This window comes from Campylobacter concisus (assembly GCF_003048535.1).
Taxonomy (GTDB): Bacteria; Campylobacterota; Campylobacteria; order Campylobacterales; family Campylobacteraceae; genus Campylobacter_A; species Campylobacter_A concisus_S.
On record NZ_PIRQ01000008.1, the window covers coordinates 57,672 to 115,342 of the forward strand.

Consider the following 57,671-nt stretch of genomic DNA (forward strand, 5'->3'; position numbering starts at 1 on the left):
CAAAACGGCAAAAGTATCGACACTTCGATGGGACTTAGTCCACTTGAAGGGCTCATAATGGGTACAAGAAGTGGCGATATGGATCCAGCAGTAGTCATCTACCTGCTAAATATCGGTGTTTTAAAGTGGAACGAGATCGATAACTTTTTAAACAAAAAAAGCGGACTTTTTGGAATTTGTGGCTCAAGCGATATGAGAGATGTCGTAGCTAAAATGGAAAATGACGAGCGTGCAAGGCTTGCATTTGATATGTTTTGCTACCGGGTAAAAAAATATATAGGTTCGTATTATGCTGTTTTGGGACGCGTAGATGCACTTATTTTTACTGGCGGTATCGGCGAAAATGCACCAAACACAAGGCAAAAAATTTGTGATGACCTAAAGCATCTTGGCATCCACATCAACCACGATCTAAATTTCTCAAACGAGAGAGGTGAAAGGTGTATAGATGATAAAGATGCCAAAATAAAAACGCTCATCATCCCAACAAACGAAGAGCTAGAAATCGCGATAGAAACGGCTAGAGTAATAAAAGAGAGCAAAGCCAAATAAATAGATGTTTAAGCCAGACTTGATATATAAATTTTAAGCCTAATTAGTTTTAAAATAGAATTAGCATTATTTTTATACTACCAGATAAAAAGCTTTTGCGATTTTAAGCTCGCAAAAGCTTACAATCAATTTTTCTTAAAAAATCTCAAAATTTTTGCTTGGAGTTTAAACTGATCTGAAAGCTCCATTATCGGGTAAGCTCCAGCGTATTTTTTGCCACCAGGCAGGTCTTTACTAACGCCTCCACGTGCAGCGATCTGCGCGAAGTCACCCACTTTTACATGACCAGCTGAGCCGCTTTGTCCGCCCATTACGACGTTTCTGCCTAGCACTGTTGAGCCAGCAAGGCCAGTTTGTGAGACGATGAGGCAGCCATTTCCAAGTTCGCAGTTGTGACCTATTTGAACGAGATTGTCTATCTTTGTGTGGTTTGCGATCATCGTGCTTTCAAAGACGCCGCGATCTATCGTAGTGCAAGCACCGATCTCGACATAATCGCCTAAAACTACATTGCCATTGTGATAAATTTTTACATGTTCGCCAGTTTTTGTATGCGCATAGCCAAAGCCATCGCTTCCGATCACACAGTTTGCCAGCAGATGACACTCATTACCGATGACGCAGTCGTTGTAGATGACTACGTTTGGGTGGATGATGCAGTTTTTGCCAATAGTTACATTATCGCCCAAAAATGCTCCAGCCATGACTATCGTATTTTCACCAATGCTCACATTTGAGCCGATATAGACATTTGGCATTATCTTTGCACCCTTGGCAATATTTGATGGCTTTGGCTCACAAAAAAGCGGCTTAGCATAATCTTTGCTAAGCAAGGCAAATGCAAGGTGTGGGTTATCGCAGACAAGTGCGACCATGCCAGCTGGCACCAAGTCTAAAAGCGATTTTGTCACCAAGATGGCTCCAGCGTTTGACGTACTTATAAATTTTGCATTCTTCTCGCCATCACAGTATGTTAGCTCAGCTTTATTTGCATTTTTTAAAGAATTTAGAGCAAAAATTTCTATATCTTCTCCGCTAAAAGTAGCGTTAACTTTTAAAGCTATTTCACTTAGTTTCATCATATATCCATTATCACAGATCCGCCGCGTACGACGTCAACTGGGTTAAATTTCTTTATAGATTTTAAAAAGCTCTCTATCCTGCTCGCATCGTCAGCCACCATGACGACTATGTAGTTTTCATTTGTGTTTGTCACGATGCCGTTGTATGCCTTTAGTATTGCTTCAAGGCCAGCAAAATTTTCACCAAGCGGAATTTTTACGAGCGCCATCTCTTTTTCGACAAATTCGCCACTTTCTATAACTTTATATGTAGGTATGAGCTTGTGAAGCTGCTTTACGATCTGCTCCAAAACTCTCTCATCGCCACTTGTTACGATGCTTAGCCTTGAGAAGTTGCTCTCAGGTATTGGAGCAACTGTGAGCGTGTCGATGTTGTAACCCCTGCCCGCAAAAAGCCCAGAAATTCTAGCCAAAACGCCGTGTTCATTTAAAACTATAACTGATATCGTTCTTCTTATACTGCTCATTTTTCTTCCTTGCTCTTTAATATCATATTATAAATCGCAGCTCCAGCTGGAACCATAGGAAGCACATCCTCAAAGCGGTCGATCCTAACGTCGATCATCGCTGATTTTTTGCTATCGATCGCTTCTTTTAAAGCCTTTCTAAACTCATCCTTACTCTTGCAAACAAAGCCAACTCCGCCAAATCCTTCAGCGATCTTTACAAAATCAGGCTGCAAGCTAAGATCAGTCGATGAGTAGCGTTTTTCATAGAAAAATGTCTGCCACTGACGAACCATGCCTAAGAAGTTGTTGTTTAAAATGATGTTTATAACAGGCATATTTATCTCATGAGCAGTCATTAACTCTTGGATATTCATAAGTATTGAGCCATCACCTGTAAAATTTATAACAAGATTGTCTGATTTTGCACATTTTGCACCGATCGCTGCAGGGAGGCCAAATCCCATTGTGCCAAGTCCACCACTTGTGACAAGCTGTCTTGCTCGGTTAAACGGATAAAACTGCGCCACCCACATTTGGTGCTGACCGACATCTGTTGAGATTATCGCATCAGCTCCTGCTATCTTCGCGGTCTCTTCGATGACCCATTGTGGTTTAAGTACTGTGTCGCTATCTGTGTAGCTTAGAGGATTTAACTTTGAGTATCTATCTAAAATTTCTCTCCAAGGAGCATAGTTTTCAGGCTTTGCATTGACTTCATCATAAAGCTCGGTTAGCACATTTGTAAGATCTCCAACTATTGGAAAATGGGCGTTTATGATCTTTGAAATAGAGCTTGGATCAATGTCAACATGGATGATCTTTGCATGTTTGGCAAACTCATCCGTCCTACCAGTGATCCTATCACAAAACCTAGCTCCAAGTGATATAAGAAGGTCGCACTCACTAAGTGCCATATTTGAAGCGTAGCTACCATGCATGCCTGCCATGCCTAAATTTAGCTCATCTTTTGCGTCAAGCACGCCAAGAGCCATCAGCGTCTCAACCGCTGGAATGCCAGTTTTTTTCATAAATTTACGTATGATCTCGCTTGCATTTGATGCGATCGCACCACCACCTATGTATAAAAGCGGTCTTTTAGCTTCATTTATCGCAACTGCTGCTTTTTTTATCTGTTTTGAGTTGCCCTTATAGGTCGGTTTGTAACTTGGGATAGAAATTTCTTTTGGATATACAAAGTCACCAAGTCTTGATGTGATATTTTTTGGGATATCGATATGAACTGGTCCTGGGCGGCCTGATCTTGCGATATAAAACGCCTCTTTTATGATGCGAGGTAGCTCTTCAACGCTATTAACTAAAAAGTTATGCTTAACACAGGGGCGTGAAATGCCGACCGCATCGATCTCTTGAAAAGCATCTGTGCCGATCATAAATGTTGGTACTTGACCGCTTATAAGCACGATCGGTATGCTGTCGCTATAAGCTGTTGCAAGGCCTGTGACTGCATTTGTAAAGCCAGGGCCACTCGTCACAAAAGCAACGCCAACTTTACCACTAACTCTAGCGTATCCATCGGCCGCATGAACGGCCGCTTGCTCGTGGCGAACCAAAACGTGCTTAAAATAAGTTTGTTTATATGTCTCGTCGTAGATATTTAAAGCTGCACCGCCAGGATAGCCAAAAACTATCTCAACGCCCTCTTCGTGCAAGGCCTCGCTTATCATCTGTGAACCAGAAATCTGTTTTATCATCACTTTAGCCTTTTGATAAATTTATCGCAGATTATATCCCAAAGCATTTTAAATCCATTTTAACTTTCTGGCGAAATTTAGGTGTTGCTTTGATTTTCTTGAAAAATTTTTAACTAATTTAGAAGAATAATACAAAATATTTTACATAAAATTAAACATATTATTTTTAGTAAAATTGATAAATTTAAGTGAGCAAAGACTATAAAATTTTAAGAGCTAAAACTCATTTGTATAAATTTTAGGCTTAATTTTTTAATTAAAATAAGCCTAAAATTTTGCTTCATTTTTTATATTATTTAGCTTTTTAACGGCTTCGTCAAAGTTATCAGATTTTATAAAAACATTAATATTTTCATTTTTCTTATAGACTTTATCGTAGTATTTTGTGAGTAAAATTTCAGCTACTTTAGCAATATCATTTTCATTAAATTTAGTCACAGCTTCATCTCTAGCTTTTTTATCGATAAATGGTGAAATTTTCTTCATACACTCGTCAAAAAAAGCTTTATCCACACTTTTATAGTCATCCACTATACAAGAAATTCTTTTTTCTAAACTTGCGCTCACTTCGACATTTATGCCACTACGCATAGCCTCATAAAGACTTTTTGGCAAGCTTAATGAGCCTATCCTTCTGCTCTCACCCTCAATAAAGCAAATTTTATCTTTTAGCGTGATGAGCTTTTCAAACAACGCATCTTCAAAGCTTTTTTGGCTTGGCTGCGCGCCATTTATCGCTCCAAAGACAGATCCTAAATGATTTGCCATAGCTTCAAGGTCTATTGATGGGCTTAGAGCCCTTATTAGCTTACTTTTATAGCAGCCAGTATTTCCAAAAAGAGTGATAAATTTCGTGCTCAAAGGTCGATTTAGAAATTCTAAAACGTGATTTCTATAAGCTTTATAGCCACCACTAAGCCTAAAAACTCTATATCCTATCATGCTTAGCACATAGCCAATAGAATTTGATCTAAGCCCACCTTTAGCGCAGTAGATGCCAATAGCTGAACCAACTTTGGCTCTTTTATAAACCTCATCAATGATATTTTGTAAATTTTTGCAGATATATTTTGCGCCAAGGCTCTTTGCTAGGGATCTATCGCTTTTATAGAGTGTGCCTACCTCTTTATGTTCTGCATCATTTAAAGCATATAAATTTATGGCATCTTTTATGTGAGAATATAAAAATTCATGTGGCGATCTTGCGTCTATTAAAATTTCAAAAGAGCTTCTTTTCTCTAGCCACTGCTCTACATCAAGCTCAAATAACGGCACTAAACGCCTTTTTTAGTTTCTCAAAAAGTGGATGAAATGGTGTGCCATTTACTCTCACATCAGAGATAGTGGTTATAAAATTTGTATCTCCGCTCCACCTTGGCACAAGGTGATAATGCACATGCTCAGCTATCCCAGCTCCCGCTGCTTTGCCTAAATTCATACCTATATTTACGCCATTAGCATAAAGCTCTTTTTTTAAAATTTCAACTCCAAGCCTTACAAATTTACTCATCTCAAACCAAGTCTGCTCATCAAGCTCTTCGATCTTGTCGGTATGCTGATTTGGTATTATCATAAAATGCCCTGGAGAATACGGATATAAATTCATAATCCCAAAACAATGTTTAGCTCGAAAAAGTACGCCATTTTTATCATCATCATCTGAGTTTATAACATCACAAAAAACACAGCTATCTTTCTTAGCGCTAAAGTATTCGCTTCTCCAAGGGGCACAAAGGTGCTGCATTACTCGCCCTCCTTTATCTTTTTGACGGCATTTTTTATATCATCTTGTCTCATAAAATGCTCTCCTATCAAGAAAGCATCTACGCCTATTTTACTTAGCTCTCTAAGCTGTTCATGCTCGTAAAGACCGCTTTCAGCGACTATTATCTTGCCATTTGGCAAAAGTGGTATGAGCTTCTCACAAAGGCTCATATCCATCGTAAAATCATCTAAATTTCGGTGATTTATACCTATTATATTTGCTCCTGCAAAGATAGCTTTTTTCACATCACTCGCATCGTGAGTTTCAACCAAAACTTCAAGACCTAAATGATGAGCGTAGTCTAAAAACTCTTTTAGCTCGTTTTGAGTTAGTGCTTTTGCGATGAGCAAGATAAAGTCTGCCCCATAAACAAGAGCTTCAAGAATTTGATACTTATCAACGATAAAATCTTTTCTAAGGATCGGCCTTGAGGCGTAGCGGCGAACTTGCGTGATGTATTCAATATCGCCTTTAAACCAATGTGGCTCAGTCAAGATACTAAAAGCATTTGCGTATGGCTCGTATTCCTGGGCTATTTTTATCGGCTCAAAGTCTTCTCTTATCACGCCCTTACTTGGGCTTGCTTTTTTGATCTCGGCTATGATTCTTATAGGCTCATTTTGACTTGCTCTAAGTGCATTTAAAACATCTCTTGGCACGTATGGATTGTACGCTAGCGAGCGACCAAGCCACTCCTCAGGGAAGTCTATTTTTCTTTTTTCAAGATCATCTTTAGTCTTTTTTATTATCTCATCAAGTATCATTTTTTAAGCCTTTTGTTTAGATTTATTATACAGCGCTCTATTAGGTGTAAATGCTCTTTTGCCTCTTTTGAAGCTCTAAAATCAACATCTTTCATCGCATGCTGTATAATGCTTTTTGCCTTTTTGCACTCACCAAGCTTAAAATATCCCCACGCTAGCGAATCCTCGTAATAAGGCGACTCAGGCGAGATAGCAAGCGCCTTTTGCACAAGCTCTATACCCTTTCTAGGGTCAATATCATGATCTATCAGCAAGTAGCCATAATAGTTAAAAAACATATCATTTTCTAGCTTTGGCACGCTAGCTTCAAATTTATCTAAAATTTCAGACATTTTTTGTTCGTTCAAGTTATCTTTATTCATCTCGTATTCGTAAATCGCGGCTTTTGCTAAAAAATTTAAATCCCTGCTATCGTTATAAATTTTAACAGCAAGTATGTATGCATCACCAAAATTACTAGTCGCCGCATAAAGATCCATAAGCGCTATATCGTTGTAGCTATATTTTTTTAAAATTTCAATTGCTGCTTTGTAATTTTTATCATAGATAAAAAACTGCACAATCTTATCAATATACGAAGTGTCGTGATTTAGCTCATAAAGCTCTTCAAAGAGCTCAATCACTTTTGGGAAATTTCTTTGCTGGGAGTAAATTTCAGCCAAAAGCTCACAAGTTTTTAGCGTGCAACCTTGTTCATCTCTAAATTTCTCAAGATATTTTGTAGCGTCTTTTATCTTATCCATGCGATTTATCAAAATATCAACGATACGGAGCAAATTTTCTTCTTCTTGCTTTAGCGAGTATGCCTCTTCAAAGTATTTTAGTGCAGTTGTTGTTTCATTTTGCATCATACAAATAGTGCCAAGCATGAGTAAATTTTGAGCATTTGGCTCTTTTGTAGCAAGCTCTTGCATTAAACTTTTAGCCTCATTTAGCTTTGAAAGATTTACTAAATTTGCCACCTTTATACGGATAAAATCGCTATCGTCTTTTAAGCTTTTTTCGCCTTCACTTATCAAAGCATCTAAATTTTCATTTTTTGTAGCAAAGGCGAGTTTGATCGCCTCTTTTAAATAAGCTTTTTGATTTGTATCTTTAAAAATGTTTGAGTAAGCTTGAATGCTAGCATTCACATCTCCGCTATCTTGAAACAATAAAGCCTGCATTAGACGTAAATTTATACTTTTATTATCATCAGCCAAAAGTAGCTGCGAGTTAAAAAATACGCTCATAAAAAATACTAAAATTTTACGCCAATGCATTCTGCTTTTAGCTCCTTTAAATTTTTTTTAAAATAATTCCAAAATGGAAAAGTCCTGCACTGTTGTGGCCTTAGCTCATAAACCGAGCAGTTTTTATTTTTTTCATCAAAAAATACACAAGCAAAGCCATCTTCATAAGGCTTCTCTTTTATGCTACACCTTAGCCCAACTCTTATTAAAAACTGCTTTTCAAACTCATCTTTGCTCATATGAAGTGCGGTGCAAAATTTTGAAATTTCTTCTTCATTTATCCAGATGTAGCCGCTCTCTCCAGTGCAACACTTACCGCCACAGCTCTCGCAAAAGCTGGCATCAAACTCATAGCTAAAGCCTTGCACCCTCACGCTAGCTCCTGATAATCGACGCTATTTGTATCAGCTTTTTTAAAAATTTCAATCGTCTCTTTTGTATGTGAGCCATTTTCACTCATCACTAAAGGTGGCAAAATTTTTAACTTTGAGTTTGAATTATTTCTTACCTCAAATAAGGCTAAATTTGCTGGTTTATCAGCCTTTGTATGAATAAATTTTAGGCTTACTAAATTTAACTTAAACTCTTTTAGACATGCTACAATCTGACTAAGATCATCAGGTGCATAGCAAAAAAACGCCCTTTTGTGAGGCTTTAAATTTACGCTTATACCTCTTATAAAGTCTTTTAGACCCAAAGAGCTTGTGTATCTACTAGCTTTTATATGCTCATCTTCGCTCTGTTTCGTACCCTCGTGATAAAATGGCGGATTTGATACGATGAGGTCAAATTTCTCACTATCTTTAAAATCTGCAAAATCAGCATTTATGATTTCTGCCTCCAAGCCGTTCTTACTGGCATTAAATTTAGAAATTTCACCATTTATTTGTAAGATATCAAGCAAGCTTAGGCTGGAATTTTTAAAGTCGCGTTTAAGTAAAAGCCCAAGTATCCCGCACCCTGCGCCAACGTCTAAAATTCTGCCTGAAAAATTTTTCAAACTTGAGCTTATAAAATCATAAAGTACCAGCGTATCGCTGTTGTAGCGATAGCCACTTTTTAGCTGAGCCAAGATCATCTATAAACCTTGATGATAAAGCCACGCGTGACATCTTTTACGATCACTTCGGAGCTAAAGCTTATCCTTGCAAAATCGCCAAATTCCTCTTTTATAAGCTCGGCTGCTGCCTTTGCGCGCTCTTTACCAACGCCATAATTTACATAGTTGTTTAGCCTGCCAAGATCGTCTTTTTTGATGCTTTGAGCCACATTTGATGGGATGACAAAATTTTTCTTATCTACGATCGGAATTATCTCATAAAGGTAGTTTGAGTTAAATCTTTGCAAAAATTCGCTCACTCTATTCTTACACATCACGCTAATCTTATCTTTTGCATCCATGTCATCACACTCAAGGCTAGAGATCAAAACTAGCTTTGTTGGCGTCTCTGGCTTAATTGTCGCCTGCAAGATATTTTTTAAATTCACATTTTCATTTTCAAGCTCATCTTGCCTATTTAAATTTTGCTCGATATCTTTTTGAAGTTCGATGATTTTGGCATTTACTGGACTTCCTTTTACGCTAGATGAGCTAAGTTCATTTATTTTAGAATTTAACCTCTCAATCGTCTTATTGCTCTCATTTAACTTATGTTTTGCACTTTCAAGCTCATTTTGTAAGCTTAGTAAATTTTTACCACCGCTTTTATTACTATCAGCAAAAAGGGCCGACGTATCAGCTATCTTTTTTTGCAAAATATTTATTTGCTGACGCAAAATTTCATAGTTTTGCATATCGATCTTTAGCGTTCTTTTTTGAGCTTCTAGCTCACTTTGCTTTGCTGCTAGCATTTGGCTTGTTTGTGTGAGATTATTTTCCAGCTCTTTTATCTTTTCATCTTTTAAATTTATCTTTGCACTTAAATTTTTCAACTCACTGTCATTTAAACCAAGCTTTTGAGTTTGCAAAGAAATAGTTTGATTTTGCTCAAATAAAGTTTTTAAAAATTTATTTGTCTTTGTATCAAGCGTCTTTAGCTCATCTCGTGCATTTTTAAAGCTCTCTTCACTCAAATTTAGCTTTTTATTTAGCTCATTTAAACTTGTATTTGCATCTAAATTTTGCTTCTCTAGCTTTTTATTTATCAAATTTACCCGTTCAAGCTCTTTTTTAAGCGAGCTTATATTTTCATTTGCGAGTTTATTTTCCTGCTCGCTTTTAAGATTTTTTTCTTTTAAATCATTAAAACTTTTATGAAGTGCCGCAAGAGAGGCGTTTAGCTCTAAATTTTTACCATTATAGTTTTCAACTGCCAAATCTTTTGAGTTTAAATTTTTCTTTATCTCATCAAGCTCATAAATTCTATCTTTTAAGGCAGTCTTGCTTGACTCAAGAGCCTCCTCAAGATCAATTATCTTATTTGCCTTTTTTGAAAGCTCATCCTCCATAACGCTTTTTTGCGTTTCAAAGCCATCAGTTAGTGCATTTATCTCTTTTTCATAGCTAAATTTTTGTATCTTAGCGTCATTTTTTGCTCGCTCGATCTCCTCTTTTAAAAGCAAAATTTCTCTTTTTTCGTTTTTATCTTTTTCATTTTGAGTATTTTCATACTCTTTTATTAGTGCTTCTTTTTGAGCCAGTGTCGTATTTAGCTCTATATTTTGCTCTTTTAAAGCTGTGTAATTTGCCTCAGCCATCTCTTTAAATTTAGCAAAATTTGCTTCGATATCTTTTACCTTACTTTCATCACCATTTTTTGCCTCATTTATCGCATTTTCAAGGTCTATTATCTTTTTTTCATAGGCTTTTGAGCTCTCAATCATATCAGCTTGAGCTTCATTTAGCCGTTTTGTGAGAGTTTGTATATTTTCAAAGTGTTGTGCTTCAAGCTTGCCAAGCGTCTTTTGGTTTTTCTCAACTATCTCATTTTTTTCATTTTCGATATTTTTTTTCATCTCTGAAATTTTGCCTATAAAGTCTAAATTTTTCTCGCTGATATCAACATTATCAGTAGCTAAAATTTTATTTTTTTTGCTTAGCTCACGAACTTGTTCTTGAAGTTCGTTTATATCATTTGATAAATTTTGATCGTTCATTTCAGTAAAATTTTGGATATAACTTTTTGGAGTTATATATCCGCCATATTCGTAAAGATCGTCTTTACTGATGTATTTTTGTCTCTCTTCTTCTGGCAAATTATCAAAATTTATAGAATAAATCGTTTGATTAGTATCTTTTGGTGTCTCATCTTCTTTTGGAGATTTAAAAAACGATAGGCAAAAGCCAGCTATCAAACAAAAAATGGCTAGTAAAATTTTATTTATCAAGCTTATGCCTTGCCCTTTAAAATGTCTTTTATGACGTGATGAGCGTGATTTAGAGCAACGACTATTGAGCCGCCATTTTTTAGCACGATGTCACCGCCCACATAAAGTCCTGGTACGCTACTTTGGTAGTTACTATCAACTATTGGAGTGCCCTTTTCATCGATTTTTATCTGACATTTTTGTAAAAAATCAACCGGACTTGAGCCGCCTATTGCATAGACAACTCTGTCATAAACGCGGATCTTGCCATTTTCATAATGCACTCTAACTTTGCCTGATTCGTTATCTATCTCTTTTATATCGTGATTTAGCCTAACTTTTATCTTGCCGTGCTTTTCTAACTCCCAAAGTGCGCTTAAATTTGTCTCATTTACGCGGCTAAAATTATCTTTTCTATAAGCGATTGTGGTTTTATTGTATTGGCAAAGCTCGATCGCATACTCAACTGCTGAGTTTCCGCCACCTACAACAAGCACCTTTTCGCCGTTCGTACAGCTATCAAGGTTAAAATTTACAACCGAGTTTAGTGAAGGCGGGATTTTATAATCAGGCTTATTTGGTCGTCCCATTTTGCCAATTGATATCATCACATTTTTAGCTTCATATACGGCTTTTGAGGTAGTTACTTTAAAAATTTCTCCATCTTTTTTCACGCTCTCTACTTCAGAGTTAAAAAAAGCTTCAATCTTTTCAGTATCAAGCAGCTTATCAAAATAATCAAGCGTGCTCTCTTTCGTACCATCCTCAAATGAAACTACGCCATGTATCGTGCTATCTTGCCCTTTATACTCTTTATCTACGCGCTTATTATCTTTATAAAATTTTCTTATCGTTTGGCTGTGATTATCGCCTTTTTCAAGAAGCAAAACGTTGTTTAAGCCATTTCTTTTTGCCTCAACTACGCTAGCAATTCCACAGGGTCCGCCACCAACAACAATTAGATCATAAACATTTACCATCTTTTTCTCCAAATTTTATAAATTCTAAGCTTTTTTAACTAGATCAGCCATCAAAAATGCAAGCTCAAGTGCCTGATCAGCATTTAGCCTTGGGTCACATTGTGTTTCATATCTTTGCTCAAGCGAACTTTCAGTGATATTTAATGCCCCGCCCGTGCACTCAGTCACGTCTTGACCTGTCATCTCAAGATGCACGCCGCCAGCTCTTGTGCCCTCAGCTTTGTGAATTTCAAAAAAGCTTCTAACTTCGCTTATTATCTTGTCAAATTCTCTGGTTTTGTAGTTATTTGATGTTTTTACAGTGTTGCCATGCATCGGGTCGATACTATAAACGATATTTAGCCCTTCTCGCTTTAGCTCTCTTAAAATTTTTGGTAAATTTTCGCCTATCTTATCAGCACCCATTCTGATTATCACATTTAGTCTGCCAGCTTCATTTTCTGGATTTAGTTTATTTGCAAGCGCGATGACATCCTCAGCCTTTGCACTTGGTCCGATCTTTACGCCGATAGGATTTTTCACACCACTTAAAAAATGTACGTGAGCGTCGTTTATACCACGTGTTCTCTCACCTATCCAAAGCATATGAGCCGAGCAGTCGTACCACTCACCGCTAAGGCTATCAACCCTAGTTAATGCCTCTTCATAAGGTAGCAAAAGCGCCTCGTGAGATGTATAAACCGCGGTTTGATTTATGACTGGCGTATTTGCTGAAGTGATGCCACAAGCTGCCATAAATGAAAGTGTCTTTGTTAGTTCATCAGCTAGTTTTGCGTATTTCTCGCCGATCTCTGGCTTTTTAACAAAGCCTAAATTCCACTTATGCACTTGATGAAGGTCAGCCAAACCGCCTCTTGAAAAGGCTCTAAGTAAGTTCATCGTAGATGCACTTTGATAATACGCCTCGATCATGCGTTTTGGATCAGGCACTCTTGCCTTTTCGTCAAATTCAAAGCCATTTATGATGTCGCCTCTATAGCTTGGAAGCTTAATGCCATTTACCTCTTCAAAATCGCTACTTCTAGGCTTTGCAAACTGCCCTGCCACGCGGCCCACTTTTACCACTGGGTAGCCGCCAGCAAAGGTTAAAACTATCGCCATTTGAAGTAAAACCTTAAACATGTCTCTGATGTTGTTTGCATTAAAATTTGTAAAACTCTCAGCGCAGTCGCCACCTTGAAGCAAAAATGCTTCGCCATTGCAAACTTTTGCAAGTTCTTCTTTTAAACTTCTAGCCTCGCCAGCAAAGACCAAAGGAGGAAGCGATTTTAATTTTTCTTCGATCTCTTTAAGCTCTTTTAAATCTGGGTAATTTGGTTGTTGCAAGATATTAAATTCTCTCCAGCTATCGCGGTTCCAAGTCATTTATTTTCCTATCTTTTTTGCCTTAAATTAGACGCTGATTATATCACGCAAAACTTAAAAAATAAAAGCCATTAATGGGCTATTAAAGATATTTTGCATACAATCGCTACTTTAAATTTACCCAAAAAAAAGAGAAGATTTTTTTCATGATAAAAGGCATTTTTTATTCGCTTTTGGCATCAGTTTTATTTAACTGCATTTACTACATGTCAGTGCTCATGAACCCCATCAGCACACAAGCTCTTATTGGATACCGCATGATCTTTGCCATGCCTTTTGTCATCGCCGCCATTTTTTTGTTAAAACAGCAGCGAAATTTCAAATTTTTACTTCTAAAAATAAAGCTAAAACCTAAAATTTTACTAGTTTTGCTTGCTACCTCGCTCATCGTCTCATTTCAGATGTGGCTTTATCTCTGGGCGCCAAGCAATGGCTCAGCACTAAAGGTATCAATTGGCTACCTCATCATGCCAATAGTCATGGTCCTTTTTGGACGGATATTTTTTAAAGAGCACCTCTCTAAAACAAAGCTAGCCTCGATATTTTTTGCAGCCCTTGGCGTCTTTAGTACAGCTATACTAAGCGGCGGCATCTCGTGGGAGAGCGCTGTAGTTTTTTGCCTTTATCCAGTCTATTTTGCCATTAGAAAGTACTACAACCTTGCAAATTTCTCAAGCTTTGTTATAGAGATAATTTTTATGTTTTTATTCTCATTTTATTTTGCGCTCACAGCCGATATGAACTACGTGATGAGCCAAAATCCAAACATCTACTATCTGCTCATCTTGCTTGGTGCTATCAGCGGCATAGCCCTCATCGCCCAGATCCTCTCAAGCACGCTCGTGCCGATAAATGTACTAGGTTTGCTTACATATTTTGAGCCTATAATGATGCTTTTTGTCTCATTTGCTATCGGCGAGAGACTGGAGAAAAGCTCATACTTTTTAATGATCTGCCTAGCCATCTCGGTCACACTTTTGATGATAGATAGTATAAATTCTATAAAAGGCGACAAAAATACCAAGACTAAATGAGAGCCAAAAAGGCGTTATTCTCGCGCTTAGCGCCTTTTTTATGTGGGGGTTTTTGGCGATTTATTTCAACCTCTTTAGCAAAGATGTCGATGCTTATGAAATTTTAGCTCATAGGGTCATTTGGTCATTTTTCTTAATGGCTGGAGTGCTTTATTTTAGTGGCAAAATGGGCGAAATTTTTACTTTACTTAAAGATATTCGTTCGCTAAAAATCCTATTTTTGAGTGGTATATTTATCACCACAAACTGGGGCGTTTATGTATATGCTGTTAGCAATGGCAAAATTTTAGACACAAGCCTGGGCTATTTTATAAATCCCCTAATAAGCATGCTCCTTGGTGTTATCATCTTTAAAGAAAGGCTAAATAAAAGCGGAATTTTAGCCATTTGTATAGTCGTTTTAGCCATTAGCATACAAATTTATGCCCAAGGTGGATTGCCATTAGTTTCCATTATCTTGCCACTTTCATTTGGATTTTACGCAGCAGTTAGAAAGATGGCAAAGATTAGCGCATTCAACGGGCTTTTTATAGAGACATTTTTTATGTTCCCATTTGCACTTGCTTACGTCCTTTACATAGCATTTTTAGATAAAAGCCACTTTGGACTAAATGAAGACTCACTTTTAATGATTGCTTCAAGCATCGTAACCATCGTACCACTTGTCGCTTTTAACGCAGCGGCAACAAGGATAAATTTAACAACGATTGGCTATTTGCAATACATCTCGCCGACCATCGCGATCCTTTGTGCAGTCTTCATTTACGGCGAAAATTTAGACGGCTACAAGGTCATCTCGTTTTGTATGATCTGGCTGGCACTTGCGATAATTAGCATAGATAAATTTAGAAAAAGGAGTAAAAATGAATAATGTGACGATTTATTTGCTGCTTGCGTTCTTTGCGGCGCTTATTTTATATTTTCAGATACAAAAACTCACCAAAAAGCTAGATGAAGAAGGTGCTGCGCCAGCTTATCAAAAGGCTGCACAGGAGGTTTTAGAAAATTTAAGCAATGCTGAGAAATATCCAAAATTTTGCAATGTAATATTTAAAAAAATAAACGCCTTAAGGCAAGATATTTTATTTGAAGATGCGCTAAATAGTGAGTCTGAAAAAGATAAAGCATTAGATGCCTTAGAGCAAATAAGAGAAAAACTGGAAACTTTATCAAAGAAAGAAAATTTAAGCTGGGAGAGCGAACTCTTTGTGATCTTGGACGAGCTTGATGGCTTTGTAAGGGCAAATTTCAAAAACGGCGAAGATAGAGCTGAAGAGCTAAGAGAGGAGCTAAAGAGAGAATTTGATGGGTTATGATATCAACTCAAATAAATTTTAGATTTAAAGGAATAAGTATGTTTGAAGATATAGATTATGACAGTTTTAAAGATTATTGTAAAAAAACTTTAAGTAAAAATACGGTTCAACAATATCAAACCTATTTAAGAAATTTTATTAGTTTTTTAGAAGACAATAAAATTTACTCAATTTTTGATTATTATGACTTAAAAACTAAAAACCCAAAATATTTAGAAGAAGAGTTTTTAAAATCTGGAAAAACCAAAAAACCTTTTGCCAACTATAATTCAGCGGTAAAAAAGTATATAGAATTTATAAATAGCAAAGGAATAACAATGCCGATAACTGACAACGAACAAATAAAAAGCAAAACAGATCTATCACTAAATCAAATTTTATATGGTTCTCCAGGAACTGGAAAGACATACAGTACAGTGATAAAGGCCATCGAGATAATAGAAGAAAGAAAAGTTGATATAAGCGAAACCAGAAATGATCTAAAAAATAAATTTGATGAATATATACGAAGTAGACAAATAAAATTTATAACATTTCACCAAAGCTATGGATATGAGGAATTTGTAGAAGGCATAAAGCCTCTATTTGATAGCAAAAACGAAGATGGCGATATAACTTATGAGATATCAAAAGGAATTTTTTATCAGTGCTGCGAAAATGCTTTACTTCTTAGTGGATACAAAGGCAAACTTAGGGATTTTTGCGATCTGCCAAAAGATGCACGAGAAAAGTTTTTTAATAAGAACACACCAAAATATGCCATCTTTATCGACGAGATCAATCGCGGGAATATATCTAAAATTTTTGGTGAGCTCATAACTCTTATAGAGCCATCAAAAAGACTCGGAGCAGATGACGAGATAATAGTGGAGCTGCCATATTCAAAAGAGAAATTTGGAGTGCCGTCAAATTTATACATAATAGGCACGATGAATACAGCGGATCGCAGCATAGCCCTTATGGATACGGCTCTTAGAAGAAGGTTTGAATTTTTGGAGATAATGCCAGAATATGACAAACTAAACAAAATAAATATCGAAGGTATAAATATAGGCAAAATGCTAAAAATGATAAACGAGCGCATAGAGTATCTTTACGACAGAGATCACACGATAGGACATGCCTATTTTATGTCACTAAAAAGCGATACGGATATAGAAGAGTTAGCTTTGATCTTTAAAAACAAAATTTTACCGCTACTACAAGAGTATTTTTATGACGATTGGGAAAAGATAAGGCTAGTACTAGGAGATAATCAAAAAAACGAAGACCTTCAGTTTGTTAAAATCAAGAAAAATATGGCTACAAAAGAATTATTTGGATCAAAGATCGACGATATAGACGATAAAGTCCTATATGAGATAAGCGACCAAGAAACTTTCAAAAACCCTCAAAGCTATATAAAAATTTACGAATGAAATAAAACGCAAAGCAATGACCAAATACTTAATAGAGTTTGAAAAATTTCGCCCGGAAGATAACCAAGACTTATTTAACGCCGTAGATGCCTTTACTAGAGAAAATTTTGCCGCAGTAGAGTTTTTAAAGCTCGGCAGAGATAAAAAGGGCGATTTTTTACAAGCTCAAAACTACGTCGGTATCATCCAGACAAAAAGTGGCGATAGCCTTGAGATACTTCCAAAAATCCATGATAATGACAATGGCGGCAATAAAGAAGCGGTAGAAAATTCTAAAAGAATTTTACTAAGAATGTTAAAAACTTTAAAAAACCATCCATTTAAAAATATAAACATAGCGAATTTAAAAAGCTTGAATCTACCACTTCTTGAAATTTTTATATCGATGTTCCTAGATGAAGTATCAAAACTCGTAAAAATAGGCATAAAAAGCGACTATGTAGAGCTTGAGGATAATCTAAAATTTTTAAAAGGAAAGCTAAAAATCTCGGAACAAATACGTAAAAATATCGTCCATAAAGAGAGATTTTACGTTTGCTATCAGGAATTTTCCATAGATAGAGCCGAAAATCGCCTCATAAAAAGTACGCTTGAGTTTTTATACAGGCGCTCAAAATCAAGCAGAATTCAACGACTCATTAGGGAATATTTATTTATTTTTGATGAAATTTCATCTAGCTCTGATATAAACGCGGACTTTAGCCGATTAAAACTAAATCGCCAAACAAAACACTATGAGCAAGCGCTTTTATGGAGTAAGATATTTTTACAAAACAAGTCGTTTAGTCCGTATAGAGGTAGCGATGTGGCCTTTGCCTTGCTATTTGATATGAATACGCTTTTTGAAAGCTATGTTGGAGATTTTATAAAGAAAAAGCATCCAGGCACTATATTGCAGCATCAAGGAAAATATCTTATTGAAGAACCAAGAAGAGACTTCGGGTTAAAACCAGATATATTTTTAAAATATAAAAACCAAAATTATATAGCCGACACAAAATGGAAGATCGTCAAATCAAAAGACGATATTTCACAAGCTGACCTATATCAGCTATATGCCTATGGTAAAAAATATAATTGTGGCAAACTTTATCTAATATATCCAAAGATAGACGGCATAAAACAAGAGTTTATGAAATTTAAATATGAAAAAGATATGCAGCTTGAAATTTTATATTTTGATCTTGAAAAAGACGAAAATAACGCAAATTTACTAGCCTAATTTATAAAAGCCAAATTTAAAGCTTTGCTTTTAGAGCCATTATCCTCTTGTATGAAGCGTCGATTCGCTCCTTGCTGATCTTTTTCTCGTTTACAGCATCGACTATGATTTGAGCGACTAGATCGGCCGTTCTTTGGTTATTTATCTTGAACTCGCTAAAGAGCAAGATGTCGCCACCAGCGTTTATAAATTTCACCACTTTTTGAGCCAAAGCTTCGTCGCCAACGCCTTTCATCAGCATATCATCGCTGATGACTACGCCATTAAATTTAAGCTCATTTCGCAAGAGATCGGTTATTATTTTTTTAGAAAGTGTGGCTGGGTTGTCCTCGTCGATGCCTTTTACAAAAAGATGTCCGACCATGATGATCTGCGCTCTACCCGTGCTTATAGCGTCTTTATATGGCAGCAGCGCATCTTTGCTTAGCGTGACCTCGCTCTTATTTTTATGTGAGTCCTCTTTTGAGCTGCCATGCCCTGGAAAGTGTTTAAGCGTCGTTAGGATGCCCTGCTCTTTAAATGCGTCCATAAAAGCATCAGCGTAGATCACAACCTTGCTCGCATACTCGCTAAACGCCCTTTGCTTAACAGCGATGATCGGCGAGTTTTCATCGTGCAGATCAACCACTGGAGCGAAATTTAAATTTATGCCACACTCCTTTAAATTTATAGCCATTTTTGAGTAGAGATCATAAGCGCTTTTGATATCAAGCGTACTTGCGACCTCGTATGCGCTAGGATATGGGCCATCAAAGCTCTTATCCTTCATGCGGCTTACATTGCCACCCTCTTCGTCGATAGCGACGAAAATTTTAGGACTTTTTTCTTTGATAGCTTTTATGCTTGCTTTTAGTTGGGCTTTACTAGTGACGTTTCTGCCAAGTAGCATCACACCGCCAAATCTCTCATATCCAGCATCGCTTAACATCGCGCGAAACGCAGCGTCTTTTGTGCTAGCTCCATTAAAGCCAACCATTATCATCTGTGAAACCTTGGCTCTTAGACTCACTTCAGCGCCGTTTAGCCCCAGAGCAAAAATAGCCACAAAAAGTATAAATTTAAAAGCTCTCATCTTCTTCCCAAAAGTGATTTTACGCTCTCAAAAACGTCTTTGCCATTTAGCATATTTTCAACCTCACTAGCGATCGGCACATATATGCCCTTTTCTTTGGCGATCTTGCTAATAGCTCTTGCAGTATCGACGCCCTCGGCCACCTCGCCAAGCTCACTTAAAATTTTCTCTAGTCTCTCGTGCCTTGCGATGCCAAGACCTACGCGGTAGTTGCGCGAAAGTATCGATGAAGCGGTTAAGAAAAGATCTCCTGCGCCGCTTAACCCCATAAAAGTCTCATCTTTTGCACCAAAAAATTTGCCAAATCTAGCCATCTCGACAAGCCCACGTGAAATGAGGCTCGCCCTTGCGTTGTTACCAAGACCAAGGCCGTCACAGATGCCACCAGCTATGGCGATCACGTTTTTATACGCCCCGCACACTTCAGCACCGATCACATCATCAGAGGTGTAGGCTTTCATATAGCTTGGGAAAAATGAGGCAAATTTTAAAGCTAAATTTTTATTTTTAGAATTTACCACCAAGGCGCAAGGCAGCTTCTGCATGATCTCCTTTGCAAAGGTCGGCCCTGAGAGAAAGGCCAAATTTTCTCTATCAACAAAGTCTTCATAAATTTCATTTAAAAATTTAAGATTTGCCGTGTCTATGCCCTTGCTGGCGACTAGGATCTTTTGACCTTTGTTTTTGTAGTTTTGCTTTAGCCATAAATTTGTAGCTTGAGTTGGGATTGTGCAGACTAGATATTCGCATTCCAAAGCCTCTTCTAAGCTTACAAAATTTGGCATCTCTCTTGGCGTTCTTGAGCTGATGACGCACTCGTTATTTTCACTAAATGCGTGAAATAGCGCACTGCCCCACTTGCCAGCTCCGATGACTGCTATGCTCATTTTAGCCCTTTTAGCCTATTTTGGCCTTTAAAAGCTCATTAACCTTGCCTGGGTTAAAGGCGCCCTTGCCCTCTTTCATCACCTGACCAACAAAGAAGCCAAACATCTTATCTTTACCGTTTTTATACTCTTCGACTTTGTCAGCGTTTGCAGCTAAAATTTGATCTATGATCGCAATGATCGCTGAGTCGTCGCTCACTTGTTTCAAGCCAAGCTTTTCGATGACGCTATCGACGTCCGCGTCGTTTTCCATTAGATAGTCTAGCACCTCTTTTGCGGCCTTGCCGCTTATCGTGCCATCTTCTATGCGTTTTAGTAAATTTATCATTTTAGCACTATTAACTGGGCTTGTCTCGATCGTTACGCCGTTATTTAAGCGGCCAAGAAGCTCGACTATGAGCCATGTAGTAGCAAGCTTTGGCTGAATTCCCGCAGCGATCAGCTCTTCAAAATATCTAGCCATCTCAACGCTTTGAGTTAAATTTAGCGCATCACTCTCTTTTACCCCTAGCTCACTAACATATCTTGCGACCTTTTGCTCGGCAAGCTCTGGAATTTTTATAGCTTCGTTATACATCTCTTCTGGCACTTCAACAGGGAGCAAGTCAGGGTCAGGAAAGTACCTATACTCCGCGCTATCCTCTTTGCCACGCATCGACCTTGTCACTAAATTTGTCGTGTCAAACAGCCTTGTCTCTTGATAGACTTCTTGGTCGTATTTGCCATCTTCCCAAGCTGCACTTTGGCGCTCCACCTCGTAATCGATCGCTTTTTGGATAAATTTAAATGAGTTTAGATTTTTTATCTCAACTCTTGTATAAAGCTTGGTATCGCCTTTTGGACGGATAGAGACATTTGCGTCGCAGCGGAAGCTACCTTCCTGCATGTTTGCGTCGCTGATGTTTAAAAAGCGAAGGATTGAGTGTAGTTTTTTAAGATAAGCCACCGCCTCATCACTGCTTCTAAGATCTGGCTCGCTAACTATCTCAAGAAGCGGTGTGCCGGCTCTATTTAGATCAACTAAGCTCTCGTTTTCTTCGTGGATGTTCTTGCCAGCATCCTCTTCAAGGTGCGCTCTAGTTACACCGATGCGTTTTTTAGTACCATTTACGTCAATTATTAGCTCGCCACCTTCTACGATAGGGATCTCAAACTGAGAAATTTGATATGCCTTTGGAAGGTCTGGATAGAAGTAGTTTTTTCTATTAAAGACTGATTTTTTATTGATCTTAGCGTTTATCGCTGTGCCAAAGCTGATCGCCTTTTTAACAGCCTCTTTGTTTAGCACAGGTAGGGCTCCAGGCAGAGCTAGGCAGGTCGGACAAACGTGAGTGTTTGCCTCGTCGCCGAAGCTAGTTGAGCAAGAGCAGAAAATTTTAGTTTTTGTATTAAGCTGAGTGTGAACTTCTAACCCGATAACGACTTCAAACATATTTTTACCTTTAAATTTATGCAAATTTTTAAGGCGTATTTTAGCGATACTTTCTTTTAAAATATCTAAAAATGAGCATTTTGACTGGAAAAATAAAGAAGGTGATTTAAAAATTTAAATAGTTTTAAAAAGGAAAAAGCCATATAAAAATATGGCTTTAAATTTTAATGCTCGTGCTCACTAATAGCAACGGCACCAGCTAAATAAACGTAAGTTAGCATCATGAAAATAAATGTTTGCAAAACAGCCATAAGCGTTAGAAGCGCAAAAGCTGGAAGTGGAGCAAACCAAGGTGCAAGTGTAAGCATCGCTAGTAAGAATAGATCATCGCCCTTGATATTACCAAAAAGACGAAATGATAGCGAAACTACACGTGAAAGATGCGAGATGACTTCAACTGGAAACATAATCGGAGCTAGAAATTTATTCGGTCCCATAAAGTGTCCAAAGTATTTAAAAAATCCATTTTCTCTAATGCCCTCAAAGTTGTAATAAACAAATACAACTAAAGCCAAAACTAGAGTTAAATTTAGACTTGATGTTGGTGACTCAAATCCAGGAATAATACCTACAACATTTGAAAAAAATACGATAAAACCGATAGTTGCAACAAGTGGAAGATATTTCCTAGCTAGTTTTTCACTGCCTAAAGTATCTCTTCCCATCGATATAACGCCCTCCAAATAAGCTTCAACTATATTTTGAAGACCTCTTGGCACAAGCTGCATTTTGCTCCTTGCTATATAAGCAACTATGATAACAATCAAAGCTACAAGCAGAAAGTGAAACGCATAGATAAAGGCGTGGGAGCTATTTAGGAAATTTGAAAATAGAAACAAATCTTTCATTAATTTACCTTGGATTTAGAATTTTGCGTGATTGTAACAAAATTATTGTTAAAACATTTTTAATTTTAAACTCTGAAATAATCGAAAATCAATTTACAAATGGTCACTGCAACTACCACTAGAAACATTGTTCTAATAAATTTTACCTCTTTTTTAATGACAAGATTTGATCCAAAATATGCGCCTAAAATTTGACCAACTGCCATCAAAAGTCCAACAGCCCAAAGCATCTGTCCACCGGCTATAAAAATGCCAAGAGCAACGATATTGCTAGTAAAATTTAAGAGTTTCGTATGAGCGACAGCTTTTTTTAAATTTAGCCCAATTAATGCCACTATCGCAAATGTCCAAAAAGAGCCTGTTCCTGGACCAAAAAAACCATCATAAAAGCCAAGCATTAGTCCAAAAACTACATAAAATAGTTTTTCATTCATCTTTGCAGCTCTATCATTTTCGCCGACTTTTGGCATAAAAAGCGTGTAGATAAAAATAGCAATCAGTAAAAATGGGATAATTATCTTTAAAAAATTTGTATTTAAAAATAGGATAACCACTGCTCCTATGATAGCTCCAATGAAAGTAAAAACGATACCTACAAAGCACTCTTTATAATTAATTAATCCTCGTTTTGTGAAATTTAGAGTCGCTGTAAAGCTACCAAAGACTCCTTGAAGTTTATTTGTACCAAGTGCAAGGTGTGGTGGCACGCCCATCGCCATAATAGCTGGAAGCGTTATAAGCCCACCTCCACCAGCGATAGAATCAATAAAACCACCTAAAAACGCAGCTACAAAAAAAACGACATAGCTAAGTAGATCAAATTCCATTTTTTACTCTTTTGATAATTGAAATAAAAGCAGATTGTATTTTATTTGTACTTATCTTTTTGTAAAATTTTTATATTTGAAATGAGAGATTTTTAAAATTTATAAATTTTAACGAGCCTTTGGATCTAGCTCAAAGACTCGTTTATTAAAGTGATTACTTAATAACGCCACAAAGCATTCTAGCACCGCCACCGCCAAGTGCTTTTGGGTTGTCGCTGTGATTATCACCACCAACATGAACCATTAATGAGTGACCTTTTAGCTCGTCAAGATTTTTTATCTTTGGGGCTAGTACTGGATAGTTCGCATTGCCCTCAGTATCTACGTAAAGTGCTGGCAAATCGCCTTTGTGACCCTTGTCGTCCCATGCAAAAGAGTGCATCTTTGTGCCAGCTGGATCCCAGTGACCGCCTGCTTTCATGCCAAGGCCTTTTTCAGTCGCACCACAGTCAGCATTTTCATGGATGTGAAAGCCGTGTAGTCCTGCAGTAAGTCCTTTTAAATTTGGAAAAAATGCAACGCCGTAGTTTGTCTTAACAGCTACTACTTTGCCGACACTCTTATCGCCTTTCTCGCTTAGCTCATTAACAGGTATAACTAGATGTTCACCAGATTTTGCATCAAAGTGATGACCTTCATGAGCAAAAAGCAAAGTTCCTAAAACTGCACTTAGTAAAACGATTTTTTTCATACAAGCTCCTTGTGGATAAAATTGTATGGCAAGTCTACCCTAAATTTAAAAATTTAGCAATAATTTTTATTGATTAAGATTTTTTATGATAGTTTCTAACTCTTTACTCTGCCCTATTCTATAAAGCGCAAAGTCGTATTTTATCGGGTCTAGCTCATCAAATTCTCTAAGTTTTTTTGTAAGATCCATGACTGCTTTGAAATCGTAGCTCTTTCTATTTATAAGTCCTAAATTTAAAGAAACTCTATGTGTATGAACATCAAGCGGTATCAAAAGCTTATCTTTTGGCAAATTTTTAAATAATCCAAGGTCGATGTCGCTATCTCGCACCATCCAGCGAAGATACATATTGTAGCGTTTATATGGGCTTTGTGGCTCCCTCTCAAAACTCTTACCAAAGAAAAACTCATATCCGTCAGAGCGGTAAGAATTTAGCTTATATATAAATTTGATAAGTTCATTTATGCCATCTATCATCTCGCCATTTTTTGCTAGACCTTGGCGTAAAATTTCCTCTATCTCGCCCTCATTTTTAAGACGTGAGAGAGTGATAAAAATTTCTCTCACATCATTTTCATTTTGAAAGCGGTATTTGAAATTTGATAAATTTTTCTTGATATTTTGCTCGCTCTCATCAAGCAAACCAAAATCAAGTAAATTTAGAAATTTCACTATCATTTTTGCGTTACCATAAGCAAATAATGCACAAATGAGCGCTATGTTTGGCTCTTTAAATTTAGTAGCTACTTGAAGTGGATCTGGGGCTTCAAACAGCCCCAAATTTGTATTTTTGCTAAGTACGTGCGAGTCTAAAAGGCTCTTTAGCTCACTCATTGTTTTAGCGAAAGAAGCGTGTCAAGCATTTGATCAACTGTCGTGATGATCTTTGCCGCTGCGCCGTAACTTGCTTGAAAGCGGATCAAATTCGTAAGCTCTTCATTGGTATCTACGCCACTTGTTGATTGAAATTCCTCTTCAGCTGTCTTTTGCAAAGATGTATTTGTATCGTGGATCGTATTATTCGCCTCTGTATCACTCGCCATGTCAGTCGTAAGATAGCGGTAATATCCCTCGATCGTCTCATCTCTATCAAGCGCTATGCCACTTGAGTAAAAGGTCTGCTTTTGATACTGAAGCTGGATCATTTTATTAGCAACTTCATTATTTCCGATAACTGGCTTTGAGTAGGCACGAAGCTTTGTGTGGTCTTGGGTAAAATTTTGATTTATGCCGATACTATTTGAGTCAGTACCTGAAAAAAATCTATTTATGCCAACAGCACCTGGGAAATTTGTGCCGTGATCGACTATCGATATGCTATAAAGCCCTTGAGCTTGTTTTGGAATGAGAGAAAATGTGCCTTTTTTAGTATTTTTATCATAAAAATATGACGCCTCAAAAAAGTCATCAACGTCATTTAGCATATTATTATCTTTATTGTCATCTGAGTTTGAGTTAAAGTCTTTGACGATAGAGTTGCCATATCTTGTATCATTCATCGTCGTCGTACCATTTACATTTATAGTTTTTCTGGCCACGACATTGCCTTTGTTATCATAAACAATAGCTTCAAAACTTCCGTTTCTTATACTATTATCATGATTCATCAATGTCTTATCGCCTTCTAAATAACTTATCGGATCTGAGTTAGAAATTTCAACTGCGGATTCGGCATAGATATTATTTGTACTTGTTATCAAGGTTTTACTAAATGTATTTAAATTATCAATGTATTTTTGGATCGTTCCGTCGCTAAATTTATCATTATCTGGCTCGTAGTTTCGGCCCCTAAGATCAAGTGCGGCTCCGATTTTACCGCCTGTAATCTTTTCTTCCATTGGGATTCTTCTGCCATCTTCTCTTTCATAATAAATTTTTGTATATCGTCCACTTTCAGTTGAACTCATAGAAATTTCATGAAAATTTACACCATCAACGATACTTACACCGCCAATATTTAGATTGTAGTATTTTCCTTGATCTGTTATTCCTGTATCTACCCTAGAATTGCTCTTTAGATCGCTTTTATAAACTGCTGTATTTACCAGCTTTGACATAGCAAGCTCAAGCTCATCACGTTTATCACGAAGATCATTTGCATTTATTTTTATACCAGCGTCTGCGCCTGATTCTATTCTTTGGATTTGCTTATTAATATTTGCTATTTGTCTGCCTAGCGAATTTATCTCATTTATATTTATTTTTATTGTTTCATCAATCTTTTCATGCATATCATAAAGCATCTTTGATGAGCGGTTGATACTTGCGGTCAATACACTTGCTTTATTTATCAAATTTACTTTCTGAGCACCAGCATTAGGGTTTGAAGCAAAGTTATTCCACGCGGAAAAATACTCCTGAATGTCCTTTACCATTCCATTATCTTTTAGATCAGGAAAATATTTTGTAGCTTCTTGCAAAATTCTTTGTTTATAGGCTGTATTTTCTAAATTTGACGATGAATATTTTAGTCTTGAGTAGGCAAACTCATCATGAAGCCTTGTTATAGTATCTACTTGTGTGCCTGTGCCAACTCCACCAGGGACTGTATTCATCGCTGGAGATGCGGATTGGACAACACGCTGCCTTGTATAGTAGTTGCTATCGGCGTTTGCGATATTATTTCCGGTTGTACTTATTTGAAGCTGGGCTGCATTTAGTCCTGAAACACCCGTGCCTAATGACATAAAGATATTAGCCATTTTTTAAACCCTTGATTTATAAAAATTATTATCTATGCTATTTCCATCTTGGCCGTATTCACTTGCTTTAGTTCCAAAAATTTTTTCATTAAGTGAGTCAAAAAATTCTTTAACAGCAACAACATGTCTTGCATATTCTTTATTGACTTTATGTAAATTTTCAAGCTTTGAACGCATAAGAACAAGCTTTGACTTCACTTCATCGTCTAAAACACTAGCAAGTGTAGTCGTACCGCTCTCTTTTGATACCTTTAAAAGCTCTTTATCTAGTGCTCTTTTGGTATCTTCAAATGCACGAACTAAGGCATTTTTTTTCTTTACACTCTCATCAACACTTGAGTGCTTAGCCTCTTTTATATTTGCGATATCTTGTATAGTTAAATTTATAAGCTCATCAAGCTCGCCTATAGCCTCGTCCAAAAGCTTTTTTATCATTTAAATTCCTTAATTACAGCAACGCATCAGCCATAGCCCTAGCCGTTTTTGAGATATCAACCTGATAAGTGCCATTTGCTATGGCATCAGCTATCTCTTTTAGCTTTACGTTTTCGTTTGTTCTTACTTCTTTACTCTGAGTTTCGACCTTGGCATCGCTATTTTTATTTAGCGTATTTGCCTGAAAATTTGGTCTTTGATTCAAAGGCCTTATCATATTCATACCTCTTAAAATAAAATGTTTATATCACTACATCGGCAGAATATAAATTTACTTAAGAGTCTCTCTTTAAAAAATCGTACAAAAGTTCTGAAAAACCAAGATTTCCGCTCAATGCTTTACTCATTGCATCGTTATACATTGATCTATATATGTCGCTACCAGCAGCCTTTGGATATAGCGAGTTGTGCTCGTCTTCTTTTAAAGCTATGTCAAGCACAGCCTTTACCATATATGCCTCAAATGCATCGGTTTGCTCTTTTAAAAGCGCGTCTTGCTTAGCATTTGCATTTTTTATCTTATTTGCTGAAATTTCATTGTATGAATTTAGTGCTAATGTATTGTCTATTTGCATTATATTATCTCCAAATCAACTTGTATCGCACCAACTCGTTTTAAATTTTCAAGTATCGATATGATATCGCTTGGTGTTGCCCCAAGCTTATTTAAAGCTCTTGTTACGTTTGCAACGGTTGTTTTTTCACCTGAAATTTTAAGTAAATTTTGGCTAGGTGCGACCGACGTATCGCTTCCTATATTTACATCATTTTGCGCTGCTTCGTCATAGCTATTTGGCTCTATTTTTATTGTTATTGCACCATGCGTTAAGACAACTGGGCTAACTACGGCATTTATGCCACTTACTATCGTGCCAGTTCTTTCATCAACCACTATCTTTTCATCTGGCTTATACTCTACATCAAGATCAAGCACAGCGCTTGCAAGCTCGATAATACTAACATCATCTGGCTTTTTAACGATAACCGTTCTTGGATCGATCGCCTTTGCGGCATCATCAGAGATATTTGCATTTATAGCATTTTGGATATCAAGAGCGGTTTTAAAATTTGTATCTTTTAGGCTTAGTCTTATGCTATCTTGATTGTAAATATCGTAAGTCACTTCTCGTTCAACCAAAGCTCCATTTAGGATAGAGCCAACGGTTGGGTGGTTGCCACCTGATCTACCCACACTTTTACCACCGATGCTTAAAGCACCCTGAGCCAAAGCATAAATATCACCATCAACGCCTTTTAGTGGCGTCATGAGAAGAGTACCACCTTGCAAACTTTTTGCATCGCCAATAGATGAGATCACGACGTCAAGCTTGTCGCCATGCCTAGCAAATGCAGGAAGCTTAGCTGTTACCATAACAGCAGCTGCATTTTTTGACTTGATATCATCTGGGTTTATCTTTACGTTTACACCTTGAAGCATGTTTGATAGAGACTGTATCGTAAATTTTGACGTTGAGCCATCACCTGTGCCGTTTAGTCCGACAACTAGGCCGTAGCCTATTAGCTGGTTATCTCTTACGCCAACTATGCTTGCAAGCTCTTTTATCTGCGTAGCAAAAGCTGAAGTAGCTATCACAGAAGCTGCTACAAAAGATAAAAATTTTTTCATATTTTTTCCTAAAATTTAGCTATTTTAGGTTTTTAAAGCAAAAGATGTTCCAAATTTTTATAAGTTATTGGAAGTAAGAGAGTGAAGTAGCTCCAAATTTTTTAAATTTTACAAGCTTATATGTAGAAATTTCATCGCTAAATTTAAAGTCGCTGTTGTGCTCAAAAACTATCATATAAATTTTCTCTTTTTTTAGCTGTGAGATTAAATTTAGAAGTTTTTCGTAGATATCATCAAAGCCAGCTCTTATGTCAAATGGCGGATCAAGGTAGAGCAACACCTTGCCACTTTGAGAATTTACAAGATCAGGCAAGACAGAAAATGTATCGCCATTTATAGCCTTTAAATTTGTAACTCCAAGGCTTGCAAGGTTGCTTTGCGTGATCTTAAAAGCGGCTCTATCTTTTTCGATAGCGATAGCTTCACGCGCTCCGTTGCTAACGGCCTCGCTTGCCATCACGCCACTTCCACCAAAACCCTCTATAAATGTAAGTGAGTAAATTTCATCTCTAATGACGTTAAAAAAAGACTCTTTTACGATGCTTTTTGTGCTTCTAGTCGTGCTTAGGCTTGGCAGCTCAAGCCTTTTACCTTTAAATTTACCACTTGAGATTTTAGTGTAAAGCTTCACTGATTTGCCCTTAAAATTTCAAGCAGATCGGCTTTAAATTTATCTATCAAAAGTGAAATTTTCTCTTCTAAGCCCTTTTCATTTTTAGCTTCATTTAGCTCATTTGCTTTTGAAATTTGTATAGCTGAGTAAAATTCTTCAAGCGTATCAAGAAGTGTTGTTTTGGTAAAAGGATGAGAAAGATGAGCATTTTTTCCTATTATAAATAGTGGTTTTTTTGTCGCAATCTCGCGGTCACTCACTACAAAATCACAATCCTTATGATGAGCAGCCAAATTTCCACAAAAAAGTAGCAGTGTCTTTTGAAGTAAAATACACTCGCACTCAAATGAAATTTTCATATCTCTTCCTATAAATTTTTGCTCGATTTTAGCCTAAATAATCAAAAATTTGTATAAACACTAAAGGATTTTAAAATTTTACCGATGTAGAAGCTAACGTAAGTTTTAAGGAGTAAAACTATGGAAATCTTTAAGGCAGCAGCAAATCAGGTACTAGATACGAGCATGAGCACATCTGCTCAACGTCAAATAGATAGCAGACCTATCGAGCATTCTGATGTTAAATTAAGTGCTGATAAAAACAATGAAACAAAAGACATTAACGAGCTAGACGGACTTAGCAACGAAGAGCTTGCCAAAAGAACAAGAGAGGTCACTGACAGACTAAACTATCAAATGCAGCAGCTCGATACTAATGTAAGGTTTGCTTACAATGAGAAGCTAAATTTAATGGTTGTGCAAGTAAAAGATGCTAAAACTGGCGAAGAGATAACACAACTTCCAAGTAAGGAAGCTATAAGAATAAGCGAGTATTTCAAAGAAAGTATTGGAATACTTTTTGACAAGGAGAGTTAAAAATGGCAGTAGGTAACGTAACAAATTTAGGCATCGGCACAAAAAATAGCGGACTGAATGACGATCTTATCAAAAAGCTAAAAGAAGCAGACGAAGCAGGACAGATCAAACCTTTAACAAAAAGGCTAGAAAGAAATGACCTAAAGCAAAAAGACCTTGCAGCGCTAAAAACTCTAGTTAGCAACGTAAACGTAAGTGGCAAAACACTTGGTGGAGAGGCACTTTATCTAAAAAGAACTACAAATAATGCTGGCAAAAGCGTAACAGCCTCAGCGGCAAATGGCGTTAGCGTACAAAATTTTAGTATCGATGTGCAAAAACTTGCTCAAAAAGATACATTTCAAAGCTCAAATTTCAAAAACGCTTCAAACTTAGTAGGTGCAACAAATAACGGCTCTTTTGACGTTGAGATCGATGGACAAAAATTTTCTATTAGCGTAACTAGATCAACCACATATCAAGATATTGTAGACAAGATAAATGATATTAGTCGTGGTAAATTGCAAGCTAGAATTTTAAATGTTGGCGGAGATAAGCCAAATCAAATCATGCTTCAATCAGGCAACACTGGTGCAACACAGACTATTAAATTTTCAAATGATACGGCTGGCGTTTTAGATAAGCTTGGCTGGGATAGTACGCAGTTTCAAGATAAAGATGCAAATGGCACTCTGCTAACAAATCCTGATGGCACACCAAAGATGACATCAAATTTTGAAAAGAATAGAATTTTAAAGGCACAAGATGCGGAATTTACATATAACGGAGTAAATGTAAAAAGAAGCAAAAATACCTTCAACGACTTAAGGCCGGGAATTTCTATTACATTAAATGAAACCGGCAAAACAAACGTAAGCGTCTCTCAGGATACAAAAGAGGTAATAAAAGCGGTTGAAGAATTTATCAAAGACTACAACCTAATGACTATGAACCTTGGTATAGCCACAAAATATGACGAGGAAAAGGGAGCTGGCACTTTCCAAGGCGTTAGCGAAATTTCAAGCTTAAGATCAAACATTGGTCGTCTTGTAAATGGACAAGATAGCGAAGGCAAAGCATTAAGCAAATATGGCATAGTGCCTGATAAAGACGGACAACTTCAGCTTGATCTAAATAAACTAAATGCAGCTCTTAGCAAAGATCCTGAAGAGATTCAGAAATTTTTCATGGGATCAAATAAGATCGAGCCGATAAGTTATATGGGAGCATCGACTGTTAGCGCTGGAGCACTGGACATAAAAGCTGGTGATCTTACGATAAACGGTAAGTCAGTTACATTCTCAACTACTGCCACAGCCACAGCCGAAGAGAATGCGCTAAAGCTTCAACAAGCCATAAATGACGCTGGTATAACTGGAGTTACAGCTAGTCTTGATAAGAGTGGCAAAAGAATCGTCTTAAAAAGAAGCGATGGTGAAAATATCGAGGTAAAAGGCAAAAATTCAGCCTTAACAGCTCTAGGTATGAATGAAGCTACTATAAATCCAGTAACCAAAAAGACAGATGGGCTATTTACAAAGCTAGCTAAAATGCTTGATGGTGTCGTTGGTAAAAGTGGTACGATGGTTGCTATGCAAAATCAGTTAAAAGATGAAAATGAGTCGATCACTAAAAACAAAGAGAGCACACAAAAGCTTTTAGATGAGAAATACACAACAATGCAAGAGCGTTTTATCAAGTATAACGCTATCATCGCGAGTTTAGAAAATCAGTTCTCAACACTAAAATCAATGATCGATGCAGAGATAAATAGCAGAAAATAAGAGAGAAAGATGAATCAAAGTGCATATAGTGCATACGCACAGTCTAGTTTTGGGGGCATTGAGTCCCCAACTAAATTAATAGAAATGCTTTATGACGGAATTTTAAAATTTATATTTCGTACCAAAAAGGCTATAGAAGCTGGAGATATAGAAAAAAAAGTTTATTATATAAATAGGACAAACGCTATTTTTGTTGAGCTTTTAAATTCACTTGATTATTCTCAAGGCGACGTAGCCCACTATCTTAGCGGCCTTTATACAAGACAGATGCAGCTTCTTGCTATGGCAAATATACAAAACGATATCGCAGCTTTAAATGAAGTAACAAATGTTGTAAAGCAACTATCTGAAGCATGGAGAGAGGTAACTTCAGGTGAATAGTTGGATCAATGAATTTAAATTAGCATTGATAAACGAAGATACAGGCAAGATAGCTGCTTTATCAGAAAATTTTAGTGAGGATATGTTTACAAGCCTAGCTCTAGCGCAAGAAGCACAAGCACTTATTGGCGGTGCAATAGAGCTTTTAAAAAACAAGTCTTCGCACATCCAAAATGAGCTTATAAAACTACAAAAAGCTCAAAAATACGTAACAAACTAATCAATTTTTATAAATTTAAAGGCACGGCGTTAAGCCGAGTTCTGTCTTGAGCGATCATTTATCTACGCTTGCTTTTACAAACAAGCTCTAGCGAAGGGTTTTAATATAAGACCAAAACCATCCCTTCTTGCTGCAGGTTGGGTTTATATGGCCACGCAAGTTACCAAGCGTGCCGGTGGGCTCTTACTCCGCCGTTTCACCTTTACCGCCGAAGCGGAAGTCTACTTTCTGTTACACTATCCCTTAGGTTTCCCTAGCCATCCGTTAGATGGAACCTTGTCTTATTGCAGCTCGGACTTTCCTCTTTTGTAAAAACAAAAGCGATCGCTTACCGTGCCAGAGCGAAATTATAGCGGCTTTGGCTTAAATTTCTAGCTTTTAAAACTTTAAACTTTATGTTTTTTATTTAAAAATAAATAGAGCACTTTGAGTAAATATTTAGCGCAAAGAACGTATAAAATTTTATCTCAAAGCGCGATAAATTCAGCATTATTTATAGGTCGTAAATCGTACAAGTTCCCAAATTTCTCCATTATCTCGTGCGTGGCCTGCGTAAAAGGCTCGCAGCCAAAGTGCGGCACGACGCAAAAATCAACCAAATTTAACCCCGTAAAATCGCTCGTTTTTACGCTATTTTCATCCATTAGCGTAGCATATTTCGTATCCGGAGCCGCCGCGATCGCTCCCGCCGACTCACCGACGTAAATTTTGCCCGCTTTGACTGCATTTTTTATAGCTTGCCAGACGCGCGATTTTCGCAGCTCGTTAAGCAGATAAAATGTATTTCCGCCGCTTATATAAATGATGTCGCACTGACTAATGGCAGATAAAATTTCATCGTTGCAAAATAGCTCATCTTTCTCAGATACTGGCACAGCTAAACTCTGGGCGCAAGAGACGTCAAGGTGTCTTAGCTTCGAACCAAAATTTTCTAAAATTTCCACCGCTTCATCTACATAAAAATTTACCTCTTCAAATTTTGCTGCCGTATCAATAAAAACAACGTGCTTGCCTTGAAAATCTATCACTTCATTAATTTTGCTCGCAACCTCCGCAAAATAAGAGCAAAGAAAAATATTTGCCATTTTTAATCCTTTTAAAATATAAATTTGCAAACCCATTATATCCAAACGAGCTTAGAAACACTTGTGTTTCGCGTCGCCAGCGCATCTTGCTTTACGGGTAAAATTTAGCGATTTTAGGATAAGGATCTTGGCGCAAAAATTTGATAAATTTAGCCACAAATTTAAATTTAAAACAATAAAGTAAAGTATTTTTGTACCGCTTGGCTCACAGCTTTTAAAGAGCGTCAGGCGAGGTGAATTTTGATTTGTGAAATTTAAACTTAAAAGTTAAGGCGAAGTTTTGCGAGATGGTTTTAAGTGTTTTCTGTGTCACTATGCTCGTAGCTAAACAAAAGAAATAAATTTCGTCCCAAGATAAGGTATACAGCCTATCGCGGAGCAAAATTTATACTCTGCTTACACTTGCGAGCATAGATGCAAAAATCATTTAAAAGCGCTCGCAAGACGAGTCGCCGCCCTACTCAAAGATATTTTTATGCAAGATTTCTTCTAGCACAACAGTCGCGTAGCTACCTTTTTGCAGTGTGAAATTTATCGTAAAGTGCGCCTTTTCCTCGTTGTATTTATAGCCCGCATCCTCCAAATAACACCACGCAAAGCGCCTAGAACCCGTCATTTTAGCTTTGTATTCATTTGCTTGCGCGAAAATTTGATCCTCGACCATTCTCGCCGAGCCCTGCGCCTCATACGCCTTCGCACCCGCTATCAGCCCGCAGCTAGTGATATCTCTATCGTCAAAGCGCGCGCCCTCCGCGTCCAAATCCTCGCACAAAAAACATTTGCCGTGAGGGTAGTGGCCCAAAACTTCGCCCTCTATCAGTTTAAAAAATCTCTTTTGCGATTTTAAATTTTTCAAAATCGCGTTATCAAGATACGGGTAAATTTGAGCTAGCTCTCCTAGGCTAAAATCCTGTGCAAACCTCGAAATCTCCACGCGTTTGCTAAGCCAACGGTTAAAAAGATCGCTCTGATATGCCGAGATCAAAAAGTCATTTAGCTTTACATTTTTACTCTTTTTGCCGTTTATCGTCCCGTCTTTAAGTAGCTCAAGCCCAGTTTCGGCATTGTCGCCAAATTTACCAAAACGCTGATAGCCAAAATAGTTTGCATAGCCCATTTTATTGATACTAACAAATGCTTGCTCTAGCTTTTTGGCATTACTTGGTAGCACCTTTTTTAAGCGGATAAAAAAGCTATTTCCCTTTAGATGTCCGATGCGAAGCTTATTTTTATGCACATTTAGGCTTAAAATTTTCATCTTTTCGTGGCTAAAGTTTGCAAGTACGCTCTCAAATTTACGCGGCATCGAGATAAACTGCGTCGTCATGCCCTGTTTGTCTTTTAGTCCCGCATAGCCAAAGTCGCGCATTTTAGCTCCTGTAACCTCGCTTAAGACATGCAAAGCCTCCTGCGTCGTCATATCTTTTTTAGAAATTTCAACGATCAAGTGCTCGCCATCCCCGCTAAACTCGTAAAGTGGTATCTCACGCACGACAAAATCATCTGAATTTTTAGAAAAATAGGCCTCAATAGGTGCATGAGTGAGTGCGTAAAGAGGCTTAAAAGTGGTGGTTTCTTGCATTTTGTTTTAACCTTTTATTTGAAATTTTTGCAAAGATATTAATCTTTGTCCGTATTTTTGCGGCGATCCTTTTGATGGCATTTAAATTTTTAGGACTAAAAGTAAATAAAATTTCATACTCTTCACCGCTACTAAGCTCAAATTTACTTAGTTTTTTTGTAAATTTAGCACCCTTTTTGCTAGTCTTTAAAAGCTTAGCAAGATCGGCATTTAGCCCATCTGAGATATCCATAGCGGAGTTTATAAGATGAGCTGCTTTGTAGAAAAATTTATCTCTTAAAATAGGCTTTTTAAATCGTGAGTTTTTTGAAATTTGAGCTAGCCTTAGAAGCGAATTTAGCCCCTTTTTGCTACCTCCAAGCTCGCCAGTAAAAGCCACTAGATCGCCAAATCTCGCATTTTTTCTAAGCACAGCTTTGCCATTTAGCTCGCCAATTACACTAACGCTTATATTTAAAATTTTGCTACTTATCGTGTCACCACCGATTATCTTTACGCCAAACTCCTCGCAAGCTCTGTTTATGCCGCCACTTAGCTCTTTGATTTGCTGCGGCGAGAAATTCTTTGGCAAGCTAAGTCCAAGAAGCGCAAATTTTGGCCTAGCATTCATCACGATCGTATCTGAAAAATTTACGATCATCGCCTTGTAGCCGATCTCTTCAAGGCTTAGCCAGCCATGCTTAAAGTGCGAATTTTCAGCAAAAATATCCTTGCTAAAGACCTGCTTGCCAAGCACAGCCGCATCATCGCCAATATAAGCGTTACCAAAGCATTCAATCGTGAAATTTTCTTTATCCATCTGGCCATTATAATGAAACTCCTTTTAATTTTAGGATAAAATAAGCCAAAAAAGGAGCCAAATGCAAAAAATAGAAATTTTTAGATTTAATGCAAAAAAGGATATTTTGTCGTATTTTAAACCATATTTTTTAGAAATTTTAAGTTACGCAAACCTTGACGAGCTATTTTTGCATATTAAAAAGATTGATCCGTATTTTCAGCCAACAACCGGCTTTGTGAAAGTAAATGATGTCGTAGTGAGCACTGCTGAACCATTAGTAAATTTATATGAGAAATTTACAGGCGAACTTGTGATTTCGCCACTTGATGAAAAAAGAGCGGTTTTAGATCTTGAGATAAATAATGACGATTTTTGGGAGAAATTTAAGCCATTTGATAAATTTTGTGATCGAGCAGACAAAGAATTTTATGCGAGCTTAAAGTCATATTTTTATGCTGATTTTGTGAGAGAATACGAGCCAAATTTTATAGGTGCAGCGGCCATCATACTAGCTCATCATCTTTATAAAAAAGAAAAAAATGATGAGATCATGAGGTTTATCAACAATAAAAATGGTATTTTGATAGCTTGTAAGATTGATGATTTTATCTTTAGTGGAAGCGAAATTTATACCGAAGCGATTAGGTTTTTTAAAGAAATTTTAGGGATAAAAGAGGATGAAACCTCAAAAAATGAGCTTGAAAAGATAAAGAGCTTGGATAAATTTAAAGAGTTTAAAATAGCCGTAAGCGATAAAATCCCTGCAAATTTAGATAAATTTAGAGCAAATTTTATAAATCTAAACATAAAATTTCCTTGTGGATTTGAGCTTTTAAAAGTCAACGAAAAGCTTGCATTTGCACTTGTAAGCAAGACCATTTTTAATGCGTTTGATAGCGGGGCTGATTTTTTACTAGCTAGCAATGAGGCTGAGTTTTATATGTTTGACACGCTTTCAAAAAAGCTTGAAAAATTTGCAAACAGAAGTTTGCAGGATTTTTATATTTTAAGAGTTAGCGAACTGATCGAGCTTGAAAATGGCAAAATTCCAGCAAGCCTAAAAGAGCATACGCTAAAAGCAAATCTAGTCTAACCTAAAAATTTATTTTTGCAAAGTTGCATTTTGCTCACTTAAGGCTTCTTCTTTTTCGTCTTCTTGTCTTATCTCATCGTACCTTGCTTTGGCGTTTTCATAAACACCAACTGGTAGGCTTATGTTTAAATCGTCCCTTAAGCTCATCACATCATCACAAGCATTTTGGTAGCCAAGGTCGCAACTTTTCATATAATAACTCACGCCAAGCTCGATATTTGAGTGTTTTTTTAGATCACTATCCATTTGCTCATTTATCTCTTCATTTACAAACATATCACCCAAAGCCTCGCACGAAAGCACATCTTTTTGCTCACAGCCATCATAGAAAATTTCATACGCAGTTGCGTAATCTCCGGCATTTAGCGCCTCAATGCCTCTGTCATAATCATCAATATCAAAGCCAAATGCTAAATTTAAAGCTAGGATTAAAAAAACTATCTTTTTCATATAAAGCTCGGTGCGTCGTTTGAAAATAGTATGAGATCGCCGGCACGCGTATTTTGAGCTAGAATTTCTTGCATTTTATTTTTATCCTTTAAGATGATGATCTTTGGCTTTACGATGTACTTTAGTAAAACTTCGGCGTTTAGCGAGCTTGTGATGATAACAAGGTCAAAAATTTCATTTATCACCTTGGCTAAATTTGCATTTTGCTCTGCATCGCTCTCGACGATACCAGGTGTTAGCAGCACTTTTCTGCCAGCGTAGGTGCTTACAAGCTCGTAGCTTGCACTCATGCCTGAGAAATTTCCATTAAAGCTATCATCAATTATCAGCTTGCCACCAGCCTCGATCTTGCTTAGGCGGTGCTCTACGTTTTTCATCTTAGATAGCGCTCTATCTACCGCCTCATCGCCCATTTTTAGGTATTTTGCCACCTTGATGCAAACGGCTAAATTTGTAGCGTTAAATTTGCCAAGTAGCGGCGAGGCGTAACTCTTGTCACCAAGCGTAAACGAAATTCCATCTAAATTTGCATTTATATCTTTTAGACTTTCATCATAAATTTCTATATTTTGGCTTGGCTCTTTTTTTGTCGAACTATGTAAAAATGCCATCTGCAAACGAGTGCTTTGAAGTGCTTCAAGCTTGGTAGAGCGGATATTATCAAGCGTTTTAAAATACTCAATGTGTTGCGCGCCGATCTCACCTACGATGACGATTTGCGGGTTTAGAATTTTTGTGATTTCTAAAATGTCGCCCTTTAGCCTAGCACCTGCCTCAGCGATGTAAATTTGCGTTTGCTCGCTTAAGTTTTCATTGATATCTTTGATGATGCCAGCCATTGTATTTACGCTGCGAGGCGTCTTGTAGCAGACGAAGCTATCTTTTAAAATTTCAAAGAGGAAATTTTTGATGCTAGTTTTGCCGTAGCTTGCGGTGATTAGGATTATCTTTAGCTCTTTGTTTGCGCCGAGTTTTTTAAGCGCCTTGTTTTTAAATCCTTGAAATTTTATCTTTTCTAAAATTTCACTAAAAAATAGGCTCACAACCAAGACAAAAAGTGGCATCGGAGCCAAAAACGCCTTGTGGATGATAAAATTTAAAGCGTAGTTTAAGATGATAGCGCAAGCAAGGATCACAAAAAAGTGCTTGATCCTGGCGGTAAAGACTAGCTTTTTATCAAGTTTTTTGTGCCAAAGATAAAGAGCTGGCAAAAGAGCAAAGTAAAAATAGATAAAAAACCACTTGCCAGTCGTGTAAAAAAGCACCAACGGCACAATAAAGAAAAAGACGTGCCAAGCGGGCTTTGTGAAGTGAAAGAGTACGCGCTCAGGCCTATATGAAAACCACTGAAAGCAAGTGATCACATAAAAAGCAAGCGCAAAGATAAATAAAACTGTGCTTATGTTTAAAAATATACTCATCTTATCTCCTCGATCCCGCTCTCATCGTCGTCTAGCACGACATTTTTTGCTTCATTTGGCTCAAATTTTATCCCTTTTTCTATCTCGTCACTTATAAATTTAGCGTGGAGCAAAAAGAAAAAATGATCGCCACTAAGCGGGAAAAATGAGCTATTTTTGATAAATCTATCTATGCTCTCGCCGCTTGTTATAGGTGTTGCCTTGTCATTTTCTCCCCAAAATATAAAAGCCTTGCCGCTAAAGCTGGCAAAATACTTCGTAAAATCCTCATCAACGACGTTTTTTAGGGTCTCATACATCACTCTGCTCATGCCGCTCACATCTTTTGTGGCAAAGAGTTTGTAAAATTTACCAAAGCCAAATATCTTTAAAATTTTAAAAATTGCTATCTTTGCTCGCACGATAAATGGCTTTTTGACGACTATACCAGCAGAGCTTAAAAGCACTAGATATGGTGGTTTTAGAAGCGTTGCTACCTTGCCGCCAAAGCTATGACCTACGATGATATCTGGCTTTATGCCAAGCTCACCACAGAAATTTTCAACGATTTTTGCATAATCACTTGTTTTTAACGGATCAATAATAGAGCTTTTACCAAAGCCTGGCATATCGATATAAACGTGGCACAGTTCGCTCAAATATGAGCCAAATGCCTTTTTCATTATCTCTTTATTAGCGCCCCAGCCGTGCAAGAAAAGCACTATTTTTTTGCATTTTGGATTTACTACTTCGTAGCTGATCTCATACTCGTCTGAGCCGTATTTTACCGTCCTACTCGCCATCGTTCTCTCTTTTTTTTGCAGCATAAATGCTCTCAAGCACGCTCACTGCTTCGCAAAGACGCTCATACTCTTCCATATTTAAAAGTACAGCTTCAAATTTATTATTTTTAACAATGACCGCTCTTTTTAATTCATTAGCTCCCACGCGAGAGAGCACTGAACTAAAATTTCTAACCACTTCAGTTGCCGTATAAATTTCGTCTTTTGTAAAAGTTACCATTGTCGCTCTTTGTGTAAAATTTTACGTAAAATATCACAAACTACTTTATAATCTACTAAATGGTCTAAATTTTCCCGCGACCTTTTACTGAAGTGATCGAGTTTATAAAGCTATAATCGATCTTTATATTACGCTCTCTTGGAAGTGAGTTTGCAAGAGCATTTAAAGTGCTCTCAAAATCCTCAAATAGATAGTTTGCAAGGCTTCCTGGGTTTGGATTTATCTCATTTAGATAGACCTCATCATCTATCACAAAAAAGTCGCATCTAATGATCGCTCCATCAAATCCACAATCATAAATTTTTGAAAAGTTAAATTTAAGCTTTTGTTTTAGCTCCTCAGAAATTTCAGCCTCTTTCACCTTGTTTTCATTTGAAAAGCTAAGATACTTTTGCTCATAGTCAAGAAATTCTTTCTTTTTTGGCTCTTCGATGATAGAAAATTTTATCTTTCCATCTATCTTACAGCCTGCGAGGTTATACTCTTTTACCCCCTTTATAAAAGGCTCGACAAGCACATCTTTATCAAACTCAAATGCTACGTCTTTTGCATAAGCTAGCTCACTGGCGTCATGCACTATGTTTACACCGATGCTGCTTCCAAGTCTTGCTGGCTTTAAGATAATAGGATAGTGAAATTTTGGCTGGCTCTCACGAGTTAGCATCTCATAGTCAAGCGCCTTTACACCAGCTTTTTGCGCTAGAAATTTAGTAAGCTCTTTGTTGTAGCTAAGTGCGCTTGCTTCAAGCCTTGGACCTATATATTTTATGCCGTAAAAGTCAAAAAGTGCTGCTATCTTGCCATCTTCGCCATCCATGCCGTGGATCAAATTTATAATGACATCGCACTCTACTTTTTTATCGCCAAAAAGAGAGTGTATGAAAAATCCGCCTTTAGATAAAATGAGCTTTTTTGAATTTTTGTATTTACCAGAGCTAAAAAAATTTGCTCTCATATCTTTTTGCTCGATAAGATAAAAATCTCTATTTGCGTCGCAAAATATAAATTTTAGCTCTTGTTTTAGGACATTTTTTAAAACTATCGCACTAACTATGCTTATCTCATGTTCATAGCTCTTTGCTCCAAATATCACACCTAAATTCATCTTTTTATCCTTATCCTAATTTCTTTAATGCTTCTTTTATAAGATCACTCGTATTTTCACTCTTGCACTCAGGCAAAATTTTCACTATCTTCTCACGTTTAAAGCCAAGCGCCTCAAGTGCCAAAAGTGCCTCATTTTGATAGCTTGGCACGCTCTCGTCACTTATTAGTTTTGCGTCGCTTAGCTCAGCTATGATGCGTCTAGCAGTCTTTGGTCCGATACCTGGCACACTTTTAAAGGTATCTGCATCGCCGCTTATTATGGCACTTGTAAATGCCTGTGAGCTAAGACTTGAGCAAACTGCCATAGCCGTGCTAGCTCCGATGCCATTTAATTTAATAAGCATCTCAAACATCTTTTGCTCATTTGCATCCAAAAAGCCGTAAAGTAAATTTGCGTCCTCTCTTATGATCTGTGTTATGGCAAGCTCGACTTTTTCGCCCTTGCTAAGCTTGGCTGAGCAAAAAAGCGAAATGAAAATCCCATAACTTACGCCGCTATTTGTCTTAAGTATCACAAATGCGGGATCTTTTTTGCTGACGATACCTTCGATCGCTTTTATCATCCTTTAACCTTTTATTCTTAGAAATTTGTATCTGTGTAGTCTTCTAATTTATTTGACTTTTTGATCTTATACTCAGCCTCATCGCCATCGCCGATCTTCTCCAAAGTAATAGCATGAGCGGTTTCATTTTGCTTTGAGATATAAGTGACATTTTGCGGAGGATCAACGATAACAAATCTAATCTCATTTAATTCAACCCAGTTGCCTCTATTTATCACTTTTGCAGAAAATATTCCATTTTGCATGATCTCAAGCTCATCTTTTAGAGTAGCTAGCAACTCTTTTTTATCTTTAAAAATTTTTAGCAAAGTGTTGTATTCATTGACTAGACCTTGATACTCTTTTAGCTTTTTCATAAAGGTAACTGGCGGTATCACTTTAGCTTTTGAGAGCTCTTCTACCTTTGCTTTTATGGTATAAATCGAGTCTTTATTTTCATTTATGACATTTTTCTTTGTTTCAATATTTTTTAGAAGCGAAGCAAGCTCTGCTTTTGTATATTCGATCTTATTTAATTGCTCTTGCGTAGCCTCAGCACTCTCAGGCATTTTACTGGTATCGATTATAAATTTATTGTCAGTGCCTCTTAGATATCTTACGTCTATTAAGTGTGAAGCTGTGATAGTGCAGTTTGAGCCAAGCGTATTTATTTGGATATTTTGAGCAGTTATAGAGCCACCAACGACGCTATTTATCTTAACTCTTTTTGCTACGATATTTCCGCCTTCTAGCCTATCTATCTCGACATTTTCAGCTTCAACCTTACCGATATGGATAGAAATTTTTGCATTCTTTGCATAAATTTTAGCCTTTTGGTGTGTTTGACCGCCGATTATTACTTCATTTGCTTTAACCATCGCATTTGCGCCGACATTTCCTTTTACCTCTATCTCGTCAGCCTCCACGATGATGCCAGTGCCGATGGCGTCTTTTATAGTATCAGTTTCCCTAACCACCAAAGTCACATTTGTATCAGTACCTGCTTGAATAGAGCCAGTTGTTTTAAAATTTGCTTCATTTATCTCTATACGCTCTTCGATGTCAAATGAGCCATTTTTCTCAACTACATATCCTGATTTTTTAGCGATATATATTATGCTATCGTCATTTTCTACTCTCTCTATATTTTCGCTTATACTTATTTCTTTGCCAGTATCTTCTTTTGGCTTTTCTACTGCTAATAATTTACCTCTCGCATCACGGCCATTTTGCCCCTCGTGAGACTTTTTCTCTTCCATTATCACTTCATCTTGTGCCACGCCAAAAACAAAACCTCTATCAGCGTAATCAATCTTATCTTCCTCTTTTATCGCATCAAGCTTATCTTTGTAGTAGTAAAGTATCTTTGCATCGGTAGCTTTTTTTGGATTTATACCTTGTGTTATGTTTAGTATGTAGTCTTTATCAAGTTCGCCCTTTACATGCACAACTGAGGCGATTTGTTTTAGCTCGTCTTTTAGTTTGCCGATCCTTATACCTATTAAAATTTGAGCTTTCATAAGCTGTTTGGCGATATATTCAAAAAGTTTATCTTCGTAATGCTGTTCGTATTCACAATCTTTTGTAGCTTTTACCTTTGCGACTACTTTTGTAACTGTTGAATTTACACCGATTTCTATCTTTGGAAGCTTTGGTACAGCATTTAGCCTAACATCAAAAAATTCCACGTCATAGACCTGCTCGATCTCTAGTGTCTCGTCAAGATAAAATGCATTATCATCAAAAAAGTCTAAATTTTCTTCAGGGACAAAAACTGGCTCTTCATTATCTTTATTTTTATAATAAGTCAAAATATCTAAAATTTTAAAATCTATAAATTCTACCGGTACGCTGTGTTGCTTGCTTAGTTCTTTAAGCGATATATAAGGCGTTGAAGTTTGAATTTGCGTTGGCGGTAAAAATCTCTCGTTTTCTTGCACGTTCTCGCTCAAAATTGATCCATTTCACATAAAATTTGGCTCTTATTATCGCCAAAATTTTATTAAATTTGGGTTATGTAAGCTTTAAAGCATCTTTTGTTACTATTGCGTTTTCAAATTTAATAGGTGGGCGATGTTTATAAAAGGCTTTTTTTCAAACTCAGTTGGCATAATGACTTCAAGGATTTTAGGGCTTATAAGAGACCTTTTAACAGCTTCCATCCTTGGAGCTGGCATATTTAGCGATCTTTTTTTTATCGCTTTTAAAATACCAAATTTATTTCGCCGCATATTTGGAGAAGGTGCCTTTACACAGGCATTTTTACCAAATTTTACAAATAGCAAGAAAAAAGCGATCTTTCAAGCTGAAATTTTTATCAAATTTCTACTTTTTATAGGCGCATTAACGCTTCTTGTAAATTTATTTACACCCTACTTTATAAAGATCATTGCAAGCGGTTTAAGCGAGCAAAATATCATGGATGCAGTGCCGCTTGTGCGTATAAATTTTTACTACCTAGCCCTTGTTTATATTGTCACTTTCATGGGCGCGCTGCTTCAGTATAAAGGGCACTTTGCCACGACTGCGTTTTCTACTGCACTGCTAAATTTAGCTATGATCGCTTCATTACTTTTGGCTCGTGGCAAGAGCGAGAGCGTGGTCGCACTTTATCTTAGTTTTGGCGTCGTTGCTGGTGGCATCTTGCAGGTTTTAGTGCATCTAGTTGCTATGAAATTTAACGCCTTAAATAAAATTTTTTGGGGCGGTCTAAGCGGATATTTTAAAGGCAAAAAAGCTAGCAGCAAAGGTTTTTTTGTAAATTTTTACCACGGCTTACTTGGCTCAAGTGCGATGCAGATAAGCGCATTTATGGACACTTGGCTAGCTAGCTTTTTGGTAAGCGGCTCGATAAGCTACCTTTTTTATGCAAATAGAATTTTTCAGCTTCCACTTGCCATCTTTGCGATCGCGCTCTCCCAGGCGCTATTTCCAAAGATCACCAGACTTTTAAAGCAAAAAGATGAAACAAACGCCCTAGTTTGGACGAAAAAGAGCTTTTATCTACTCCTTTGCGCCCTGCTAGTAGCCACGATCACAGGCGTCGTGCTAAGCGAGTTTATCATCTGGCTCTTGTTTGAGAGAGGGAATTTCGTAAGGGCAAACACCATTGAATGCGCTAAGGTGCTAAGTGCCTATTTGGTGGGGCTTACTCCATTTGGTCTAGCTAAAATTTTCTCACTTTGGCTCTATGCAAATATGAAGCAAAAAGAGGCAGCCAAAATTTCCATCATCTGTCTTGTTATAAATTTGATCCTAGCTGTCATTTTGATGCAAAAATTTGGAGCTGCCGGCCTTGCATTTGCAAGCTCACTTGGGGGATTTTTACAGCTTGTTTTATACATAAGAGCCTTTGGAGCTAAGAGATTTTTAGCTATAATCGAGCCTAAATTTATAGCCGCTATCGCACTTTTGGCGGTTTTGCTCTATTTTGGTTTAATATTTTTAAAGGATATATTTAATGCGAATTTTTGATACTTCTAAAAGAGAAAAGGTTGAGTTTAGCCCGATAATAGAAGGTGAAGTTAGCATCTATCTGTGCGGACCAACGGTCTATGACGATGCACATTTAGGACACGCAAAGTCAGCCGTTAGCTTTGATCTTTTAAGAAGGGTCTTAAAAGCGCTTGGTTACAAGGTCAAATTTGCAAGAAACTACACCGACATCGACGATAAAATTTTAAATAAAATGGCGCAAACTGGCCAAAGCTTAGAAGAGATCACAAACAAATATATAGCGCATTATGAGAGCGACATGAACGCTTTAAACGTGCTTGATCCAGACTTTAAACCAAAGGCTACGCAGTGCTTGGAGGCGATCATTAGCTACATCAATGTGCTTATGGATAGAGGTGTGGCGTATAAGACGAGTGATGGAATTTACTTTGATACGAGCAAGGATAGTGGATATTTTAGCATTAGCGGTAAGGACAATAACACCGATCTAATCGCGCGCGTGGCTAGTTTTGGCGAGAAAAGAGATGAAAAAGACTTTGTGCTTTGGAAATTTGACGAAAAATGGTATGAAAGCCCATTTGGTAAGGGTCGTCCTGGCTGGCACACCGAGTGCGTGGCGATGATAAGAGAATTTCTAAGTGATAAAGAAAATGATAAATTTGAGATCGACATCCACGCTGGTGGCATCGACCTGCTCTTTCCGCATCACGAAAATGAGGCAAGCCAGTGCAGATGCGCTTATCATAAAAATTTGAGCAAATACTGGATGCATAACGGCTTTATAAAAGTAAATAACGAAAAGATGAGCAAGAGCCTAAATAATAGCTTTTTCGTAAAGGACGCCCTAAAAAATATTCATGGCGAAGTGCTTAGATTTTATCTGCTTACAAGCCATTACAGGGCTCATTTTAATTATTCAGATGAAGACTTAGTGGCTTCAAAAAAGAGGCTTGATAAAATTTACCGCCTTAAAAAAAGAGTTGACGGTGTGCAAGCAGGTGCAATAAATGAGAGCTTTAAAAATGAACTTCTTGAGGCACTAAGTGATGATCTAAACGCTTCAAAAGCGCTTGCAAGTGTTGATGAGTTTGTAAAAACAGCAAACGAAAGGCTTGATAATAGCCCAAAAGATAAAGCCTACAAGGCCGAAGTAGTGGCAAATTTGGAGTTTATAAGTGAAATTTTGGGCATTGCTAGCACAAATTATGTTGAGTATTTTCAGTTTGGCGTAAGTGACGAGCAAAAAGAGCATATCCAAAAACTTCTTGATGAGCGCGCGGTAGCTAAAAAAGAGAGAAATTTTGCAAGAGCTGATGAGATAAGAGATGAGCTAGAAAAGATGAATATTTCCATCATGGATACGCCAAATGGCGCAGTTTGGGAGAGAAATAATGACTAACTTTGGCTTAAAAGATGTACTAAAGCGCTTTGGTCCATATTTTAAAGACTACATTCCACACTTCATCCTAGCCTTCATAGGTATGGGGCTTGCAAGTGGTGGAACAGCGGTCAGTGCGTATCTGGTGGAGCCAGTATTAAATAAAATTTTCGTTGAAAAAAACGAAACATTGCTTTATTTGTTGCCATGTGCGATCATTGCTATTTATCTGTTAAAAAATATAGGCACATTTATGCAGGCTTATTTTACGGCATATATCGGACAAGATACGATTAGAAGATTTCGTGAAAAGATGGTCGAAAATTTACTAAATTTGGACATGAAATTTTTTAATGATTTTAGAACAGGCGAGCTAATAAGCAGAACCACGAACGACATAGAGCGCATAAGATCTATTGTTTCAAGCATCATACCAGAGCTTATTAGGGAGCTTGTAACTATCATAGGTCTGCTTTGTGTAGTCATATATCAAAGCCCTAAATTAGCTTTTTTTGCACTTGTTGTTATGCCATTAGCGATTTATCCGATCTCACGCCTTGCTAAAAAGATGAAAAAAATCTCAAAAAAATCACAAGAAAAGACATCTGATATCACCTCAGCCTTGAGCGAAATTTTTACAAATATCGAGATAATTAAAGCAAATAACGCTCAAAAATACGAGCACTCACGTTTTATTGATGAAAATAATAAATTTTTTAAACTAAATCTTAAAACTGTAAAAATTGAGCAACTAGTAAGCCCGCTAATGGAAACAATTGGCTCAATAGGCGTAGCTGCTGTCATCATAATAGGCGGCAAAGACGTCATCGACGGAAATATAAACATGGGTGCTTTTTTTTCATTTTTAACTGCACTTTTCATGCTCTACACCCCTCTAAAACGTATCGTAAATATATACAATAAAATGCAAGATGCGATCGCTGCGAGCGAGAGAACCTTTTTCTTGATGGATAAAGTAAGCCAGATAAAAGATGGCGAAAAAGTATTAAGTGAAGAGATAAATTTAATTAAATTTAATGATGTCCGCCTAAGCTACGGCGACAAAGAGGTCTTAAAAGGGATAAATTTGGAGGCTCGCAAGTCAGAATTTATAGCCCTGGTTGGCTCAAGCGGTGGCGGAAAAACATCGCTCATGAATCTGCTCATGAGATTTTACGACGTAAATAGCGGAGAAATTTTAATAAATGAGACAAATTTAAAAGATATCAAAATCCACTCACTTCGCCAAAATATCGGACTTGTAACCCAGCGTGTCTATATCTTTAACGATACAATCGCTAAAAACGTAGCTTACGGCAGAGAATTTGACGAAGATGCCATTGTAAACGCTTTAAAAATGGCAAATGCTTACGAGTTTGTGAGTAAGCTTGATGATGGTATTTACACCATTTTAAACGAATTTGGCACAAACCTTTCAGGTGGCCAAAGACAACGCATCGCAATAGCAAGGGCACTTTACCAAAACCCACAAATTCTCATCTTTGACGAGGCTACCTCAGCACTTGATAATGAGAGTGAAAAAGAGATCACAAAGGCTATAAACAACCTCAGAAGCAAAAAGATCATCTTTGTCATTGCTCACCGTCTAAGTACGGTTGAAAGTGCTGATAAGATCGCGGTTTTAAGCAACGGAAGGATAGTTGACACTGGAAGCGATGAAGAACTTAGCAAGAGAAATGAAATTTATGCAAAACTTAAAGGCAAAGCCTTAGTTTAAGGCGATTTTTGCTAAGATTTGCACAAATTTTTAGGCATTTTAAAGAGGTTAAAATGAGCTTAAACTACGATACTTTAAAATCTATTTTTTTTAAATTTGATCCTGAAACAGCCCACAAGATCGCTGAAGTCGCGATGGTTGGGGCAAATAAAATCTTCCCTGGCTCGCTAAGCTTTTTAGCGCACAAATGCGTGGTCGATGACAATGCGCTAAAACAAAATTTATTCTCAAGCACCTATCACAATCCAGTTGGCATAGCTGGAGGCTTTGATAAAAATGCTACGATGTTTGAGGCACTCACGGCTCTTGGATTTGGGTATTTAGAATTTGGCACATTTACACCAAAACCGCAGCCTGGCAACGCAAAGCCTAGGCTTTTTAGGCTCATAGACGAAGAGAGCATTCAAAATGCAATGGGCTTTAACAATGAAGGTTGCGAGGCTATCAAAAATAGAGTAAAAAAGATCTATCCTTTTACCATACCAATCTGGGCGAACATCGGTAAAAACAAGGTTACGCCAAACGAAGATGCGATAAAAGACTATGAAATTTTAGTAAGAGAATTTAGCGAAATTTGCGATACATTTGTCATAAACGTCTCATCGCCAAACACGCCAAATTTAAGAGCACTTCAAGATGAGAACTTTATAAAAGAGCTTTTTAGCGTCATTTTGCCACTAACCAAAAAGCCGATCATCTTTAAAATAGCTCCTGATATGAGCCACGAAGATGCGATCAAGCTTTGTAGCTGCGCAGTAGAAAACGGCGCTAGCGGCGTGCTTGTCTCAAATACAAGCGTTGATTACTCGCTCTCTCACTCGTCAAATTTAAAGGATTTTGGCGGACTAAGCGGTAAGGTAATCGCTAAAAAGTCAAAAGAGATATTTAAAGCCGTGGCAGACGAGCTTTACGGCAAGACGACGCTTATCGCATGTGGCGGCATAGATAGCGGTGCAGAGGCTTATGAGCGCATAAAAATGGGAGCAAATTTGGTCCAAATTTTTACAAGCTTTATCTTTAAAGGGCCAATGATCGCAAGAGATATAAATTTAGAAATTTTAGAACTTTTAAAAAGAGATGGCTTTGCCTCTATTAGCGAAGCGGTCGGCATAGATGTTAAAAAATAAAAGGCAAAAGATTGATAAAATTTAATAAAACAAAACTAGAAAACGGACTAGAAATTTATCACGTACCAGTAAATCCTGGTTCAAAAGTGATAAGCGTAGATGTCTTTTATAAAGTTGGATCAAGAAACGAAGTAATGGGCAAAAGTGGCATAGCTCACATGCTAGAGCATCTAAATTTCAAGTCAACCAAAAATTTACGAGCCGGGGAGTTTGATGAGATCGTAAAAGGCTTTGGCGGCGTAAATAACGCAAGTACAGGCTTTGACTACACTCACTACTTCATAAAAGCCTCAAATGAAAATTTAGACAAAACGCTTGGTCTTTTTGCCGAGCTTATGAAAAATTTAAGCCTAAAAGATAAAGAATTTCAGCCAGAGCGAGACGTGGTGCATGAAGAGCGCAGGTGGCGAACAGACAACAACCCTATGGGATATCTATACTTTAGGCTCTACAACCACGCATTTATCTATCATCCATATCACTGGACACCGATAGGCTTTATAAAAGATATCGAAAACTGGAATATCTCCGACATAAAAGAATTTCACGCTACTTTTTATCAGCCAAAAAATGCGATTTTGATGATAAGTGGCGACATCGGCAAGGATGAGGCATTTAAGCTAGCTAAGAAAAATTTTAGCGGCATAAAAAACAAAAGAGCTATCCCAAAAACTCACTGCAAAGAGCCTGAGCAAGACGGCGCTAGAAGAGCAATCATCTATAAAGATAGCCAAACACAAATGCTAGCGATTGCTTACAAAATCCCAAATTTTAAACACGCTGATCAAGTGGGGCTAAACGCGATAAGCGAGTATCTAGCCACTGGCAAAAGCTCTATTTTGCAGCAGCGCCTAGTCGATGAGCTAATGCTTGTAAACCAAATTTATGCTTATAATATGAGCTGTGTTGATGAAAATTTATTTATATTTTTAGCAGTTTGCAACCCAGATGTCGAAGCAAACGTAGTTGAAGCTGAAATTTTAAAGATCATAGATGATTTAAAAAATAAGCCAATCGACAAAGATGATGTTTTAAGAGTTAAAAATTTGATAAAAACTGATTTTATTTACTCATTTGAGAGTGCAAGCAAGGTTGCAAATTTATATGGCTCATACCTTGCTAGAGGCGACATAAAGCCACTTTACGAGCTTGAAAAAAATATCGATAAGATAGATGCCAAGCTTTTAAAAGAGATAGCAAATAGATATTTTAATGAAAAAACCAGCACAACAATAATATTAAAAAAGGAATAAACGTGGAAAATTCGCTTCAAGGTGCGATGACCGCACTCATTACGCCATTTAAAAATCAAAAAGTAGATGAAGTCAGTTTTGAAAAACTAATAAAAAGACAGATAAAGCACGGTATAGATGTCGTTGTACCAGTTGGAACTACTGGCGAGAGTGCAACACTAACGCATGATGAGCATAGAATTTGTATCGAAATAGCCGTTGATGCATGTAAAGGTACAAATGTAAAAGTACTTGCTGGGGCTGGCAGTAACGCGACTCACGAGGCTATTGGTATCGCTAAATTTGCTCAAGCTCATGGCGCTGATGGTATCCTTTCAGTTGCGCCTTATTACAACAAACCAACACAAGAAGGGCTTTACGAGCATTACAAAGCCATTGCAAATAGCATTGAAATCCCTGTGCTTCTTTACAATGTCCCTGGCAGAGTTGGCGTGGATATCTTGCCAGCGACCGTTTTTAGGCTTTTTAAAGAGTGCAAAAATATCTACGGTATCAAAGAGGCTACAGGTAGCATAGATAGATGCGTCGATCTACTGGCTCACGAGCCAAATTTAGTAGTCATTAGCGGTGAAGATGCGATCAACTATCCTATCATATCAAATGGCGGCAAAGGCGTTATCTCGGTTACTGCAAACCTCTTGCCAGATCAAATTTCACAGCTTACACACCTTGCGATGAACGAAGAGTACAAAAAAGCAAAACTAATAAACGACAATCTATACACGATAAATAAAACACTCTTTTGCGAAAGCAATCCGATACCGATCAAAGCAGCGATGTATCTAGCTGGACTCATCGACTCTTTGGAGTACCGCTTGCCACTTTGCAAACCAAGTAAAGAAAATTTTAAAAAGATAGAAGAAGTAATAAAAAATTACGAAATAAAGGGTTTTTAATGAAGGACATACTAAACGAATTTAAAGGTAAAACACTAGTCATCAGTGGCGGCACTAGAGGTATCGGCAGAGCTATAGTTGAAGAATTTGCAAAAGCCGGTGTAAATATAGCATTTACCTACAACTCAAACGAAGAGCTTGCAAAAGAGCAAGCGAGAGAGCTTGAGGCAAATTTTAAGATAAAAGCAAGAGCATATGCACTAAATATCCTCGAGCCAGAAACTTATAAAGAGCTATTTTTAAAGATAGACGAGGACTTTGATAGGATTGATTTTTTTATATCAAATGCAATTATTTCAGGTCGCGCAGTAGCTGGTGGATACACTAAATTTATGAAGCTAAAACCAAGAGGCATAAACAATATCTTTACAGCAACCGTAAATGCCTTTGTCGTAGGCACTCAAGAAGCTGCAAAACGCATGGAAAAAGTGGGTGGCGGCAGCATCATTAGCCTATCATCAACTGGAAATTTAGTATATATCGAAAACTATGCAGGTCACGGCACAGCAAAAGCAGCCGTTGAAGCGATGGCAAGATACGCTGCGACCGAGCTTGGAGAGAAAAATATCCGCGTCAATGTCGTAAGTGGCGGTCCTATCGAGACAGACGCGCTAAGAGCCTTTACAAACTACGAAGAAGTACGCGATATGACAGCAAAGCTTAGCCCGCTAAACCGCATGGGACAGCCTGCTGATCTAGCTGGAGCATGTCTATTTTTATGCTCATCTAAGGCTAGCTGGGTGACTGGGCATACATTTATAATAGATGGTGGCACGACTTTTAAATGAGAGTGAAATTTATAAGCATAAAGGCATATTTGTGAGTTTAAATTTACCAAACGCATTGGCATTTTTTAGGATACTACTGGCTCCACTTATGTTTTTTATGCTCGTAAATGCGCCAGGAATTTTTACACAAATTCACATAAGCTGGATAAATTACTTCGCAGCTCTTATTTTTGTGATCGCCTCGGTGACTGACTTTTTTGACGGCTACATCGCAAGAAGCTGGGATCAAAAAACTAAACTTGGGGCGATCCTTGATCCACTGGCAGACAAGATGCTAATTCTTGCTGCATTTTTAGGTCTTATGATGCTTGGTAGAGCGAGTGCTTGGGCTGTTTATCTCATCTTGGTAAGAGAATTTTTTATAACTGGCTTTCGTGTCGTGATGGCAAGTGATGGCGTAGAGGTCGCTGCTTCGATGGCTGGTAAAGTAAAGACAGTTTCGCAGATGTTTGCGGTTGGATTTTTACTGATGAGCTGGCCAGGCGGAGAGCTTTTGCTTTGGATTGCTGTTGCACTTACGCTTTATTCTGGGTTTGAGTACATTTTTGCCTATATAAAGGCGATGAAAAAGAGCTAAATTTGAGCTACGAATTAAAAGATATTATTTTAGAACGCACTGCAATTTTAGAGCCAGTACTGCAAAAACAAGCCAAAAAACTAAATCAAAAGATCATCAACACAAATTTTTATCACGATGCTAAAAATTTAGAAAAAATTGGCGCTGTGATTAGTCCTGAGCTAAATGAATTTTTATTAAGCTGCGCTTTAGAATACGACAAAACCCATGCAGATAAATTTGATACGTTTGATAACGACGTAGAGACTTTGCGTGGCATTTGGAGTGCGATGAGTTTTTCAAAAAGCCCTTACATTTTAGACTATCTAAGCATGCAGGCAACTCGCTCGGTGTCGCACCGCTCGTTTGCGCATAGATATATCTTTGAAATTTTACGCTTGCAAGAGAAGGCTGGCCATTCGCATCCGCTACTTGCCAAACTTTATGACTATTATGATAGCTTGCAAGCAAAACTACCTATATATGAGCTTTTGCGCCGTATAGGCGTGAGCCCTGCTGATCCTTATGATTTTGACATCTCGCTAAATGCTGTAAATTTTGGCTACTGGTTTAGCAACCAAGGACTAAGCGATGATGAGCTAGCCGGTAAATTTCACTTAGAAATTCGCCTTTTTGTCCCTTTTATAAATGACCATACATTTGAGATAGAGCTTAGAAACGACGCTGTGCCAAGGGCTAGAATAAATTTTAATGATGACGGCATGAGCTTTTTGCAAGAGTTGCCAAGTGATGCTTTGCTCCGCCCTGATATTTTAAATCTAAAGCCATTTATCACCCAAGTGAAGTCTTATTTTCATATAAATTTTGACATAAATAACAAAGACATGACCAATATAAGCGCAAGCAAAGGTCTAAATAAAGGTAAAGTCACATCTTGGCTAAGGGAAATTTTTAGCTAAAAGCCATTTGAGAGTAAATTTATAAACTTTGGCTAAAATCTCATCAATTTTTTCAAAAAAGGTAAGTTTTGAAAGGCATTTTCTTCACGCTGGCCCTGCTTTGCCTTGGGCTTTATGCGTATTCGTTTTATTTTTTAGTGACTGTTTTAGCCATTAGTTTTCTCATATTTTTTCACGAGCTTGGCCACTTTTTAGCAGCAAGAACGCTTGGCGTAAAGGTAAGCACCTTTAGTATCGGATTTGGTGAGAAAATTTACACCAAAAATGTTGGCGGCACCGACTACTGCCTAAGTGCGATCCCACTTGGTGGATACGTACAGCTAAAAGGTCAAGACGACACCGACCCAAAAGCTAAAAACTACGACCGTGATAGCTACAATGTGCTAAGCCCTATAAAGCGAATTTACATCCTCTTTGCAGGACCTTTTTTTAACTTTATCTTGGCGTTTTTTATATACATTTTGCTTGGATTTATAGGCGTTGAGAGGCTTGCACCAAGTGTCGGCCACATAGCTGAGGGCTCGGCGGCTGCGAGCGCAGGTCTAGTTAAAAACGATAAAATTTTAGAGATAAATGGTGTAAAAATAACCGAGTGGGACGATATCAGTAAAAATGTAAAACTCGAGCCTAGCACCATTTTGATAGATAGAAACGGCTCAATTTTAAGCATAAATTTAACACCAAAGATAGGCGAAACTATAAATTTATTTAATGAAAAGGTACAGCGCCCATTGATCGGGATCTCTCCAAATGGCGAAGTAGTAAAAATTTATCATACAGGTCTAAATAGTCTAAAATTTGCTTATAGCGAAACACTTGAAGCCTCAAAGCTTATCTTTAAAAGCTTTACCAAACTAGTAAGCGGAGCCGTGCCACTAAAAGAGGTCGGCGGCATCGTACAGATAGCTGATGTAACTTCAAAAGCAGCAAAGATAAGTCTTGGCGTACTTTTGACGATTGTTGCTTTAATCTCAGTAAATTTAGGTGTTTTAAATTTATTCCCCATCCCAGCGCTTGACGGCGGACACATACTTTTTAACCTATATGAGCTAGTTTTTAGACGCGAGGTAAATGAGCGGGTACTCATCATGCTTACCTACTGCGGCTGGGCGCTACTACTTGGCATAATGGTACTTGCGACCTTTAACGACATTATGAGATTAAGCGGAGGTTTATAATGATAGTTTTAAAAGAGCTATTAGAAAAGATCGAAAATTTAAGCAAAGACGTGACACTAATCGCTGTTAGCAAAAATGTCACAAGTGCTGAAGTAAAAGAGCTTTACGCGCAAGGGCAAAGAAATTTTGGCGAAAACAGAGTCCAAGAGCTAGCCAAAAAAGAGCTAGAGTTGCAAAATTTTACTGATATAAAATGGCATATGATCGGCCGCTTGCAAAATAACAAAATAAATCAAATGATAAGTCTAAAGCCAACACTTTGGCAAAGCTGCGATAGCTTTGAAAGGGCTTTAGAGGTCGATAAAAGACTCGACTACAAGCTTGATACCTTGCTTCAAATAAACTCGGCTAATGAAGATACAAAGCAAGGTGTAAGCGTAGCAAATGCGTCAGAAATTTATGAGCGTATCCAAAGCGAGTGCAAAAATATAAATTTAAAAGGCGTGATGAGTATCGGAGCGCATGTGGATGAGCCAAAAGAGATTCAAAAGAGCTTTGAACTAACTTATAAAATTTACGAGAGCCTAAAGCCAAAAGGTGCGAGTATCTGCTCGATGGGCATGAGTAGTGACTTCGAGTTAGCGATAAAATGCGGCTCAAATATGATTCGCCTTGGCACTATGCTTTATCTATAAATTTATCGCCTTTGCATGCTCTTGCTGCTAACGAAATAGATCACTGCTGGAACTATGTAAATTTCTGCCCAAAGAAACTTGAGAAAAAATTAAAATTTAATGTTTAGCGTCAGCCAAAACTAGAGCAAAAAGTACTTTTACGCCAGCTTTTTCTAGAGTGTTTTTAGCTTCAAGTATCGTTGTACCAGTGGTTACGATGTCATCTACTAAAATAACTGGCGCAGTGATCTTTTTTAGGATTTTAAAATTTCTTGGGTTATTTTGTCTAAATTGCAAATCCTTACCACTATAGCTGATCTTGCTGGTTGCATGCAGTGCGTGAAATATGGGCTTTAGATTTTTAGCCCTTAGCGCATTTGCCAAAATAGCCGTGTGCGAGTAGCCATGATGCACTCTATCATCTATCGGCAGAGCATAAATTTGCTCTGGAAAGCTAAAGCTTTTAGCAAATTTCTTAAATGCAAATTTAGCTAAATTTTTATAGATAAAAAGTCCATGCATTTGGTGCTTTGAGTGGATGAGCTCTTTGATCTCAGAGTAGCCGTAGAAGCTATAAATTTTAAAGCCCTCTAGCTCTCTTACTACAGGGCTTGGCTCGCTTAAAATTTGCGAGCAGGTTTTACAAAATGTCTTTAGTGTAAAGCTCTTGCAAAACGCACAAAACATCAGCTATTTAAGATAGCGATCGCAGAGCGCTTAACAGCGTCATTTATGATGTCTGTTAAGAATGGCTTAAATGCTCCGCCAGTGCGAACTAGCTCAAATTTGGTTTGGTTGTTTGAGATATTTTTGATGATACTTTGATCGCCTTTTTGGATTTTAAGAGTGATCTTTATCTTGCCCTTTGTGTTGTCGCTGCCATATCCGCTCATATTTGCTTCAAATTCGTTTATGAAAACTTCAACCACGACGCCACCCATGCCATTTACATTTGCGCCATGAGCTATGAGCTCTTTTTTAAGAGAATCACCAAAGTAGGTCGCAAGGTCATTTTGAAGCACGACGTATTCATCTACGGTGCCCTTGCCATCTGTTATAGTTGCAATAGTGCTTTTGTTTTTGCGGCTATCATGTACTGCACTTATATAGACCTCAAAACCACTGTTTTGTTGATTTGAAACGATAGCCTTATAAGGATCAAAGGCAACTACTGTCTGAGTAGGCGCACAACCGCTCAAGAATAGGACAAAAAGTCCAAAGATAGCTAGAAATTTAAATTTACTCATATTTTTCCTTTCAAAGTTTAGTGATCTCATCGGCTACTTTTATCGCAGCTTGTTTAACTAAAAGTGCGATAAAAAAGTCAAATTGACCAGACTCTGAAACCTCTAGCTTCTCCACATGGTGTCTAGTCGAGATTGGTAACGTTTTTTTGAAATTTATATTTGAAAGAATAAGAAGCCCATTTAGATGTCCATTTAAAATTTCTGAACTTCCCGAATAGCTTCCTCTAAGCTCGTCAAATCTAAAATCAAGCCTGTACGTATAAGGTGATGTTTGAGTATCGACAACAACGATTCCACGAGAATTTAACTCACGTTGCAAGAACATGTAAAAAAGCACTTCAAGGCGTGGATTTGAGTTAAAAACTGCAGTATTTCCTTCAACACCTGTGTAATATATCGATCTTGCGCTACTTCTAGCATCGACGATCCTGTGGAAATAAACCTTTTTTAGCCCAACATTAGTATCGATCATATTTTTTTCCAAGCAGCAGTTTATTGCTACATCACTTTTATATTTGACACCATTTATAAAAAGACCATCGCCCCTGCCTTTACAAGCGCTGCAGTCAGCCGGTATCCTCATAACCTCTTCAAAATACATCTTATCTTCGCTACTTATGCTCGCACTTTGCACGCCGTCTATGCCCTCGCACGATAGACAAAGGCTAGCTTTAGCCATGCAGCCAATTAGAAAGATAGCTGCAAAAACTGCTAATAATGTCGCTCTTAGCATTTTACTTCCTTTTGCTCTTTTTGTTTTTTGCGGAGATTTTTCACGCTCTCGCCTGCGATGCCGTAGTTATTTGTATCGATCTCATCGATAATGACAACGGTATTTTGAGCGCTTCTACCTAAAATTTCGCTTATTAGCTTTGTAACTCCGCTTA

General features: G+C 37.5%; 62 protein-coding genes and 1 other RNA gene (2 of these 63 cut by a window edge). 22 read left to right on the forward strand and 41 right to left on the reverse strand.

The features are described from left to right. Positions 1-552, forward strand: the end of a protein-coding gene (locus CVS93_RS08040; protein ID WP_107687243.1) for an acetate kinase. 645 nt of this gene lie to the left of the window's left edge; only the last 552 of its 1,197 coding nucleotides appear in the window; the start codon falls outside the window, past its left edge; the stop codon is at positions 550-552. A gap of 125 nt (positions 553-677) precedes the next feature. On the opposite strand, the gene lpxD is transcribed toward CVS93_RS08040, so the two are convergent. From lpxD to CVS93_RS08100, 12 genes are all read right to left on the reverse strand, one after another. After that, on the reverse strand, positions 678-1,631 hold the full coding sequence (gene lpxD, locus CVS93_RS08045; protein WP_103582844.1) for a UDP-3-O-(3-hydroxymyristoyl)glucosamine N-acyltransferase: 954 nt from the start codon (positions 1,629-1,631) through the stop codon (positions 678-680). Continuing rightward, a complete protein-coding gene (ilvN, locus tag CVS93_RS08050) occupies positions 1,631-2,092 on the reverse strand; it encodes an acetolactate synthase small subunit (RefSeq protein WP_223154400.1) in 462 nt (153 codons plus the stop codon). The genes lpxD and ilvN overlap by 1 nt, the downstream gene beginning before the upstream one ends. 5 nt (positions 2,093-2,097) lie before the next feature. Continuing rightward, complete coding sequence (locus CVS93_RS08055; RefSeq protein WP_234400123.1) at positions 2,098-3,792, reverse strand: acetolactate synthase large subunit; 1,695 nt, start codon at positions 3,790-3,792, stop codon at positions 2,098-2,100. Between the two features lie 270 nt (positions 3,793-4,062). Then, entirely contained in the window at positions 4,063-5,070 is a 1,008-nt protein-coding gene (mnmH, locus tag CVS93_RS08060) for a tRNA 2-selenouridine(34) synthase MnmH (RefSeq protein ID WP_107687245.1), read from the reverse strand. After that, positions 5,057-5,539 carry an HIT family protein gene (locus CVS93_RS08065; protein ID WP_021091390.1) on the reverse strand — a complete coding sequence of 161 codons (483 nt, stop codon included), beginning with the start codon at positions 5,537-5,539 and terminating at the stop codon, positions 5,057-5,059. The genes mnmH and CVS93_RS08065 overlap by 14 nt, the downstream gene beginning before the upstream one ends. Next, positions 5,539-6,324, reverse strand: a complete 786-nt coding sequence (gene trpC / locus CVS93_RS08070; RefSeq protein ID WP_087577099.1) for an indole-3-glycerol phosphate synthase TrpC — start codon at positions 6,322-6,324, stop codon at positions 5,539-5,541. Before trpC ends, CVS93_RS08065 begins: the two co-directional genes overlap by 1 nt. Next, on the reverse strand, positions 6,321-7,586 hold the full coding sequence (locus CVS93_RS08075; protein WP_107687246.1) for a tetratricopeptide repeat protein: 1,266 nt from the start codon (positions 7,584-7,586) through the stop codon (positions 6,321-6,323). Before CVS93_RS08075 ends, trpC begins: the two co-directional genes overlap by 4 nt. Beyond that, complete coding sequence (locus CVS93_RS08080; protein WP_107687247.1) at positions 7,565-7,930, reverse strand: YkgJ family cysteine cluster protein; 366 nt, start codon at positions 7,928-7,930, stop codon at positions 7,565-7,567. The genes CVS93_RS08075 and CVS93_RS08080 overlap by 22 nt, the downstream gene beginning before the upstream one ends. After that, a complete protein-coding gene (locus CVS93_RS08085; RefSeq protein ID WP_107687248.1) occupies positions 7,927-8,634 on the reverse strand; it encodes a tRNA1(Val) (adenine(37)-N6)-methyltransferase in 708 nt (235 codons plus the stop codon). The genes CVS93_RS08080 and CVS93_RS08085 overlap by 4 nt, the downstream gene beginning before the upstream one ends. Next, entirely contained in the window at positions 8,631-10,883 is a 2,253-nt protein-coding gene (locus tag CVS93_RS08090) for a vesicular transport factor Uso1p (RefSeq protein ID WP_107687249.1), read from the reverse strand. Before CVS93_RS08090 ends, CVS93_RS08085 begins: the two co-directional genes overlap by 4 nt. 2 nt (positions 10,884-10,885) lie before the next feature. After that, a complete protein-coding gene (locus CVS93_RS08095) occupies positions 10,886-11,842 on the reverse strand; it encodes an NAD(P)/FAD-dependent oxidoreductase (RefSeq protein WP_072594292.1) in 957 nt (318 codons plus the stop codon). Between the two features lie 24 nt (positions 11,843-11,866). Further along, positions 11,867-13,207 (reverse strand): class II 3-deoxy-7-phosphoheptulonate synthase, encoded by a 1,341-nt coding sequence (locus CVS93_RS08100; RefSeq protein WP_107687250.1) that lies wholly within the window; start codon positions 13,205-13,207, stop codon positions 11,867-11,869. A 146-nt stretch (positions 13,208-13,353) separates the two neighbouring features. Between CVS93_RS08100 and rarD (CVS93_RS08105) the strand changes: the two genes are divergently transcribed. From rarD (CVS93_RS08105) to CVS93_RS08125, 5 genes are read left to right on the forward strand one after another with little or no spacing between them, the layout of a single operon-like run. Then, positions 13,354-14,241 carry an EamA family transporter RarD gene (gene rarD / locus CVS93_RS08105; protein WP_084107873.1) on the forward strand — a complete coding sequence of 296 codons (888 nt, stop codon included), beginning with the start codon at positions 13,354-13,356 and terminating at the stop codon, positions 14,239-14,241. Positions 14,242-14,257: 16 nt separating this feature from the next. Beyond that, the gene (gene rarD, locus CVS93_RS08110; protein WP_265094358.1) at positions 14,258-15,112 is read left to right on the forward strand and encodes an EamA family transporter RarD; all 855 of its coding nucleotides are present in this window, start codon (positions 14,258-14,260) and stop codon (positions 15,110-15,112) included. After that, positions 15,105-15,557: an aryl-sulfate sulfotransferase gene (locus tag CVS93_RS08115; protein ID WP_107687252.1), complete on the forward strand. Its 453-nt coding sequence runs from the start codon at positions 15,105-15,107 to the stop codon at positions 15,555-15,557. Before rarD (CVS93_RS08110) ends, CVS93_RS08115 begins: the two co-directional genes overlap by 8 nt. Positions 15,558-15,595: 38 nt before the next feature. After that, positions 15,596-16,975, forward strand: a complete 1,380-nt coding sequence (locus tag CVS93_RS08120; protein ID WP_234400117.1) for an McrB family protein — start codon at positions 15,596-15,598, stop codon at positions 16,973-16,975. A gap of 16 nt (positions 16,976-16,991) precedes the next feature. Continuing rightward, complete coding sequence (locus CVS93_RS08125; RefSeq protein ID WP_107687254.1) at positions 16,992-18,197, forward strand: McrC family protein; 1,206 nt, start codon at positions 16,992-16,994, stop codon at positions 18,195-18,197. A 16-nt stretch (positions 18,198-18,213) separates the two neighbouring features. On the opposite strand, the gene CVS93_RS08130 is transcribed toward CVS93_RS08125, so the two are convergent. From CVS93_RS08130 to CVS93_RS08195, 14 genes are all read right to left on the reverse strand, one after another. After that, on the reverse strand, positions 18,214-19,269 hold the full coding sequence (locus CVS93_RS08130; protein ID WP_107687255.1) for a glycoside hydrolase family 3 N-terminal domain-containing protein: 1,056 nt from the start codon (positions 19,267-19,269) through the stop codon (positions 18,214-18,216). After that, a complete protein-coding gene (locus CVS93_RS08135; RefSeq protein WP_107687256.1) occupies positions 19,266-20,156 on the reverse strand; it encodes an NAD(P)H-dependent glycerol-3-phosphate dehydrogenase in 891 nt (296 codons plus the stop codon). The genes CVS93_RS08130 and CVS93_RS08135 overlap by 4 nt, the downstream gene beginning before the upstream one ends. Positions 20,157-20,166: 10 nt before the next feature. Then, the gene (gene gatB / locus CVS93_RS08140; RefSeq protein WP_107687257.1) at positions 20,167-21,588 is read right to left on the reverse strand and encodes an Asp-tRNA(Asn)/Glu-tRNA(Gln) amidotransferase subunit GatB; all 1,422 of its coding nucleotides are present in this window, start codon (positions 21,586-21,588) and stop codon (positions 20,167-20,169) included. Positions 21,589-21,752: 164 nt separating this feature from the next. Further along, positions 21,753-22,436: a F0F1 ATP synthase subunit A gene (locus tag CVS93_RS08145; protein ID WP_054196701.1), complete on the reverse strand. Its 684-nt coding sequence runs from the start codon at positions 22,434-22,436 to the stop codon at positions 21,753-21,755. Positions 22,437-22,501: 65 nt separating this feature from the next. Continuing rightward, positions 22,502-23,263, reverse strand: coding sequence for a TSUP family transporter (locus CVS93_RS08150; protein ID WP_087577113.1), 762 nt, complete (start codon positions 23,261-23,263; stop codon positions 22,502-22,504). Between the two features lie 154 nt (positions 23,264-23,417). Then, entirely contained in the window at positions 23,418-23,954 is a 537-nt protein-coding gene (locus CVS93_RS08155) for a superoxide dismutase family protein (RefSeq protein ID WP_107687258.1), read from the reverse strand. A gap of 66 nt (positions 23,955-24,020) precedes the next feature. Then, the gene (locus CVS93_RS08160; protein WP_107687259.1) at positions 24,021-24,788 is read right to left on the reverse strand and encodes a TIGR02757 family protein; all 768 of its coding nucleotides are present in this window, start codon (positions 24,786-24,788) and stop codon (positions 24,021-24,023) included. Beyond that, complete coding sequence (gene flgK, locus CVS93_RS08165) at positions 24,785-26,656, reverse strand: flagellar hook-associated protein FlgK (RefSeq protein ID WP_084107861.1); 1,872 nt, start codon at positions 26,654-26,656, stop codon at positions 24,785-24,787. The genes CVS93_RS08160 and flgK overlap by 4 nt, the downstream gene beginning before the upstream one ends. Before the next feature lie 3 nt (positions 26,657-26,659). Next, entirely contained in the window at positions 26,660-27,091 is a 432-nt protein-coding gene (flgN, locus tag CVS93_RS08170) for a flagellar export chaperone FlgN (RefSeq protein ID WP_021091397.1), read from the reverse strand. Between the two features lie 13 nt (positions 27,092-27,104). Next, on the reverse strand, positions 27,105-27,308 hold the full coding sequence (locus CVS93_RS08175; protein WP_199907249.1) for a flagellar biosynthesis anti-sigma factor FlgM: 204 nt from the start codon (positions 27,306-27,308) through the stop codon (positions 27,105-27,107). Positions 27,309-27,366: 58 nt separating this feature from the next. Next, positions 27,367-27,666 carry a rod-binding protein gene (locus CVS93_RS08180; RefSeq protein WP_021091392.1) on the reverse strand — a complete coding sequence of 100 codons (300 nt, stop codon included), beginning with the start codon at positions 27,664-27,666 and terminating at the stop codon, positions 27,367-27,369. Beyond that, positions 27,666-28,718, reverse strand: a complete 1,053-nt coding sequence (locus tag CVS93_RS08185) for a flagellar basal body P-ring protein FlgI (RefSeq protein WP_107687260.1) — start codon at positions 28,716-28,718, stop codon at positions 27,666-27,668. The genes CVS93_RS08180 and CVS93_RS08185 overlap by 1 nt, the downstream gene beginning before the upstream one ends. Before the next feature lie 64 nt (positions 28,719-28,782). Then, complete coding sequence (rsmD, locus tag CVS93_RS08190; RefSeq protein ID WP_107687261.1) at positions 28,783-29,349, reverse strand: 16S rRNA (guanine(966)-N(2))-methyltransferase RsmD; 567 nt, start codon at positions 29,347-29,349, stop codon at positions 28,783-28,785. Continuing rightward, positions 29,346-29,690, reverse strand: coding sequence for an ornithine carbamoyltransferase (locus CVS93_RS08195; protein ID WP_107687262.1), 345 nt, complete (start codon positions 29,688-29,690; stop codon positions 29,346-29,348). Before CVS93_RS08195 ends, rsmD begins: the two co-directional genes overlap by 4 nt. Positions 29,691-29,810: 120 nt before the next feature. Between CVS93_RS08195 and CVS93_RS08200 the strand changes: the two genes are divergently transcribed. From CVS93_RS08200 to CVS93_RS08215, 4 genes are read left to right on the forward strand one after another with little or no spacing between them, the layout of a single operon-like run. Next, on the forward strand, positions 29,811-30,206 hold the full coding sequence (locus CVS93_RS08200) for a FlaG family protein (RefSeq protein WP_072594311.1): 396 nt from the start codon (positions 29,811-29,813) through the stop codon (positions 30,204-30,206). 2 nt (positions 30,207-30,208) lie between these two features. Beyond that, the gene (fliD, locus tag CVS93_RS08205; protein ID WP_107687263.1) at positions 30,209-31,969 is read left to right on the forward strand and encodes a flagellar filament capping protein FliD; all 1,761 of its coding nucleotides are present in this window, start codon (positions 30,209-30,211) and stop codon (positions 31,967-31,969) included. A gap of 9 nt (positions 31,970-31,978) precedes the next feature. Continuing rightward, a complete protein-coding gene (gene fliS / locus CVS93_RS08210; RefSeq protein ID WP_035167483.1) occupies positions 31,979-32,350 on the forward strand; it encodes a flagellar export chaperone FliS in 372 nt (123 codons plus the stop codon). Beyond that, complete coding sequence (locus CVS93_RS08215) at positions 32,343-32,570, forward strand: hypothetical protein (RefSeq protein ID WP_107687264.1); 228 nt, start codon at positions 32,343-32,345, stop codon at positions 32,568-32,570. The genes fliS and CVS93_RS08215 overlap by 8 nt, the downstream gene beginning before the upstream one ends. Positions 32,571-32,584: 14 nt before the next feature. Here the strand turns inward: CVS93_RS08215 and rnpB are convergent. The 4 genes from rnpB to CVS93_RS08235 all read right to left on the reverse strand — a co-directional run bounded on the left by rnpB (position 32,585) and on the right by CVS93_RS08235 (position 36,036). After that, an RNA gene (rnpB, locus tag CVS93_RS08220) (RNase P RNA component class A) lies at positions 32,585-32,910 on the reverse strand. 127 nt (positions 32,911-33,037) lie between these two features. Beyond that, positions 33,038-33,655 (reverse strand): Type 1 glutamine amidotransferase-like domain-containing protein, encoded by a 618-nt coding sequence (locus CVS93_RS08225; protein WP_159071530.1) that lies wholly within the window; start codon positions 33,653-33,655, stop codon positions 33,038-33,040. Positions 33,656-34,112: 457 nt separating this feature from the next. Then, positions 34,113-35,237, reverse strand: a complete 1,125-nt coding sequence (truD, locus tag CVS93_RS08230) for a tRNA pseudouridine(13) synthase TruD (RefSeq protein ID WP_087585977.1) — start codon at positions 35,235-35,237, stop codon at positions 34,113-34,115. After that, a complete protein-coding gene (locus CVS93_RS08235) occupies positions 35,215-36,036 on the reverse strand; it encodes a thiamine-phosphate kinase (RefSeq protein WP_107687266.1) in 822 nt (273 codons plus the stop codon). The genes truD and CVS93_RS08235 overlap by 23 nt, the downstream gene beginning before the upstream one ends. Before the next feature lie 61 nt (positions 36,037-36,097). Between CVS93_RS08235 and CVS93_RS08240 the strand changes: the two genes are divergently transcribed. Further along, positions 36,098-37,111, forward strand: coding sequence for a hypothetical protein (locus tag CVS93_RS08240; protein ID WP_107687267.1), 1,014 nt, complete (start codon positions 36,098-36,100; stop codon positions 37,109-37,111). Between the two features lie 9 nt (positions 37,112-37,120). Here CVS93_RS08240 and CVS93_RS08245 read toward each other — a convergent pair whose 3' ends face one another. The 7 genes from CVS93_RS08245 to CVS93_RS08275 all read right to left on the reverse strand — a co-directional run bounded on the left by CVS93_RS08245 (position 37,121) and on the right by CVS93_RS08275 (position 43,585). Next, entirely contained in the window at positions 37,121-37,561 is a 441-nt protein-coding gene (locus CVS93_RS08245) for a hypothetical protein (RefSeq protein WP_107687268.1), read from the reverse strand. After that, positions 37,558-38,982, reverse strand: a complete 1,425-nt coding sequence (locus tag CVS93_RS08250) for a Mur ligase family protein (RefSeq protein ID WP_107687269.1) — start codon at positions 38,980-38,982, stop codon at positions 37,558-37,560. The genes CVS93_RS08245 and CVS93_RS08250 overlap by 4 nt, the downstream gene beginning before the upstream one ends. Continuing rightward, positions 38,979-39,764 (reverse strand): alpha/beta fold hydrolase, encoded by a 786-nt coding sequence (locus CVS93_RS08255; RefSeq protein WP_107687270.1) that lies wholly within the window; start codon positions 39,762-39,764, stop codon positions 38,979-38,981. Before CVS93_RS08255 ends, CVS93_RS08250 begins: the two co-directional genes overlap by 4 nt. Then, positions 39,754-39,984: a type II toxin-antitoxin system Phd/YefM family antitoxin gene (locus CVS93_RS08260; protein ID WP_087584583.1), complete on the reverse strand. Its 231-nt coding sequence runs from the start codon at positions 39,982-39,984 to the stop codon at positions 39,754-39,756. Before CVS93_RS08260 ends, CVS93_RS08255 begins: the two co-directional genes overlap by 11 nt. 64 nt (positions 39,985-40,048) lie before the next feature. After that, positions 40,049-41,089, reverse strand: a complete 1,041-nt coding sequence (locus tag CVS93_RS08265) for a D-alanine--D-alanine ligase (RefSeq protein WP_107687271.1) — start codon at positions 41,087-41,089, stop codon at positions 40,049-40,051. A gap of 10 nt (positions 41,090-41,099) precedes the next feature. Further along, positions 41,100-41,654, reverse strand: coding sequence for a Holliday junction branch migration protein RuvA (gene ruvA / locus CVS93_RS08270; RefSeq protein WP_107687272.1), 555 nt, complete (start codon positions 41,652-41,654; stop codon positions 41,100-41,102). 17 nt (positions 41,655-41,671) lie between these two features. Continuing rightward, positions 41,672-43,585: a flagellar assembly protein A gene (locus CVS93_RS08275; protein WP_107687273.1), complete on the reverse strand. Its 1,914-nt coding sequence runs from the start codon at positions 43,583-43,585 to the stop codon at positions 41,672-41,674. A gap of 121 nt (positions 43,586-43,706) precedes the next feature. Between CVS93_RS08275 and murJ the strand changes: the two genes are divergently transcribed. The 11 genes from murJ (at position 43,707) to CVS93_RS08330 (ending at position 55,558) form a co-directional block, all read left to right on the forward strand. Beyond that, on the forward strand, positions 43,707-45,107 hold the full coding sequence (murJ, locus tag CVS93_RS08280) for a murein biosynthesis integral membrane protein MurJ (RefSeq protein ID WP_107687274.1): 1,401 nt from the start codon (positions 43,707-43,709) through the stop codon (positions 45,105-45,107). Beyond that, on the forward strand, positions 45,094-46,488 hold the full coding sequence (cysS, locus tag CVS93_RS08285) for a cysteine--tRNA ligase (protein ID WP_107687275.1): 1,395 nt from the start codon (positions 45,094-45,096) through the stop codon (positions 46,486-46,488). The genes murJ and cysS overlap by 14 nt, the downstream gene beginning before the upstream one ends. Continuing rightward, complete coding sequence (locus CVS93_RS08290; RefSeq protein WP_107687276.1) at positions 46,481-48,205, forward strand: ABC transporter ATP-binding protein; 1,725 nt, start codon at positions 46,481-46,483, stop codon at positions 48,203-48,205. Before cysS ends, CVS93_RS08290 begins: the two co-directional genes overlap by 8 nt. A 53-nt stretch (positions 48,206-48,258) precedes the next feature. Continuing rightward, complete coding sequence (locus tag CVS93_RS08295; protein WP_107687292.1) at positions 48,259-49,332, forward strand: quinone-dependent dihydroorotate dehydrogenase; 1,074 nt, start codon at positions 48,259-48,261, stop codon at positions 49,330-49,332. Between the two features lie 11 nt (positions 49,333-49,343). After that, the gene (locus tag CVS93_RS08300; protein ID WP_107687277.1) at positions 49,344-50,585 is read left to right on the forward strand and encodes a M16 family metallopeptidase; all 1,242 of its coding nucleotides are present in this window, start codon (positions 49,344-49,346) and stop codon (positions 50,583-50,585) included. A gap of 26 nt (positions 50,586-50,611) precedes the next feature. After that, entirely contained in the window at positions 50,612-51,481 is an 870-nt protein-coding gene (dapA, locus tag CVS93_RS08305) for a 4-hydroxy-tetrahydrodipicolinate synthase (RefSeq protein ID WP_035167707.1), read from the forward strand. An 8-nt stretch (positions 51,482-51,489) separates the two neighbouring features. Beyond that, entirely contained in the window at positions 51,490-52,269 is a 780-nt protein-coding gene (locus tag CVS93_RS08310) for an enoyl-ACP reductase (protein WP_107687293.1), read from the forward strand. A 31-nt stretch (positions 52,270-52,300) separates the two neighbouring features. Continuing rightward, complete coding sequence (gene pgsA / locus CVS93_RS08315) at positions 52,301-52,846, forward strand: CDP-diacylglycerol--glycerol-3-phosphate 3-phosphatidyltransferase (RefSeq protein WP_107687294.1); 546 nt, start codon at positions 52,301-52,303, stop codon at positions 52,844-52,846. A gap of 2 nt (positions 52,847-52,848) precedes the next feature. Then, positions 52,849-53,745 (forward strand): hypothetical protein, encoded by an 897-nt coding sequence (locus tag CVS93_RS08320; RefSeq protein WP_107687278.1) that lies wholly within the window; start codon positions 52,849-52,851, stop codon positions 53,743-53,745. Positions 53,746-53,813: 68 nt separating this feature from the next. Beyond that, a complete protein-coding gene (gene rseP / locus CVS93_RS08325; RefSeq protein WP_107687279.1) occupies positions 53,814-54,923 on the forward strand; it encodes an RIP metalloprotease RseP in 1,110 nt (369 codons plus the stop codon). Continuing rightward, a complete protein-coding gene (locus CVS93_RS08330; RefSeq protein ID WP_107687280.1) occupies positions 54,923-55,558 on the forward strand; it encodes a YggS family pyridoxal phosphate-dependent enzyme in 636 nt (211 codons plus the stop codon). Before rseP ends, CVS93_RS08330 begins: the two co-directional genes overlap by 1 nt. A 96-nt stretch (positions 55,559-55,654) precedes the next feature. On the opposite strand, the gene CVS93_RS08335 is transcribed toward CVS93_RS08330, so the two are convergent. The 4 genes in view from CVS93_RS08335 to CVS93_RS08350 are tightly spaced (at most 10 nt apart) and all read right to left on the reverse strand, a layout consistent with a single transcriptional unit that may run on beyond the window. Further along, on the reverse strand, positions 55,655-56,224 hold the full coding sequence (locus tag CVS93_RS08335; protein ID WP_107687281.1) for a ComF family protein: 570 nt from the start codon (positions 56,222-56,224) through the stop codon (positions 55,655-55,657). Further along, a complete protein-coding gene (locus CVS93_RS08340; protein ID WP_107687282.1) occupies positions 56,224-56,784 on the reverse strand; it encodes a YajG family lipoprotein in 561 nt (186 codons plus the stop codon). Before CVS93_RS08340 ends, CVS93_RS08335 begins: the two co-directional genes overlap by 1 nt. A 10-nt stretch (positions 56,785-56,794) precedes the next feature. Then, a complete protein-coding gene (locus CVS93_RS08345; RefSeq protein ID WP_107687283.1) occupies positions 56,795-57,517 on the reverse strand; it encodes a hypothetical protein in 723 nt (240 codons plus the stop codon). Further along, positions 57,511-57,671: the 3' portion of a 2-hydroxymuconate tautomerase family protein gene (locus tag CVS93_RS08350; RefSeq protein WP_009294206.1), read on the reverse strand. Its footprint extends 70 nt past the window's final position; 161 of the gene's 231 nt are visible here — the last part of the coding sequence; its start codon lies off the right edge, out of view; its stop codon occupies positions 57,511-57,513. Before CVS93_RS08350 ends, CVS93_RS08345 begins: the two co-directional genes overlap by 7 nt.

Excerpts from the sequence above, each read along its gene's own strand:
- lpxD (WP_103582844.1), bottom strand. The coding sequence starts at position 1,631 with ATGAAACTAAGTGAAATAGCTTTAAAAGTTAACGCTACTTTTAGCGGA.
- CVS93_RS08065 (WP_021091390.1), bottom strand. The coding sequence starts at position 5,539 with ATGCAGCACCTTTGTGCCCCTTGGAGAAGCGAATACTTTAGCGCTAAG.
- trpC (WP_087577099.1), bottom strand. The coding sequence starts at position 6,324 with ATGATACTTGATGAGATAATAAAAAAGACTAAAGATGATCTTGAAAAA.
- CVS93_RS08075 (WP_107687246.1), bottom strand. The coding sequence starts at position 7,586 with ATGCATTGGCGTAAAATTTTAGTATTTTTTATGAGCGTATTTTTTAAC.
- CVS93_RS08085 (WP_107687248.1), bottom strand. The coding sequence starts at position 8,634 with ATGATCTTGGCTCAGCTAAAAAGTGGCTATCGCTACAACAGCGATACG.
- CVS93_RS08095 (WP_072594292.1), bottom strand. The coding sequence starts at position 11,842 with ATGGTAAATGTTTATGATCTAATTGTTGTTGGTGGCGGACCCTGTGGA.
- CVS93_RS08100 (WP_107687250.1), bottom strand. The coding sequence starts at position 13,207 with ATGACTTGGAACCGCGATAGCTGGAGAGAATTTAATATCTTGCAACAA.
- rarD (WP_084107873.1), top strand. The coding sequence starts at position 13,354 with ATGATAAAAGGCATTTTTTATTCGCTTTTGGCATCAGTTTTATTTAAC.
- CVS93_RS08115 (WP_107687252.1), top strand. The coding sequence starts at position 15,105 with ATGAATAATGTGACGATTTATTTGCTGCTTGCGTTCTTTGCGGCGCTT.
- CVS93_RS08120 (WP_234400117.1), top strand. The coding sequence starts at position 15,596 with ATGTTTGAAGATATAGATTATGACAGTTTTAAAGATTATTGTAAAAAA.
- CVS93_RS08125 (WP_107687254.1), top strand. The coding sequence starts at position 16,992 with ATGACCAAATACTTAATAGAGTTTGAAAAATTTCGCCCGGAAGATAAC.
- CVS93_RS08130 (WP_107687255.1), bottom strand. The coding sequence starts at position 19,269 with ATGAGAGCTTTTAAATTTATACTTTTTGTGGCTATTTTTGCTCTGGGG.
- CVS93_RS08135 (WP_107687256.1), bottom strand. The coding sequence starts at position 20,156 with ATGAGCATAGCAGTCATCGGAGCTGGCAAGTGGGGCAGTGCGCTATTT.
- gatB (WP_107687257.1), bottom strand. The coding sequence starts at position 21,588 with ATGTTTGAAGTCGTTATCGGGTTAGAAGTTCACACTCAGCTTAATACA.
- CVS93_RS08145 (WP_054196701.1), bottom strand. The coding sequence starts at position 22,436 with ATGAAAGATTTGTTTCTATTTTCAAATTTCCTAAATAGCTCCCACGCC.
- CVS93_RS08150 (WP_087577113.1), bottom strand. The coding sequence starts at position 23,263 with ATGGAATTTGATCTACTTAGCTATGTCGTTTTTTTTGTAGCTGCGTTT.
- CVS93_RS08155 (WP_107687258.1), bottom strand. The coding sequence starts at position 23,954 with ATGAAAAAAATCGTTTTACTAAGTGCAGTTTTAGGAACTTTGCTTTTT.
- CVS93_RS08160 (WP_107687259.1), bottom strand. The coding sequence starts at position 24,788 with ATGAGTGAGCTAAAGAGCCTTTTAGACTCGCACGTACTTAGCAAAAAT.
- flgK (WP_084107861.1), bottom strand. The coding sequence starts at position 26,656 with ATGGCTAATATCTTTATGTCATTAGGCACGGGTGTTTCAGGACTAAAT.
- flgN (WP_021091397.1), bottom strand. The coding sequence starts at position 27,091 with ATGATAAAAAAGCTTTTGGACGAGGCTATAGGCGAGCTTGATGAGCTT.
- CVS93_RS08175 (WP_199907249.1), bottom strand. The coding sequence starts at position 27,308 with ATGATAAGGCCTTTGAATCAAAGACCAAATTTTCAGGCAAATACGCTA.
- CVS93_RS08180 (WP_021091392.1), bottom strand. The coding sequence starts at position 27,666 with ATGCAAATAGACAATACATTAGCACTAAATTCATACAATGAAATTTCA.
- CVS93_RS08185 (WP_107687260.1), bottom strand. The coding sequence starts at position 28,718 with ATGAAAAAATTTTTATCTTTTGTAGCAGCTTCTGTGATAGCTACTTCA.
- CVS93_RS08195 (WP_107687262.1), bottom strand. The coding sequence starts at position 29,690 with ATGAAAATTTCATTTGAGTGCGAGTGTATTTTACTTCAAAAGACACTG.
- CVS93_RS08200 (WP_072594311.1), top strand. The coding sequence starts at position 29,811 with ATGGAAATCTTTAAGGCAGCAGCAAATCAGGTACTAGATACGAGCATG.
- fliD (WP_107687263.1), top strand. The coding sequence starts at position 30,209 with ATGGCAGTAGGTAACGTAACAAATTTAGGCATCGGCACAAAAAATAGC.
- fliS (WP_035167483.1), top strand. The coding sequence starts at position 31,979 with ATGAATCAAAGTGCATATAGTGCATACGCACAGTCTAGTTTTGGGGGC.
- CVS93_RS08225 (WP_159071530.1), bottom strand. The coding sequence starts at position 33,655 with ATGGCAAATATTTTTCTTTGCTCTTATTTTGCGGAGGTTGCGAGCAAA.
- truD (WP_087585977.1), bottom strand. The coding sequence starts at position 35,237 with ATGCAAGAAACCACCACTTTTAAGCCTCTTTACGCACTCACTCATGCA.
- CVS93_RS08235 (WP_107687266.1), bottom strand. The coding sequence starts at position 36,036 with ATGGATAAAGAAAATTTCACGATTGAATGCTTTGGTAACGCTTATATT.
- CVS93_RS08240 (WP_107687267.1), top strand. The coding sequence starts at position 36,098 with ATGCAAAAAATAGAAATTTTTAGATTTAATGCAAAAAAGGATATTTTG.
- CVS93_RS08245 (WP_107687268.1), bottom strand. The coding sequence starts at position 37,561 with ATGAAAAAGATAGTTTTTTTAATCCTAGCTTTAAATTTAGCATTTGGC.
- CVS93_RS08250 (WP_107687269.1), bottom strand. The coding sequence starts at position 38,982 with ATGAGTATATTTTTAAACATAAGCACAGTTTTATTTATCTTTGCGCTT.
- CVS93_RS08255 (WP_107687270.1), bottom strand. The coding sequence starts at position 39,764 with ATGGCGAGTAGGACGGTAAAATACGGCTCAGACGAGTATGAGATCAGC.
- CVS93_RS08260 (WP_087584583.1), bottom strand. The coding sequence starts at position 39,984 with ATGGTAACTTTTACAAAAGACGAAATTTATACGGCAACTGAAGTGGTT.
- CVS93_RS08265 (WP_107687271.1), bottom strand. The coding sequence starts at position 41,089 with ATGAATTTAGGTGTGATATTTGGAGCAAAGAGCTATGAACATGAGATA.
- ruvA (WP_107687272.1), bottom strand. The coding sequence starts at position 41,654 with ATGATAAAAGCGATCGAAGGTATCGTCAGCAAAAAAGATCCCGCATTT.
- murJ (WP_107687274.1), top strand. The coding sequence starts at position 43,707 with ATGTTTATAAAAGGCTTTTTTTCAAACTCAGTTGGCATAATGACTTCA.
- cysS (WP_107687275.1), top strand. The coding sequence starts at position 45,094 with ATGCGAATTTTTGATACTTCTAAAAGAGAAAAGGTTGAGTTTAGCCCG.
- CVS93_RS08290 (WP_107687276.1), top strand. The coding sequence starts at position 46,481 with ATGACTAACTTTGGCTTAAAAGATGTACTAAAGCGCTTTGGTCCATAT.
- CVS93_RS08295 (WP_107687292.1), top strand. The coding sequence starts at position 48,259 with ATGAGCTTAAACTACGATACTTTAAAATCTATTTTTTTTAAATTTGAT.
- dapA (WP_035167707.1), top strand. The coding sequence starts at position 50,612 with ATGACCGCACTCATTACGCCATTTAAAAATCAAAAAGTAGATGAAGTC.
- CVS93_RS08330 (WP_107687280.1), top strand. The coding sequence starts at position 54,923 with ATGATAGTTTTAAAAGAGCTATTAGAAAAGATCGAAAATTTAAGCAAA.
- CVS93_RS08335 (WP_107687281.1), bottom strand. The coding sequence starts at position 56,224 with ATGTTTTGTGCGTTTTGCAAGAGCTTTACACTAAAGACATTTTGTAAA.
- CVS93_RS08340 (WP_107687282.1), bottom strand. The coding sequence starts at position 56,784 with ATGAGTAAATTTAAATTTCTAGCTATCTTTGGACTTTTTGTCCTATTC.
- CVS93_RS08345 (WP_107687283.1), bottom strand. The coding sequence starts at position 57,517 with ATGCTAAGAGCGACATTATTAGCAGTTTTTGCAGCTATCTTTCTAATT.